The sequence below is a fragment of the Nevskia sp. genome, from assembly GCF_051860985.1.
Taxonomy (GTDB): Bacteria; Pseudomonadota; Gammaproteobacteria; order Nevskiales; family Nevskiaceae; genus Nevskia.
On the sequence record NZ_JBIMKV010000005.1, the window covers coordinates 219504 to 261394 of the forward strand.

The window sequence follows — 41891 nt, forward strand, 5'->3', positions numbered from 1 at the left end:
GGCCTGATCGGGCCGCCCGCTTAGGCGCGCGCCGCGTCGATCGCCGCGCGCAGCTGCCGGTAGCCCTCGACCACTCGTGGCCCTGGCCGGCCGAGGAATTCCTCGCTGATCGCGACGATGCGGCCGTCGCGCACCGCCGGTACCTCGGCCCAGCCGGGCCGGCGGCTGACCACGTCGGCGCGGTAGTTCGCGACCTTCACGCCGCACCAGCTCATCGCGATCACGTCCGGCGGGCTGGCCATGATGTGTTCGTCGGTCAGCGGCGCGCTCTTGCCGTCGATGCCGGCCCACGGATTGCAGCCGCCGGCCCGTTCGATGAGATCGGTCGCCCAGGCCTGGCGGGTCGGCGTGATCACCGGCTTCGGCCACCATTCGATCAGCACCTTCGGCCGCGTCGTCGCCTCGACCCGCGGCATCGCCGCCTGCATCTCGGCGACCAGCTGCTCGCCGCGCGGGGCGATGCCGAGCGCGGCGGCGATGCGGCGGATGTCGGAAAAGATGTCGTCGAGGCCCAGCGGATCGCAGACCAAGGTGGCGATACCGGCGGCCTTGATCGCGTCGACGATGCGCTCGTGGCCGGGCACGGTCAGCGAGGTCAGCACCAGATCCGGCCGCAGCCCGATGACCTCGTCGACCCGCAGGTCGAGATCGCGCCCGTAGGCCGGCACGCGGGCGGCAACGTCGGGCGGGAAATCGGAATCGTCATCGCGGCCGATCAGCAGGTCGGCGGCACCGAGTGCGGCGACGATCTCGGTGTTCGAGCAGGTATGGGAGAAGACGCGCATCAGCGCGCCGCCGCTGTGACGTATTCGGGGAAGTAGCCGAGCGTGTCGTGCACGCTGCTGTCGTGTGCCGGGATGATCTGCAGGCCCGGGTTGGCGTCGCGCAGGCCGCGCAGCGCCAGCACCGCCTGCCAGGTCGCGTCGCGGTCGGCGTCGACGATCAGGCTGGAGATGCTGAATTTGGGCGCCGGCTGGTCGATGCCGCGATGGTTCCAGACGGTGTCGCCGACGAAGAAGTAGCGGCGGCCGTCGGCCAGGCTCAGCAGCAGGCCGGTCGAGCCGGCGGTGTGGCCGGGCAACGGCAGCAGCACGACGCTGCCATCGCCGAACAGATCGAGGCTGGCCGGGAAGCCGGCGACCGCCGGGCCGTCGAAGCGGAACGGATGCCAGCGCAGCGTCGGGCTGCTGAACTGTGACGGCAGGAACGCCGGCGGCCGGCCGTGCAGCGCGGTGTCGCGTTCCGCGTCCGGCACCCAGACCTCGGCCTGCGGGAAGTCGCCGAGCGCGCTGGCGTGATCCCAGTGGGCGTGCGACAGGAAGATGCGGTCCGGTGCGGCGACGCCGGCTTCGCGCAGTTGCTGCACGGCCGGCCGGACCTGCCGGTAGGCGAAGATCGGCTTGGCCCAGAACGCCATCTCGGTGTCGAACTGGGTGTCGATGGCGGTGCCGAGTCCGCTGTCGAACAGGAAGCGCCCGGCCGGATGCTCGACCAGCACCGCCACGTGTCCGATCGCGGTCGGGCGGAACAGGCTGCCACCGGCCACCACCATCGCTTCCAGCGTGGTTGCCGCGCCGGTCTTCAGTAGCGCAAAGCGCAATGCGGCCGGTGCCTGCGCCGCCGGCAGCGCCTGGCCGGGCGGAATCACCGCCTCCGGCAGCGGCCAGAGGCGCCAGACGCCGAGCGCGGCGACAACCAGCAGCATGATCATTTTGCGCATGACGCGACGGTGTCCAAGAGGGTGGCCGGGATGATAGCGGGGGCCGCTGCGACCGAAGGCGTACAATCCGCGCCGGGAGTCGGCCAGACAACCGCTGCCACCTCACGGTGGGGGAGGAAAGTCCGGGCTCCGCAGGACGATGTGCCAGCTAACGGCTGGGCGGCGAAAGCCGACGGAAAGTGCAACAGAAAGATACCGCCGATGGTCCCGGTGCAGATCGGGAATCAGGCAAGGGTGAAATGGTGCGGCAAGAGCGCACCGCGAGTTCAGCAATGAACCGGCACGGCAAACCCCACATGGAGCAAGGCCAAATAGGGAGGGACGCGGCAGCCGCAAGGTCGCCGCAACACGTGGTCCGCGTGCTCTCCGGGTAGGCTGCTGAAGGCGGCGAGTGATCGTCGCCGTAGAGGAATGGTTGTCTCGGCGTCATCGCGCGCAAGCGGGATGGCGGTAGACAGAACCCGGCTTATCGGCCGGCTCCCGCTTCATTTTCGATCGATGCGCCCCGGCCCCGCCGGCGTCGGGGCGCTTGAGGTCGCGGCTGGCCGTGTGGCGGCCCTCCCGGCCGGCATCCCTGCATTTCCGTGCGGCCCGCGGCCGTCGCTGGCCCGGCTGCGACGCTGTTCACACTCGTCTACCGATCGTCTGCCCGCTTCAGCCGTCCAGACCTCGGAAAATGTTGCACCGCACTTTAGGTAGTTCGCCTAAATGCTTGTTTTTGATGACTTAGATCGAACCTCCGAGAATTCTCCTAAGCCCTTGTCAGGACAGGCTTTTTGGCCTTGATCGTGCTTGCGGGGTGGTGTCACGTGGCATATAGTGGGGTGAGTGGGGGAAAAGTGGCTGTACTTGCCTTCGCTGCACGCCATTGTGGGGCTTGATGCCATGTTTGCTGGTTCCAACCGACTGACGATCGACGACAAGGGCCGCCTCGCGGTCCCTGCACGTCTTCGTGCCCAGTTGGCGGACGAGTACGGCAAGCAGCTCACCGTGACGCTCGGGCCGGAATGCATCGAGGTCTACCCGGCGCCGGTGTTCCGCAAGATGGCCGAGCAGATCCCGAAGATCGCCGACCGCGCCAAGCGGATGCTGGTCCAGCGCCTGTTCCTTGGAAACGCGGTGGAGTCGGAGATCGACGGCCAGGGCCGCATCGTGGTGCCGGCGCTGCTGCGCGACATGAAGGCCCTTGGCAGCGATGTCGTGCTAGTCGGTGCCTTCGACCATTTCGAGCTGTGGTCCTACGCCCAGTGGCAGGACAACAACGCCCAGGGCCAGCAGAGCTACGCCGACGCCTTCGCGGCGCTGGCCGTGCCATGAGGCCTCCCCGTGCCGCACGCCGCCGCGAGCCCAAGCCCGAACGAGGGCGCTGACCGGATGTTTTCCCATCGGCCAGTTCTGCTCGACGAAGCCCTGGCCGGACTCGCCGTCCGCCCGGATGGGCTTTATGTGGACGGCACCTTCGGTCGCGGCGGCCATTCCGGCGCGATTCTCGAACGCCTGAACGCCGACGGCGCACTGCATGCATTCGACCGCGATCCAGACGCCGGCCGGCATGCCTGGAAGACCTTTGCCGGCCGGCCGAACTTCCATTTCCATGCGGCCAACTTCGCCGATCTGGCCCGGGTCGCCGGCGCTGCCGGCATCGCCGGCCGGATCGATGGCATCCTGCTCGACCTCGGCGTGTCGAGCCCGCAGTTCGACGATGCCGCGCGCGGCTTCAGCTTCCAGCACGACGGCCCGCTCGACATGCGCATGGACCCGTCGTCCGGCGAATCGGCGGCCGACTGGCTGGCGCACGCCGACGAGGCGGAGATCGCCGACGTGCTGTATACGCTCGGCGAGGAACGCAACAGCCGGCGGATCGCGAAGAAGATCGTCGAATCGCGGCTGCTGGCGCCGCTTGCGACCACGGCGCAGCTGGCCGCGCTGATCGCCAGCGTGCCCGGCCCGCGCTCGTTCAAGATCCACCCGGCGACGCGGGCCTTCCAGGCCCTGCGCATCCACGTCAACGGCGAGTTGAGCGCGCTGGAAACCGTGCTGGCCGCAGCACCCGCGCTGCTGGCGCCGGGCGGCCGGCTGGCGGTGATCAGCTTCCATTCGCTGGAAGACCGCATCGTCAAGCGCTTCATCCGCGACGCCGAGGGCACCGAGCGCGACGTGCTGACCGGCCAGCGCCTGAACCGTGATGGCGCGCCACTGCTGAAGCGCGTCGACCGCTGCTTCCCGAGCGCGGCGGAAACCGACGCCAACCCGCGCGCCCGATCGGCCGTGCTGCGCATCGCCGAGCGCATCGCCTGATGGCCGCCCGCCCAACTACCTCGCGCCGCGACAGCCGCAGCAGCGGCGGCCTGCTGCTGCCGATCACGCTGGCGATCTTCGTGGTGATCTCGGCACTCGCCGTCGTGCAGGTCAAGAACGAGCACCGCCGGCTGACCGTCAAGGCCGAAGCGCTGAGAGTCGACAACGAGCGCCTTGATCTGGAATGGGCGCAGCTGCAGCTCGAGGAAGCCACCCTGGCGCAGGCGGCGCGCGTCGAGCCGATCGCCCGCGCCCAGTTCGGGCTGGTCGAGCCTTCGGCCTGGCAGACCATCCAGGCGGTGCAGGGCGCGGCTGGCGTCGCGCCGCCAAGCGCTGCGCCAGCGGAGCCGAAGCGGTGAAGGGGCCGGTCAACGCCGCCCAGCGCTCGCTGCCCGATGCGCCGGAAGGCTGGCGCCGCAAGTTCGCGCTCGGCGTGCTCGGCGTGCTGGCAATCGGCATTCTCGGCCGCGCGTTCCAGCTGCAGGTAGTCAGCAACGATCGCTACAGCGCCCGTGGCGACAACCAGTACGTGCGCATGCAGCAGCTGCGCGCCCATCGCGGCGCGGTGCGCGACCGCAACGGCGAGCCGCTGGCGCTGTCGGCACCGGTGGTGTCGATCACCGCCGATCCCGACAAGCTGCTGGCCGCGCCGCAGTACCACGCCGCGCTGGCGGCGCTGCTGCAGCAGACGCCGCGCCAGCTCGGCCGTTACCTCGAAGCGCGCAAGCGCGACTACGACCTGCTGAAGGCCGGCCCGAGGCCGCCGAAAGGGCCGCAGAAGGTGTACCTGAAGCGCTCGATGACGCCCGACGAAGGCCAGCGGATCGCCGAGCTGAAAGCACCGGGCGTGGAGACCGAGCCCGACTACCGCCGCTTCTATCCGGCCGGCGAAGTCGCCGCGCATGTCGTCGGCTTCCTCGATTTCGAAGGCAATCCGGCGTCCGGCGTCGAGCGCACGCGCGACGAACTGCTGGCTGGCACGCCGGGCAAGCGCCGGGTGATCCGCGACAATAAGAAGCGCATCGTCGAGGATCCGACCGAGCTGACGCCGGCCCAGCCCGGCGCCGACGTGCAGGTGACGCTCGACCTGAGGCTGCAATACCTCGCCTATCGCGAGCTGAAAGCAGCAGTCACTGAGAACAAGGCCAAGGGTGGCCTGATCGTGCTGGCCGATGCCCACAGCGGCGACATCCTGGCGCTGGCCAGCCAGCCCGGCTTCAACCCCAACCGTTCCGACGTCCGCGATCCGGAAGCGCTGCGCAACCGCGCGGTGGCGCTGACTTTCGAACCTGGTTCCACGGTCAAGCCGCTGATGGTGGCGCAGGCGCTGGATACCGGCGTGATCGGCCCGGACTACCGCGTCGATACCGGCAACGGCTTTCTGAAGATCAGCAATGTCTCGGTGCGCGATGTCCATGCTGCCGGCGAAGTGGATCTGGCGACCCTGCTGGCCAAGTCGTCGAACGTCGGCGCCGTCTACATCGGCCAGAAGCTCGGCACCGAACAGCTCTGGAACGGCTACACCCGCTTCGGCTTCGGCGACCGGGTGGCTGCGGGCCTGCCGTTCGAGGAACGGACGGTGCTGCGGGATTTCCATCGCTGGCGGCCGTCCGACACGGTCACCGCCAGCTACGGCTATTCGTTCACCGCCAACGCGCTGCAGCTGGTGCGGGCTTACTGCGCGATCGCCAACGACGGCCTGATGCCGGCCATCAGCATCTTGAAGCGCGATCACGAAGAGCCGCCGCAGCGGGTGGTGTCGGCGCGCACGGCGCAGCTGGTGCGGACCATGCTGGAAGGCGTCACCGTCAAGGGCGGCACCGGCACCAAGGCCGCCGTGCCCGGCTACCGCGTGGCCGGCAAGACCGGCACGGTGAAGAAGAACGGCAAGGGCGGCTATATCAAGGGCGCTTACCAGTCGGCCTTCATCGGCATGCTGCCGGCGCAGAATCCGAGCCTGGTCGCGCTGGTGATGATCGACGAGCCCGGCAACGGCGACTACTACGGCGGTGCGGTGTCGGCGCCGGTGTTCGGCCGGGTGATGGCCGGCGCGGCGCGGCTGCTGCAGATCAAGCCGGACGAGCTGTCGCCGCCGCTGGAAGCGCCGACGCCAGCCCCGGCTCCGGCGGTGCCGACCCAGCAGGTCGATGCCGGCCCGGCGCTGGCGAGGGCGCAGCCGTGAACGCCGCACTGGCCACCCGCAGCCTGCGCGCCCTGCTCGATGGCTTCGCCGCCGTTGATCCGGCCGCCGATGTGGCGATCACCGGCCTGGCGCTCGACAGCCGCCAGGTAACGCCCGGCGCGCTGTTCCTGGCCGTACGCGGCAGCGCCTCGCATGGCCTGGCGCATGTCAACGCGGCGCTGGCGCGCGGCGCAGCGGCAGTGGCCTGGGAGCCGGCGGCGGGTCTTGCGGCGCCGCAGCTGCCGGTGCCGGCCATCGCTGTCGACGCGCTCGGCCGGCAGGCCGGCGCCATCGCCGCGCGCTGGTATCGCCAGCCGTCTGCCGAACTGTTCATCGCCGGCATCACCGGCACCGACGGCAAGACCTCCACCGCGCATCTCGTCGCCCAGGCGCTGGATCATCTCGGCAGCCCCTGCGCCTATTTCGGCACGCTTGGCTATGGCCGCCTCGGCGCGCTGGCCGATGCCTCGCACACGACGCCGGACCCGCTGCGGCTGCAGGCTCTGCTGGCCGAGGCCCGCGATGCCGGTGCCCGCGCCTGCGCGATGGAAGTGTCCTCGCACGCGCTCGATCAGGCGCGCGTCGGCGGGGTCGAATTCGATATCGCAGTGCTGACCAATGTCGGCCGCGATCACCTCGACTACCACGGCACCGTCGAGGCCTATGCCGCCGCCAAGCGCCGCCTGTTTGCCTGGCCCGGCTTGAAGGCCGCCGTGCTCAATCAGGACGATGCCCACGGCCGTCGCTGGGCCGGCGAACTGCTGGCCGAAGCGGCGACGCCGGTGATCGTCTATGGCCTTGATGGCCATGCCCCGCAGGGCGCTCGCTTCGTCATCGGCCGTGAACTGGCGCTGCACGGCGACGGCCTGTCGATGCAGCTGGATACCGCCTGGGGGCGTGCGCGGCTCGACAGCCGCCTGCTCGGTCGCTTCAACGCCCGCAACCTCCTGGCTGCCGCCGGTGTGCTGCTGGCCAAGGGCGTGGCGTTGGCCGACGTGGTGGCCGCACTGGCCGCTGCCCGCACCGTGCCGGGCCGCATCGAAGCTTTCCGCGCGCCGGGTAGCCCGCTGGTGGTGGTCGACTACGCGCACACGCCGCAGGCGCTGGCGGCGGTGCTCGATGCGCTGCGGCCGCATGCCGCCGGGCGGCTGATCAGTGTCTTCGGCTGCGGCGGCGACCGCGACGCCGGCAAGCGGCCGCTGATGGCTGCCGCAGCTGCCGAGCGCAGCGACCTGGCGATCATCACCGACGACAACCCGCGCTCCGAATCCCCCGAAGCGATCGCTGCCGCGATGCTCGCTGGCATTCCGGCCGGTCGTTCGGCCCGGGTGATCCACGACCGTGCCACCGCCATCGCCACTGCGATCGGCACGGCTGCGCCCGATGACCTCGTGCTGATCGCCGGCAAGGGCCACGAGGATTACCAGCTGTACGGCCGCGACCGCCGCGCCTTTTCCGACCGCGCCTATGTCGCCGACCTGCTCGGCCTGCCGAGGCGCGCATGAGCCTGAACCCGAATCCCGTGACGTCCGAACCGATGGAATCGCTTTTTGAAGCTGCCGCCCGCATTGGCGCGGTGCTGTACGGCCCCAATGCGCCGTTCCATCGCGTGGTCACCGACACCCGGCAGCTGCAGCCGGGTGATCTGTTCGTGGCGCTGAAGGGCGACCGCTTCGATGGCCACGACTACGTGGTGCGCGCGGCCAGCCTCGGCGCGGTCGGCTGTCTGGTGGCGCGGCGCATCGACGGCGGCGGCGCGCAGATCGTCATCGCCGACACCGACGGCGGCGACACGCTGGTCGCGCTGCAGCGGCTGGCGCAGAGCTGGCGCAATGATTTCGACATCCCGGTGATCGGCATCACCGGCTCCAATGGCAAGACCACGACCAAGCAGTTGGTTGCCAGCGTGATGGCCGCGCGCGGCCCGGTGCTGGCCACCGAAGGCAATCTGAACAACCACATCGGCGTGCCGCTGACCTTGCTGAAGCTGCGCGCCGAGCACGCCACCGCAGTCATCGAGATGGGTGCCAACCATGCCGGCGAAATCGCGCTGCTGGCCAAGCTCGCGCGGCCGCAGATCGGCATCGTGACGATGGCCGGCGACGCGCATCTGGAAGGCTTCGGCTCGCGCGATGGCGTGGCCCACGCGAAGGGCGAGCTGTTCGCCGCGCTCGGCGCCGAAGGTTTGGCGGTCATCAATGCCGATGATCCGTACGCGCCGCTGTGGAAGCAGCTGGCCGGTGAGGCTTCGATCCTGAGCTTCGGCTTTTCCGAGGCGGCCGATGTGCGCGGCCAGGATCTGGTCGGCATTCCGGAAGCGGCACCCGAGGCCACCGCGTTCACCTTGGTGACGCCGGCCGGCGGCGCGCGCGTCGAACTCGGCATTCCCGGCATGCACAACGTGATGAATGCGCTGTCGGCGGTCGCCGCCGGGCTGGCGCTGAACATGGGTATCGGCCCGATCGCCGAAGGCCTAGCGCAGATGGCGCCGGTGGCTGGCCGGCTGAACTGGAAGACCACGCGCGAAGGCGCGCGGCTGCTCGACGACAGCTACAACGCCAATCCGACGAGCCTGCGCGCTGCGCTCGACTTGCTGGCCGGCCTGCCCGGGCAGCGCTGGGTGGTGCTCGGCGAAATGCGCGAGCTGGGGCCGGACGCCGCACAGATCCACGAGGACGCCGGCCGCGCCGCGCGTTCGCTGGGCATCGACCGCCTGTACACGCTGGGCGCGATGACCCGCCATGCGGCCGATGGCTTCGGCGCCGATGCGCGCAGCTTCGAGCAGGTTGACGATCTGGTTGCCGCACTGCGCGACGAACTCAGCGAGGGCGTGACCGTGCTGGTCAAGGGCTCGCGCGGCGCGCGCATGGAACGGGTGGTGGCCGGCCTCGTCGGTACGGCGGTCGAGGACGCGCACTGATGCTCTACGCACTCGCCAGCCATCTGCAGCCGTACTACAGCGGCTTCAACCTGTTCGGCTACCTGACCTTCCGGGCGATCCTCGGTGTGCTGACCGCGCTGATCTTCTGCTTCGTCGCCGGGCCGGGAATCATCCGCCGGCTGCAGATTCTCAAGTTCGGCCAGGTGATCCGCACCGATGGCCCGCAGTCGCACCTGAAGAAGACCGGCACGCCGACCATGGGCGGCACGATGATCCTGGCCGGCATCGCCATCGCCACCTTGCTGTGGGCGGACCTGTCGAACCGCTTCGTCTGGTTCGCGCTGATTCCGACCCTGGCCTTCGGCGTCGTCGGCTTCTTCGACGATTACCTGAAGATCACCCGCAAGAACACCAAAGGCCTGGTCGCCCGCAAGAAGTACTTCTGGCTGTCGCTGGCCGGTTTCGGCACGGCGTTGGGCATCTGGTACACGGCCAAGACGCCGATCGAGACCAGCCTGATCCTGCCGTTCGTCAAGGACGTGACGATCCCGCTCGGCATCTTCTTCATCCCGTGGACCTATCTGGTCATCGTCGGCTCATCCAACGCGGTGAACCTCACCGACGGTCTCGACGGGCTGGCGATCATGCCGACCGTGCTGGTGGCCTCCGCGCTCGCGGTGTTCGCCTATGCCACCGGCAACATCAAGATCGCCACCTATCTCGGCATTCCGTACATCCAGGGTGCCGGCGAGCTGGCGGTGTTCTGCACCGCGATCGCCGGTGCCGGTCTGGGCTTCCTGTGGTTCAACGCCTACCCGGCGCAGGTGTTCATGGGCGATGTCGGCGCGCTGGCGCTGGGTGCCGCGCTCGGCGTCGTCTCGGTGCTGGTCCGCCAGGAAATCGTGCTGGCGATCATGGGCGGCGTGTTCGTGGCCGAAACGCTGTCGGTGGCGATCCAGGTCAGCTACTTCAAGTGGTCCGGCGGCAAACGCATCTTCCGGATGGCGCCGCTGCATCACCACTACGAGCTGAAGGGCTGGCCGGAGCCGAAGATCATCGTCCGCTTCTGGATCATCACCCTGATTCTGGTGCTGATCGGCCTGTCGACGTTGAAGGTGCGCTGATGGAGAGCAGCGTGAGGGGTGAGGCGACAGGCGTGGGGCGTTACAGCGGTGTTGCTGTCCTTGTCGTCGGCCTCGGCAAGAGCGGCGCATCGACGGCGCGCTACCTGTCGCGCGAAGGCGCGCGGATGGTGCTGACCGACTCCCGCGCTGCCCCTGGCGAGCTTGACGCGCTGCGGGCGCTGCCCGGTGTCGAGGCGGTCCATGTCGGCGCCTTTGCCGCGCCGGCGCCGCTGTCGCAGTTCGCGTTTGCGGTGGTGTCGCCCGGCGTGCCGCTCGATGATCCATTCGTCGCCGGCCTGCGCGCGGCGAAGCTGGAACTGATCGGCGACATCGAACTGTTCGCGCGCGCGGTCGGCGACACGCCGGTGATCGGCATCACCGGCTCCAACGGCAAGAGCACGGTCACCGAGCTGGTCGGCGCGATGGCGCGTGAAGCCGGCGTGCGTGCTGGTGTCGGCGGCAATCTCGGCACGCCGGCGCTGGATCTGCTCGACGACGCCAACCAGCTGTACGTGCTGGAGCTGTCGAGCTTCCAGCTGGAAACCACCGAAACGCTGAAGCTGGTCGCGGCGACGGTGCTCAACATCTCGCCCGATCATCTCGACCGCCACGGTTCGATCGAGCGCTACACGGCTGCCAAGGCGCGCATCTACGCCCATGCCCAGACCGCCGTGGTCAACCGCGACGACCGCTCGACCCACACCGGCGCGCACACCGCACGGCGGGTGGTCAGCTTCGGGCCGGATGCGCCGGCCAAAGGCCATTACGGGCTGATCGAGCACGATGGCGAGACCTGGGCCGCGCGCGGCGAGACGCCGCTGTTCCCGGTGTCGAGCCTGAAGATCGAAGGCCTGCACAACGCCGCCAACGCGTTGGCCGCGTTCGCGCTGGCCGAGGCCGCCGGCCTCAACGAGGCCGGCATGTTCGCCGCGCTGTTCAGCTTTCCGGGCTTGGCGCACCGCTGCGAATGGGTGGCCGATCTCGATGGCGTGTCGTGGATCAACGATTCCAAGGGCACCAATGTCGGCGCCACCTTGGCCGCGCTGCAGGGCCTGCAGGGTCCGCTGGTGTGGATCGGCGGCGGCCAGGGCAAGGGCCAGGATTTCACCGCGCTGCGCGCGCCGCTGGCCGCCAAGGCGCGGCTGGCGATCCTGTTCGGCCAGGACGCTGCGGCAATCGAGCGCGATCTGGCCGGGCGGGTGCCGGTACAGCGGGTCGAGGACCTGGCGGCCGCCGTGCTGGCCGCCCGCGCCGTGGCCCGGCATGGCGACCGCGTACTGCTGTCGCCGGCCTGCGCCAGCCTCGACCAGTTCAAGAACTACGAGCAGCGCGGTGCGGTGTTCCGCGCGCGCGTGCTGGAGCTGAAATCTTGAGCACGCAGGCCAGCCTGCCGTTCGGCCTGTCGCCGGCCCGCTACGGGCTGGACACGGGCTTTTGCCTCGCCGTGGCGATCCTGATCGCCTGGGGGCTGGTGATGGTCGCCTCGGCCTCGGTCGCGGTGTCCGAGCGCATGGCCGGCGCCTCGACCCTGTACTACTTCAACCGCCAGCTGATGTTCATGGCGATGGGCCTCGGCGCGGCGACGCTCGCCTTCGCGGTGCCGATGAAATCCTGGGAAAGCACCGGGCCGCTGCTGCTGATGCTGGCGCTGCTGCTGCTGGTGCTGGTGCTGGTGCCGGGCATCGGCGTGATCCGCAACGGCGCACGGCGCTGGATTCCGATCGGGCCGTTCCTGCTGCAGGTGTCGGAGCCGGCGCGGTTGGCGGTGATCGTCTATCTGGCCGGCTACATCGTGCGCCGGCAGGTGCCGCTGCGGACCACCACCAAGGGCCTGTTCGCGCCGTTCATCCCGCTGGCGATCGTCGGCGTGCTGCTGATCGGCGAACGCGATTTCGGCGCCACCGCGATCCTGATGGGCGTGGCGCTGCTGATGCTGTTCATCGGCGGCGCGCGGCTGCGCGACATGGCGGTGATCGGCGCCTCGGTCGGCGCCGTGCTGGTGCTGCTGGTGCTGATCGCGCCGTACCGGGTCAAGCGCGTGATCGGCTTCCTGAACCCGGAGCTGGACCCGCGCGGCGACAACTTCCAGCTGGTGCAGTCGCTGATCGCGGTGGCCCGTGGCGAATGGAGCGGCGTCGGCCTCGGCAACAGCCTGCAGAAGCTCCTGTACCTGCCGGAAATGCACACCGACTTCATCTTCGCGATCCTCGCCGAGGAGTTCGGCCTGCTCGGCGTGCTGGTGCTGATCGGGCTGTTCGCGACCGTGGTCTGGCGCGGCTTCGCGATCGGCCGCGTGGCCGAGGCGATGAACTGCCGCTTCAGCGCCTATCTCTGCTACGGGCTGTCCGGCTGGTTCGGCCTGCAGTCGCTGATCAACATGGCGGTCAACATGGGCGCGCTGCCGACCAAGGGTCTGACCCTGCCGTTCATGAGCTACGGCGGCTCGTCCCTGATCACCGTCTGCGTGATGGCGGCACTGATCCTGCGCGTCGACTACGAGAACCGGTATCTCAAGGCCGGTCATCCGGGCATCGGCGGACGCACCGGCGTGCCCGACGCACTGGCCCGCCGCGCCGGCGTGGGCGGCGGCACCGCCAGCCGCAGCGAGGCCGGCAGCAAGTGGTTCGCGTTCTTCCGTCGTCGCGGAGGTCGCTCATGAAAATCATGATCGCGGCTGGGCGCGGGACGATGCTTTGCGAGCACAGCTCGCAGTCGTCCCGCGCGCCCGGCCATGGATGGTCGGGCCGGCGCTCGTCGATCGCGTACAGCGAGGCCATGGATGGCCGGGCCTCCCAGCGCGAGGCCAGCCAATGAAAATCATGATCGCGGCCGGCGGCACCGGCGGACACGTCTATCCGGCACTGGCGGTCGCCAAGGTGCTGATGCGCCGCGGCCACGAGGTGGTGTGGATGGGCACGCCGGACAGCTTCGAAGCCCGCGTGGTGCCGCCGCACGGCATTCCGTTCGAGCGCGTGCGGGTTTCCGGCGTGCGCGGCAAGGGTCTGCTGACCCTGCTGAAAGCGCCGCTGCGGGTGCTGCGCGCAGTGCTCGATGCATGGGCCGTGATCCGTCGCCAGCAGCCGGCACTGGTGCTCGGCATGGGCGGTTTCGCGGCCGGGCCGGGCGGGCTGGCGGCGCGCCTGAGTGGCCGGCCGCTCCTGATCCACGAGCAGAACGCCGCCCCCGGCCTGACCAACCGCCTGCTGGCGCGCATCGCCACGCGCGTGCTGGAAGCGTTCCCGGGCACCTTCGCCGGCGCCATCACGGTCGGCAATCCGGTGCGGGCCGGTTTCCTCGAACTGCCGGCGCCGGCGCAGCGCTTGGCTGGCCACGGCTCGACGCCGAGGGTGCTGGTGCTGGGCGGCAGCCAGGGCGCGCGGGCGCTGAACCAGGTGCTGCCGGCAGCACTCGCGCTGATGCCGGCCGGGGCGCGCCCGCAGGTCCGCCATCAGGCCGGCCGCACGCTCGACGTGGCCGAGGCCGCCTACGCGCAGGCCGGCGTCAGCGCCGAAGTGCTGGCCTTCATCGACGACATGCCGGCGGCCTACGACTGGGCCGATCTGGTGGTCTGCCGTTCGGGCGCTTCGACGGTGGCCGAACTGGCGGCCGCCGGCTGCGCGGCGCTGCTGGTGCCGTTCCCGGCGGCGGTCGACGATCACCAGACCCGCAACGGCGAATACCTGGTCAAGGCCGGCGCGGCGATGCTGATCGCGGAAGCGGCGCTGACGCCGCAGCGACTGGCCGACACGCTGGCCGACCTGCTGTCGCGTCGCGCCCAGCTGGCGATGATGGCGACGGCCGCGCGCACTGCCGCGTGGATCGCCGCCGACGAGCGCATCGCCGATCTCTGTCTCGAATCGGGGAGCGCCCAGTGACCACGCTTGGAACCCAGCCGATGCGCCGCATCCGGCGCATCCACCTGCTCGGCATCGGCGGCTCCGGCATGGCCGGCATCGCCGAGGTGCTGATCAATCTCGGCTATCAGGTATCCGGCTCGGACCTGAAGGAATCCGCCGCCACCCGCCGCCTGATCGCACTCGGCGCGGCGGTCGCGTATGGCCACGATGCCGGCCGCGTCGCCGATGTCGATGTCGTGGTGATCTCCACCGCGATCAAGGGCGACAACCCGGAACTGGCGGCGGCACGCGCGGCACGGATTCCGGTGGTGCGCCGCGCCGAAATGCTCGCCGAGCTGATGCGCTTCCGCTACGGCGTCGCGGTGGCCGGCACCCACGGCAAGACCACCACCACCAGCCTGGTCGCGAGCGTGCTGGCCGAAGGCGGGCTCGACCCGACCTACGTGATCGGCGGCAAGCTCAAGAGCGCCGGCACCAACGCCAAGCTCGGCAGCGGCACCTATCTGGTTGCCGAAGCCGACGAGAGCGATGCCAGCTTCCTGCATCTGAACCCGATGATCGCGATCGTCACCAACATCGACGCCGATCACCTGGAAACCTACGGCGGCGACTTCCGCCGGCTGCGCGCCACCTTCATCGAATTCCTGCAGCGCCTGCCGTTCTACGGCCTGGCGGTGATGTGCGTCGACGACGCCGAAGTGCGCGGCGTCATCGACGACATCGGCCGCCCGGTGTTGAGCTACGGCATCGACGAACCGGCCGACTTGCGCGCCACCGACATCCGCTTCGAAGCCAACGGCGCGCACTTCACCGTGCTGCTCGCTGATGGCAGCCGCGAGCCGATGCACGTCAACCTGCCCGGCCGCCACAACGTGCTGAACGCGCTGGCGGCGATCGCCGTCGCCCGCGAACTGGGCGTGAGCTTCGACGCGATGCGCCGCGCGCTGTCGGAATTCCAGGGTGTGGGCCGGCGCTGCGAATCGCATGGCGACTGGCAGGTCGGCGAGGCCACGGTGCGCATCGTCGACGACTACGGCCACCACCCGCGCGAGCTGAAGGTCACCTTCGACGCGATTCGCGGCGCCTATCCCGGCCGCCGTCTGGTGGTCGCCTTCCAGCCGCATCGCTACAGCCGCACGCGCGACCTGTTCGACGACTTCTGCGCGGTGCTGTCCGAGACCGATGGCCTGCTGCTGACCGAGGTCTACGCCGCCGGCGAAGCGGCGCTGCCGGATGCCGATGGCCGGGCGCTGGCGCGCGGCATCCGGGCGCGCGGCAAGGTCGAGCCGGTGTTCGTCAAGACCGTCGCCGAAGCGCCGGCAGCGCTGGCCGCGATGGTCCGTGATGGCGATGTGCTGCTGACCGTCGGCGCTGGCGACATCGGCGGCCTCGCCGGCCTGCTGGCGCAGGCCTGGACCGGAGTGACGCCGTGATGGCCGAGCGCGCGCCCAGCCCCTGCCGTGGCCTGCTGAGGGCCGGCGAGCCGCTGGCGCGCCACACCAGCTGGCGAGTCGGCGGCCCGGCCGATCGCTACTTCGAACCGGCCGACCGCGACGATCTGATCGCCTTCGTGCGCGCGCTGCCGAGCAGCGAGCCGCTGCTGTGGCTGGGCCTGGGCTCGAATCTGCTGGTCCGCGACGGCGGCTTCCGCGGCACGGTGATCGCGCTGCACGGCGCGCTCGATGCGCTGCGCCTCGATGCGCCGGATCGCCTGTATGCCGAGGCCGGCCTGCACTGCGCGCGGCTGGCCAAGTTTGCCGAGCGCCAGCAGCTTGCCGGGCTCGGTTACATGGCCGGCATTCCCGGCACCGTCGGCGGCGCGCTGGCGATGAACGCCGGGGCCTGGGGCGGCGAGACCTGGCCGACGGTCGCCGAGGTCGAAGTGCTGATGCGCGACGGCACGACCGCCTGGCTGCCGCCGTCGGCGTTCCAGACCGCGTATCGCAGCGTGCAGCCGCCGGCCGACGTGCTCGGTTACCTCGCGGCGCGCTTCGTGGTCACCGCCGACCACGACGGCCAGTACGCCGCCGCGACCCGTGCCTCGCTGGCCCAGCGCAAGGCCACGCAGCCGGTCGGCCGGCCGAGCGCCGGCAGCACGTTCCGCAATCCGCCCGGCGATTACGCGGCACGTTTGATCGAGTCCTGCGGTCTGAAGCAGTACCGCGTCGGCGGCGCCCAGGTGTCGCAGCAGCACGCCAATTTCATCCTGACCGAGGACGGCGCGACCGCCGCCGACGTCGAAACCCTGATCGAACACATCCGCGCCACCGTGAAGCAGCAGACCGGAATTGACTTGCATCCTGAAGTGAAGATGGTCGGGGAGAAGGCCGATGCGTAAGCGCGTCTCGGACCCGAAGGCCTTCGGCAAGGTCGGGGTGCTGATGGGCGGCTGGTCGGCCGAACGCCAGGTGTCGCTGTGGAGCGGCGAGGGCGTGGTCGCGGCGCTGACCCGGCTCGGCATCGACGTGGTCGCCATCGACGCCGACCGCGAAGCGATCCTGAATCTGCCGGCACGCAAGCTCGATCGCGTGTTCAGCGTGCTGCACGGCACCGGCGGCGAAGACGGCACGGTGCAGGCGATCCTCGATCTGCACGGCATTCCGTATCCCGGCTGCGGCGTGCTGGCCTCGGCACTCGCCATGGACAAGCTGCGCACCAAGCGGATCTGGAAGGGCGAGCGCCTGCCGACGCCGGACTGGCGGATTCTCGACAGCGTCGACGACGCCTACGGCGCGGCCGACCTGTTTGGCTACCCGTTCATCATCAAGCCGGCGGCCGATGGTTCGAGCGTCGGCGTGTCGAAGGTGAAGTCGCGCGAGCAGATCGACGCCGCCTTCGCGCTGGCACGCGGCGACGGCGCGCGCGTGGTGATGGCGGAAAGCTTCATTGCCGGTGGCGAATACACCTGCGCGATCGTCGATGGCCAGCCGCTGCCGGTGATCCGCATCGTGCCGGATGGCGAGTTCTACGACTTCCACGCCAAGTACATCTCCAACGACACCCGCTACATCTGCCCGACCGATCTGGTGCCGACCCACGAGCGGGAGTTGCAGGCGATCTGCGTCAGAGCCTTCGATGCGATCGGCGGCCGCGGCTGGGGCCGGGTCGATTTCATGATGGATGCCGAAGGCCGGCCGTGGCTGCTGGAAGTGAACACGCTGCCGGGCATGACCTCGCACAGCCTGGTGCCGATGGCGGCCCGCGCGGTCGGCATGGATTACGACGCGCTGTGCTGGGCGATTCTCGAAACGACGCTTGAATCCGGGCCGGAGGCTGATCGCCGATGAGCGCCACGATGCTGCGCCACCACGATGACGAAGCGGCCACCTGGCCGCGCTACCTGCGTCCGGGGCTGCTGCTGGCGGCGCTGCTGGCGGTGGCGATCGTCGCTGTGCAGCTGCTGGCGCCGATGGTCAATCCACCAGTCGACAGCATCCGCATCGTCGGCGCGATGAAACGGCTGAAGGCCACCGACATCGCGGCGGCAGCCGATCTGGAGCCGGACCAGCGGCTGTTCGATACCGATCTGCTCGATGTCCGCGCGCGTATCGAAGCGCTGCCGTGGGTGTCGCAGGCACAGGTCAGCCGGATCTGGCCGGACACGCTGGCGGTGAAGCTCGTCGAACGGCAGCCGTTCGCCCGCTGGGGCGAAGCGCAGGTGATCGATCGCGACAGCCGCGTGTTCACGCCGAGCCCCGACGAGATTCCGCAGGATCTGCCGCAGCTGTCGGCGCCGGCAGGACATGAAGCGGAAACCGCAGCGGTGTACGAGGAACTGCGGCTGCGGCTGGCCGACAGCGCCTGGTCGCCGATGGGCCTGCAGCTCGACGCCCGCGGCGAATGGCGGATGACCACGCGGCTCGGCATCGAGCTGCGGCTGGGCCAGGGCGATCCACGCCGGCATGTGGCGCTGATCCTCGGCACCGTCAGCGATTCGCTGAACGCGCAACTGGAGAAGGTCGGCTATGTCGATCTTCGTTATTCGAATGGTTTTTCCGTGGGCTGGAAAGACGGCGTTGCGCCGGCTTCCGTCAGCGACAAGGTCGCTGCGCCGCGCGGAACCGATGGGAAGCCGCATTGATGAACAAGAACAGAAAGCCCGAGTATCTGGTCAGCCTCGACGTCGGTACGTCGAAGGTGGCCGCGATGATCGGGGAAGTGACGCCGACCGGCGCCGTGCAGGTCGTTGGCCTCGGTACTGCGCCAACGCGTGGGCTGAAGAAGGGCGTGGTGGTCAACATCGAGAACACGGTGGAATCGATCCGCCGCGCCGTCGAAGCTGCCGAGCTGATGGCCAACTGCCGCGTTCGCGCCGCCCATGTCGGCATCACCGGCACCCATATCCGCAGCCTGAATTCGGTCGGTGTGGTGCCGATCCGTCACCGCGAGATCACCGCGCGCGATGTCGACGCGGTGATCGAGGCGGCCAGCGCGATGGCGATTCCGGCCGACCAGCAGATCCTGCACGTGGTGCCGCAGGAGTACGTGGTCGATGGCCAGGAAGGCATCCAGGACCCGATCGGCATGTCCGGCGTGCGGCTGGAGGCCAAGGTCCACATGGTCACCGGCACGCTGAGCGCGGCTCAGAACCTCTACAAGTGCGTCGAGCGCTGCGGGCTGACGGTCGAGCGACTGGTGCTGCAGCACCTGGCCTCGGCTGACGCCGTGCTGAGCCCGGACGAGCGCGATCTCGGCATCTGCCTGGTCGACATCGGCGGCGGCACCTGCGACATCGCCGTCTACAAGGGCGGCTCGATCCGCCACACGGCGGTGATCCCGATCGCCGGCGATCTGGTGACCAGCGATATCGCAGTGGCTTTCCGCACGCCGGCGCAGCACGCCGAGGCGATCAAGATCCGCTACGGCTGCGCGCTGCCGGAACTGGTGGCGCACGACGCGCCGTTCGATGTGCCTGGCGTCGGCGAATCGCCGACCCGGCACCTGTCGCGGCAGATGCTGGCCGAGGTGATGCGGCCGCGCTTCGAGGAGCTGTTCCGCTACGTGCGCAAGGAGCTGCATCGCGCCGACCTGTACGAGCTGATCGCCGGCGGCGTGGTGCTCACCGGCGGTGTCGCGCAGACGCCGGGCGTGCTGGAACTGGCCGAAGAAGTGCTGGAAGTCGGCGTGCGCCTCGGCCTGCCGCAGGACGTCACCGGTATCGATGAGGTGGCGCGCTCGCCGGCCTATTCGACCGGCGTCGGCCTGCTGCTGTTTGCGCGCCAGCAGCGGCCGGTCGGCAGCGGCAACGGCATGCGGCGGCTGGGCAACAGCGATGCCGGCCAGCTGCTGAGCCGGGTCAAGGGCTGGTTCAAGGGCAACCTCTAGAGTTTCAACCGTCGCGTTCGGGCGAGCGCGGCGGGGCAGTGCAGGACGTGGCACAGGGCGCCATACACGACGACGCAACAGGAGACGGGAACATGGGCGGAAGCAGGCACAGCAACGAAATGTACGAATTGGTCGACGGCGTCACGCCGCGCGCGGTGATCCGCGTGGTCGGTGTCGGCGGCGGCGGCTGCAACACGGTCAACCAGATGGCGGCCGCGAACATCGAGGGCGTCGAGTTCATCGTCGCCAACACCGATCGCGACCACCTGGAGAAGTGCCGTCCGACGCTGCAGTTGCAGATCGGTGCGGAAGTCACGCGCGGCCTCGGCGCCGGCTCCAACCCGCGCATCGGCCGCGAAGCCGCCGAAGAGGATCGCGACCGCATCCGCGAGATGCTGGAAGGCACCGATCTGCTGTTCATCACGGCCGGCATGGGCGGCGGCACCGGTACCGGCGCTGCGCCGGTGATTGCCGAGATCGCGCGCGAACTCGGCATCCTGACGGTGGCGGTGGTCACCAAGCCGTTCCCGCACGAAGGCAAGAAGCGCATGGCGATCGCGCAGGAAGGCATCCGCGAGCTTCAGCAGCACGTCGACTCGCTGATCATGATTCCGAACGAGAAGCTGCGGCTGGTGCTCGGCGGTGCGGTCACCCTGCTGTCCGGCTTCAAGGCCGCCAACGATGTGCTGCAGAACGCGGTGCAGGGCATTTCCGACCTGATCACCCGGCCCGGCATGATGAATGTCGACTTCGCCGACGTGAAGACGGTGATGACCAACCGCGGCATGGCGATGATGGGCCTCGGCGCCGCCAGCGGCGACGACCGCGCCCGCAAGGCGGTGGAAGCGGCGCTGTCGAGCCCGCTGCTCGACGACCTGGAGCTCACCGGCGCCCGCGGCATCCTGGTCAACATCACCAGCGACGAGTCGCTGACGCTGGACGAGCTGGAGCTGATCAACGAGCGGATCGGCGAGATCGCCTCCGCCGAAGCCGACATCAAGTGCGGCACCTCGTTCGACCCGACGGTCGGCAGCGAGATTCGCGTCACCGTGGTCGCCACCGGCCTCGAAGGTTCGCGTGCCGCCGTCGCTGCCAAGCCGGTCGCGGCCGTCGACGGCTTCAACCCGCGCCTGCGCGGCGTCGGTGCGCCGCTTGGCAGCGAAGGTCTCGGCGCCCCGCGTGGCGTGGTGACGCCGCTGCGCCAGCAGTCGGAAGTCGGTGGCTGGGCACCCCGGGTGCACGAAGCCGCGCCGTCGGGCCAGCCGCTGCGCAATGCCCGTCCGGCCGTCGCGCCGGCATTCGCAGCACTGGAATACAACGAGGAAATGCTCGACATCCCGGCCTTCCTGCGCGCCCAGGCCGACTGATCGCGGCACCCGTCCCGTCGTGAAGCCGGTGCGCGATCACGCCCGTCGCGCACCGGCTTGCTGGTCTGTCCCCGGCGATTCCGGCCGCCTGTCTGAGCGCGTCCGGGCCGCTCGCGCTGGCGTGCTGCGCTGCGGCATTGGTGCGGGAACCGGATGCTAGAATCCGGGTCGAAAGGCTCACTCTCTCCCTCGATCCGCCGCCAGAGCGGGCCGCCTGTCCGGACTTCCGTCGATGATCCGTCAAAGAACGCTTCGCTCGCCCGTCCGTGTCAGCGGCATCGGCCTGCACAGTGGCCAGAAGGTCTACATGAGCCTGCTGCCGGCCCCGGCCGACACCGGCATCGTGTTCCGCCGCGTCGATCTGCAGCCGCCGCGCGAAGTTCGCGCCAGCGCGATGGCCATCGGTGAAACCACGCTGTCGTCGAATCTGATCGAGGACGGCGTCAAGGTCGCCACCGTCGAGCATCTGATGTCCTCGCTCGCCGGCCTTGGCATTGACAACTGTCTGGTCGAGCTGTCGGCCGCCGAAATTCCGATCATGGATGGCTCGGCATCGCCGTTCGTGTTCCTGATCCAGTCCGCCGGCATCCAGGATCAGGACGCGCCGAAGCGTTTCATCCGCCTGAAGGCGCCGGTGCAGGTGCAGGATGGCGACAAGTGGGCGCGCCTGGAGCCGTACGACGGCTTCCGCCTCACCTTCAACATCGAGTTCGATCACCCGTTGATCAATTCGACGGCGCAGAGCGCGTCGGTCGAATTCTCCACCCAGGCCTACATTCGCGAGGTCAGCCGCGCGCGCACCTTCGGCTTCATGAAGGAATTCGAGTTCCTGCGCTCCCGGCGCCTGGCACTCGGCGCCAGCCTGGAAAATGCAGTGGCGGTCGACGAGTTCCGGGTTCTGAACCACGACGGCCTGCGCTACGACGACGAATTCGTCCGCCACAAGATTCTCGACGCCGTCGGCGACCTGTATCTGATCGGCCACCCGCTGCTCGGCGCCTACACCGCGTTCAAGTCGGGCCATGCCTTGAACAACAAGCTGGCACGGGCGCTGCTTGCCAACCCGTCCGCTTGGGAACACGTCGTTTTCGACGACGTTGATAGCAGGACGCCGGCTTTTTACAGCAGTTCGAATCCGCTGCCGGCCTGAACGAGCGCTTGCACGGCGTTCGATGCCGCGCTTAGACTCGGGTCAACCGTCAGTTTTGCGCGGGGGCTGTGACGTCGGTCGCACCCTGATGTCGACGCGCAAGGCAGGCGAGGCCAGCTTCTGCCGCAGGAATTGGATCAGTTCCTGCGAGCGGTACCGGAGCTGGGTGTGTGCGGCAGCCGAGGCGACATGAATCACCACCATGTCCTCACGCTCGTTGGCCACGCTCAGCGCGCTGGCCAGCGGTTCATGCGCCCAGTCGCGGATCATCGTCTGGATGATCGTGAGCCGGTCGGCCTGCTGAAGCAGGCGCTGGACCGGTGATCCGGGGAGAGCAAGGTGTGCGCCGAGGCGATCGTCGTCCGCGTGCATGAAAAGTGTCGCCCGGTAGCAGCGGGCCGTAATCGTGGATGAAGCGTGGCATGGATATTATCCTCGTCAGCCATAGCCGGGGTCGGACCTGGCGGCTGAGACTCGACCCGAACAGGGTGCTGACCTGGCTGCCGCTGGCGGTTGCCGGTCTGGCCTTGCTGGGCCTGAGCTTTTTCGCCGGCATGAGCCTGCGCTCCGATCGCGGCCTGCTGCCGAAGCAGGTGGTCGGCGCCTGGGACGAGGCGTTTTCCCAACAGCGCGAGGAATTGGCGCAGGCCCGGGCCAAGGCCGAGGAAGACGCCAGTGCGCTGGCGCGCCGCATCGCCCAGCTGCAGGCTCACGTGATCCGGCTCGACGCTGCTGGTGCCCGCCTGACGCAGATCGCCAACATCGATCCGGGTGAATTCAATTTCGAGCAGCCGCCACCGGTCGGTGGCCCGGAAACCGAGGCTTCCGGCTCGCCGGCCGTGCTGGCCGACGTCATCGGCTCGCTGGATCGCCTGCAGACGCTGCTGGGTGACCGCGAGCGGCAGATGCGGGTGCTCGAAGATCTGCTGCTGGCCAGCCGCATGCAGCGCGAGGTCAAGCCGAGCGGCTGGCCAGTCGACGCCGGCTACATCACCTCCGGCTACGGCAGCCGCACCGATCCGTTCACCGGCCTGCGGACCACGCATCCGGGTATCGATTTCGCGGCCGCCGAAGGCACCCCGGTGATGGCGGTGGCCAGCGGCATCGTCACCGCCGCGCAAGCGGAAAACGGATACGGCCAGCTGGTCGAAATCAATCACGGCAACGGCTACCGCACCCGCTACGGTCATAACTCGAAGCTGCTGGTGAAGCCAGGGGACCGTGTGCTGAAGGGCCAGCAGATCGCGCTGATGGGGTCGACCGGCCGTTCGACCGGACCGCACGTGCACTTCGAACTGGTGCTGAACGGCAATACCGTGAACCCGGCGCAGTACCTCGACGCGGCGCACTGAGCTGCCTGAACGGAGCTGTCTGACAGGCGGTTTCGCGCTCAAGAACGCGAAGACGCGGGAACGGCACGGAAGCCGGCTGGGCGCGAACAAATCTTGAGAGAAGAAACGTCCCTGCAGATGCCGTGATTGCAGCCGACCTCTTCGCTCCCGGCCCGGCCTTCGTTGCTGCGCGGGTCCGACACGTTTTTCCTGCCCGGCGTTTCTCGGCGTGCTCGCGATCTTTGCCGGAGACGAGCCTTTCCGCCCCGGACGCGCGCTATTGAAAGCGAAACAGCCGCGCCAAAGCTCTGAGGCATAATCGACGCCTTTCGTTTGAACCGGGCGGCTTTTCGCCCGCGCTGCACTCAGACTTCGGAACCCATGTTCAACAACTTTCTGGCGCGCGTCTTCGGCAGCCGCAATCAACGCATCGTCAAGCGCCTCAGTGCCGTGGTCAGCGTGGTCAACGCGCTGGAGCCGAAGTACGCCGCGATGTCGGACGAGGAACTGAGCCGCCAGACCGTGGTGCTGCGCGAGCGACTGGCCAAGGGCGAAACGCTGGACGATCTCCGCGCCGATGCCTTCGCGGTGGTTCGCGAAGCCGGCAAGCGGGTCATGAACATGCGTCATTTCGACGTGCAGCTGATCGGCGGCGCCGCGCTGCACGAAGGCAAGATCGCCGAGATGCGCACCGGCGAAGGCAAGACGCTGGTCGCCACCCTGCCGACCTACCTCAACGCGCTGTCGGGGCGCGGCGTGCACGTGGTCACCGTCAACGACTATCTGGCCCGCCGCGATGCCGAATGGATGGGCCGCATCTTCCGCTTCCTCGGCATGAGTGTCGGGGTGGTCGTGTCCGGCCAGAGCACCGAGGAAAAGCGCGCCGCCTACGCCTGCGACATCACCTACGGCCAGAACAATGAGTTCGGCTTCGACTACCTGCGCGACAACATGGCCTTCTCGCTCGACGAGAAGGTGCAGCGCGGCCTGAACTACGCGGTGATCGACGAAGTCGACTCGATCCTGATCGACGAGGCGCGCACGCCGCTGATCATTTCCGGCCCGACCGATGACGACCCGGAACTTTGGCGCAAGCTCAACGCGCTGATCCCGAAGCTCAAGCGGCAGAAGGACGAGGAAGATCCAGAAGGCGATTTCCACGTCGAGGAGAAGGGCAAGCAGGTGCATCTGTCCGAGGCGGGCCACGAGCACGTCGAGGATCTGCTGCGCGCCGCCGGCCTGCTGGGCGAAGACGAAAGCCTGTACGACGCCAGCCGCATCGTGCTGGTCCACCACCTGAACGCGCTGTTGCGCGCTCACCACCTGTACCGCAAGGATGTCGAATACATCGTCCGCGGCGGCCAGGTGGTGATCATCGACGAGTTCACCGGCCGCATGATGTCCGGCCGCCGCTGGTCCGATGGTCTGCACCAGGCCGTGGAAGCGAAGGAAGGCGTGCAGATCCAGCAGGAAAGCCAGACGCTTGCCTCAATCACGTTCCAGAACTACTTCCGGCTGTACGCGAAGCTGTCCGGCATGACCGGCACCGCCGACACCGAAGCCTTCGAGTTCCAGAGCATCTACAACCTGGAAGTCGTGGTCATTCCGACCAACCGGCCGATGATCCGCGACGACCGCGGCGACCTGATCTACATCGGCGCCAAGGGCAAGTTCGATGCGGTGATCAAGGACATCGAGGAAGTGCATGCCAAGGGCCAGCCGATCCTGGTCGGCACGGCCAGCATCGAAACTTCCGAACTGCTGTCCGGTCTGCTGACGCAAAAGGGCATCGCCCACGAGGTGCTGAACGCCAAGCAGCACGAGCGCGAAGCGGAAATCGTCGCCCAGGCCGGCCGCGCCGGCGCCGTGACGATCGCCACCAACATGGCCGGCCGCGGCACCGACATCGTGCTCGGCGGCTCGCTGGAAGCCGAGCTGCACGCGATTGCGGAAGACGATGTCGCCGCCCGCGACGCGGCGCGTACCGCCTGGAAGCAGCGTCACGAGCAGGTCAAGGCCGCCGGCGGCCTGTACGTGATCGGCTCCGAACGCCACGAATCGCGGCGCATCGACAACCAGCTGCGCGGCCGCTCCGGCCGTCAAGGCGATCCGGGCGCCACCCGCTTCTACCTGTCGCTCGACGACACTCTGATGCGCATCTTCGCGCCGCCGTCGATGCGGGGCCTGCTGCAGCGCCTCGGCATGCAGGAAGGCGAGGCGCTGGAAGCGCGCATGGTGACGCGCTCGATCGAGACCGCGCAGCGCAAGGTCGAAGCGCACAACTTCGATATCCGCAAGAACCTGCTCGAGTACGACAACGTCGCCAACGACCAGCGCAAGGCGATCTACGAGCTGCGCGACGAGCTGATGGGCGCCACCGTCGTCACGCCGATGATCGACGACATCCGCAACGATGTCGTCGCCGCCGTGGTCGCCGCCCATGTGCCGCCGCAGAGCCCGGAAGAGCTGTGGACGCTCGACGGCCTGGAGGAAGCGCTGCGCAAGGATTTCGCGCTGGCGCTGCCGATCCGCGAATGGGTCGAGCAGGACAACCAGATCGACGACAAGAAGATCACCGCGAAGATCGTCGAAGCCCTGGCGCTGACCTATGCCGACAAGAAGGCCAAGATCGGCGATCAGGTGCTGGAATCGTTCGAGCGCGAAACCCTGCTGCGGGTGATCGACACCTACTGGCGCGAGCATCTGGCGGCGATGGACTACCTGCGGCTCGGCATCCACCTCAGAGGCTATGCGCAGAAGGACCCGAAGCAGGAGTACAAGCGCGAAGCCTTCACGATGTTCAACGACATGCTGGCCCGCTTCAAGCACGAGGTGATCTCGCGGCTGTCGCGCATCCAGATCCTGACCGAAGCCGAAGTGCAGGCGCTGGAAGAGGCGCGCCGCAATGCCGCGCGGCCGATGGAATTCCAGCATGCCGATGCCCAGTCGGCGGTTGCCGAGGCGGTGCCGGAACTGGCGCCGCCGCCCCCGCCTCCGCCGGCGGGTCGGCCGCTGGCACCACCGCCGGCCATGAGCCGCCCGGTTGCGCCGGGCGGCGAGTTCGCCAAGGTCGGCCGCAACGATCCCTGCCCCTGCGGTTCCGGCAAGAAATTCAAGCAGTGCCACGGCGCACTGGTCTGATTCCAGGAGCGTTCCGATGCCCGTCAATCTCGAAGCCCCCGGCGCGCTGGCGCCGGTTGCCGGTGTTCGTCTCGGCTCCGCCGAAGCGGCGATCAAGAAACCCGGCCGCCAGGACCTGTTGGTGATCGAACTGGCGCCCGGTTCTCGGGTTGCCGGCGTGTTCACCCAGAACGCCTTTTGCGCAGCGCCGGTGCAGGTCTGCCGCGAACGGCTGGCGGCGACCGCGAGCATTCGCGCGCTGCTGATCAACGCGGGCAATGCCAATGCCGCGACCGGCGCGCAAGGCCTCGCCAACGCCCGCGACACCAGCGCGGCGGTGGCGGCCGCAATTGGCTGCGAGCCGTCGCAGGTGCTGCCGTTCTCTACCGGCGTGATCGGCCAGCAGCTGCCGGTGGCGCGGATGGTCGAGGCGATTCCGAAAGCAGTGGCCAATCTGCGGGCCGATGCCTGGAATGCGGCGGCGCGCGCGATCATGACCACCGACACGGTGCCGAAGGGCGCCTCGCGCACGGTGGCGACCTCGCAGGGGCCGGTCACGGTTACCGGCATCGCCAAGGGCGTCGGCATGATCTATCCGAACATGGCGACCCTGCTGGCCTACGTCGGCACCGACGCACGCCTGACGGCCGAGGCCACCGACCGGCTGCTGAAGTCGGCGGTCGCCGCCTCGTTCAACAGCGCCACGGTCGACGGCGACACCTCGACCAATGATTCCTGCGTGCTGTTCGCGACCGCCCAGGTCGGCAGCACCGATGTCGACAGCGCGCACCGCGATTTCCCGCTGATCGCCGAAGCGGTCACCGAGGTCTGCATCGAGCTGGCGCAGGCGATCGTCCGCGACGGCGAAGGCGCGACCCGCTTCATCACCGTCGACGTCGAAGCGGCCGGCACCGTGGAGGAAGCGCGGCTGGTCGCGTATTCGATCGCCCACTCGCCGCTGGTCAAGACCGCGATGTTCGCTGGCGACGCCAACTGGGGCCGCCTGGCGATGGCGATCGGCAAGGCCGGCGTGCCGGGCCTCGATCCGGCCAAGGTCGACCTGTGGCTCGATGACGTGCGCCTGCTCGACGGCGGCGAGCCGCATCCCGCGTACCACGAGGATCTCGGTGCTGCGGTGGTTGCCAAGCCCGAGTTCACCATCCGCGTGGCGCTGGGCCGCGGCACCGCGAAGACGCGGGTCTGGACCTGCGACTTCAGCTACGACTACGTCAAGATCAACGCCGAATACCGGACCTGAAGCCGGGCCTTGCGGCCGGTCGGCACCGTTGCCGACCGGCCGCCGAATCCATCAGGCCAGCACTTCGCTGAGGAAATTCCGCAGCGCGGTCTGCGAACGCGCTTCTGCCACGACATCGTGCGCGGCAACGCCCGGCATGCTGGCGCCGGGCACCGCGAAGGCATGCAGGATCTTGCCGTAGGCGTGCAGCTGCCAGTCGCCGCCCGCCGCGTTCATTTCGTTGCGGAAGGCGATCACGTCCTCGAACGGCGCCAGCGGGTCGGCGTCGCCGTGCAGCACCAGTACCTTGGCGCTGATCGTCTGCTTCGGCAGGTCGTGACCCTTGAGCAGGCCGTGGAAGCTGACCACGCCGCGCACATCGGCGCCGCTGCGGGCGAGATCGAGCACGCACAGGCCGCCGAAGCAGAAGCCGAACGCGGCGATCCGCGTGGCATCGACTTCCGGCAAGCTGCGCAGCGTGGTGAGGGCGGCGGTGATGCGGCGAGCCAGCAGGGCGCGGTCCTCGATGAACGGCGTCATCAGCGCCTGGCATTCCTCGACGCCGTTGCCGCGGCGGCCGTCGCCGTAGATGTCCAGCGCGAAGCCGACATAGCCGAGCTTCGCCATGTTTTCCGCCTGCTGGTTGGCGAAATCGTCGCGGCCGCCCCAGGCGTGGCTGACCAGCACGCCGGGACGCGGAGCGTTGCTGCTGTCGTCGAAATAGACGCGGCCGCGCAGGCGGGTGTCCTGATCCAGGTAGTCGACGCGACGAGTGACGATGGCCATGCGGGTGTTTCTCCTGAACGGTGGAATCTTGTGAGCGATGCAATGAAGCGGAAGGCGCGCGGTGGGCGCAGCGCATCGTGCCGGCGCGATTGTGACCGCAGTGCGCCCGGCCTTGCGACCGGGATGCGCGGGGCGGGCAGGCGATGAGCGCGGTGCCGCTGATTCCGGTCGCCTGCGGCGTGCTGATCGACGGCGAGGGCCGGCTGCTGATCGCCCAGCGGCCGGCCGGCAAGATCGCCGCCGGCAAGTGGGAGTTCCCGGGCGGCAAGATCGAGCCCGGCGAGACCGCGCTCGAAGCGCTGTGCCGCGAGCTGCACGAGGAGCTGGGCGTCACCCTGCGCCGCGCCCGGCCGCTGCTGCGCTTCCGTCATGACTACCGCGATCGGCACGTCGTGCTCGACACCTGGTGCGTCGAGACCTGGGACGGCGCGCCGGCCCCGCGCGAGCAGCAGGCTTTCGCATGGCGGGCGGTCGACGATGTCGCCGACCTTGATCTGCTGCCGACCGTCACGCCGATCCTCAAGGCGCTGCGGCTGCCGCCGCAGTACGTGTTCACGCCGCCCGACGCGACGCTGTTCGAACTGCTGACCGGCCTGCCGAGCTTGCCGCGCGGGGCGCTGCTGCGGCTGCGCCAGCCGGCGCTCGACGAACGCGACTACGGCGCGCTGGCCCGCAGCCTGCTGCCGGCCGTGCGGGCGGCCGGCTTGCGGCTGATCGTCGACCGCGATCCCGGCCTGGTCGCTGCCATCGGCGCTGACGGCTGGCATGCCACCAGCGTGGCGCTGAAGCGCTATGGCGGCCGGCCGATCGCGGCCGATCGCTGGTTCGGCGCGTCGGTCCATTCGGCCGAGGAACTGCGCGCGGCGCAGTACGTGGATGCCGATTTCGCGGTGCTCGGCCCGGTCTTCGAGACCGCGACCCATCCCGGCGCGCCGGGCATCGGCTGGGCAGGCTTCGTCGCGCGGCGCGGCGAGGCGGCGCTGCCGGTCTACGCGCTGGGCGGGCTCGGCAGCGGCGACCTGGCGGATGCCCAGCGCCACGGCGCCCAGGGCATTGCCGCGATCAGCGCCTTCTGGCCGCGCTGATCGCCGGTCAGCGCGGCGCGGTGATCAGCCGCGCCGCCATCGCCGCCAGCTCCTCGATCAGCTCCTCGCGCTGGAACATCGCCGGCGACGGCAGGCTCAGATAGCGCAGCAGGGTGAAGACGATGCTGTTGATCAGGATGAAGGCCCGGGCCGGCGAGGGATCGACCGCGTGTTCGCGCAGCTGCGCAAGCGCGTAGGCCCGAAGCAGATCGAGCATGCGGCTTTCGAAGCGATGCAGGCCGCGGGCGATGTCGAGCCGGTGCCAGTGGCGCATCAGCTCGCGCGCCAGGCCCTGGCGTGCCTCGAAGACGTCGAACGCCGCTGTCAGCAGCGCCCGCGCGAAGCGCTGCGGATCGGCACCGACGTTCTGCGCGGCGACCCGGTCGACGGCGGCGATCAGGTCGCTGTTGACCCGGTCCATGAGGGCCGCGACCAGCGTGTTCTTGTTGTCGAAGTACTGGTACAGCGAACCGACGCTGACCCCGGCGCGGGCCGCGACCCGCACCGTGGTCAGGGCTTCCAGCCCGTCGCGGGCGACGATGTCGCCAGCGGCGTCGATCAGGCTGTCGACGAGCACGCGGGCGCGCTGCTGGATCGGTTTCTTGCGCATGGACAGGCGTTGAACGGGAGACGAACGGGACGCGAGGGAAACGCGGATTGAATGCGAATAAACATTCGCAATAGGGTGCGCGTCAAGCCCTCACCCTTGCATCCGCCATGACCCAGACCGCGCCCGGCTTCATTCCGTCCCGCCACCGCCGCAGCGAACACATCGACGCCGTGCTCGGCCGCCTCGGCCGGATCATGCCGGCGATCGAATCGCCGGACGCCGAGCGCTGGCATCAGATCGGCATCGCGCTGATGCAGGGCGACATGGCGATGGACGCGCTGCTGGCGGCGATGAGCCAGCACGGCATGCGCGAGGCCCGCCAGCAGTTCGAGGCGGCGCTGGCGCATGGCATCGACGCGGTGCCGGACGCACTGCCGGAACTGCGCCGCTTCATCGCCGAGGTGTCGACGCCGCCGGCCTGGCTGGATCGCGCCCGCGTCGAGCGCGGCGCCGAACTGTTCCGCCGCTGCGGCAAGACCGCGTTCCATGTCGGCCGCAATGTCGCGCTGCTCGGCGGCTACCAGGCCTCGGCGTTCAACCGCACCCTGATCCTGACCGGTGCGCTGCAGAAAGGCCCGACCCGGCGGCTGGCGGAAACCGTGCAGTGGAAGCTCGACTGCACCGTGGCCGGCGGGCTGGAACCGCATGCCATCGGCTGGCGTTCGACCCTGATGGTCCGCTTCATCCACGCGCTGGTGCGGCGCACCGTGGCTGCGCGACCGGACTGGCAGCTCGAGGACTGGGGCCTGCCGATCAACCAGGCCGACATGGGCGCCACGCTGTACGGCTCGCTGCTGGTGCCGGTACTCGGCAGCCGCCTGCTGGGCATGCCGCAGACCCGCCGCGAGCGCGACGACGCGGCCCATCTGGTGCGCTATGTCGGCTGGCTGATCGGGGTCGACGAGCACTGGCTGGCCGATACCGAAGCCGGCGGTGCCGCGCAGTTGCTGCAGTTCCTGCTGAGCCTGACCAACCCCGACGAAACCAGCCCGATGATGGCGCAGCCGCTGGCCTACGAGCCGCTGAGCCGCGAGTACCCGAACTTCGGCTGGCTGCGCGGCCGCTACGAGTACGCGAAGAACCTGTCGATCAGCCGCGCCTTCCTGGGCGCCGAGGCGATGCAGCGGCTCGGTGTTCCGACCCGGATGCTGCCCTGGTATCCGCTGCTGGCGATCCCGCGAAACCTGGCGCGCCACAGCCTGAGCCGGCTGTTGCCGGGTGGTCGCCGGCGCGCTGCCGAGCGCGGCCGGGCCGAACAGGAAGCCAATGTCCGATCGATGGTGATGCAGCGGGGCGTGGCGGTCGGGGCGTCGCTGAACGCGCCGCACTGACGCCCTGGGCGGGTCTTGACTCGCTTCAGGCGTCGTCGTCGAACGAAGCGGGATCCGGCTCGACCGGTATCGCGTGCCGGCCGTCGAACCAGGCGCCGAGGTCGAGCAGCTTGCAGCGCTCGCTGCAGAACGGCCGGAACGGGTTGCGCTCGTCCAGCCGGCTGGAGGTGCCGCACTTCGGGCAGCGGGCGATGCGGACCGACGGACTGCTGCTGCTCATGCCGGCTCAGCGTGGCTGCCGGCCAGCGTGCAGCACTGCAGGTGGAAGGTGATGTCGTCGGCGGTCTGCACGTTGCGCTGGTTGACGTCGCCCAGCCGCATGAAGCGGAAGCTGAAGCGGTGCTTGCCGGCGCTGATCTCGGGGTAGACGTCGGCGTCCGGCGGAACATGGACCCGCAGCAGCGGGAACACGCCCTGCGGCACATGCAGGTGCACGCCGCCTTCGGCGACATGCTCCGATGCGGCCGTGGAATCGCGCAGCAGGTGCAGGTACAGGCCGATCGCCGCCTGGTACGGCCGCAGCAGCGAGAACCAGCGCGACAGATCGCGCTCGGTGTTCGCGTACGGCCGCGACAGCCAGCGGTGAAAGGCCGGCAGGTCGAACATGCAGGTGCCGCCGGGAATGCCGCTGCGGTTCAGCACCGAGAACAGGAACTCGTTGTCGCGCAGCACCGTCGACGGATGTGCGCCGGAGGCATGCAGGGTAGCCAGCACGCCAGTGATCTCGGCAAGCACCGAATCAAGCTTGGCGCGATCGCATTCCGGGCGGCTGCGCAGCCGGTTGAGCAGGCTGCGCTGCTCGGTCAGGTCGCGGATCAGCTCGGTGCGGAGATCGCTGCGGCCGATCACCGACAGGATGTCGAGCAGCGTCTGCAGGCCGGCGCGGATGCCCCAGACGGTGGCGTCGGCAGCGTGGTGCGCATACTCGGCGAACAGGAATTCGAGGCGCAGCAGCGACCGCGTCCGCTCATTGAGCGGTTGCTCGAAGCTGACCCATTCAGGGGAACGGTCCATCGAAACCTGATCGCCGACACCAATCGCGATTGTGACCCGCGTCACGCCACGCGGGCAAACCTTTTGCGTCAGATATCAGACGCTTTCCGCAAGCCGGATGAACATCCGGTGCAGCCGAGCCACCTGCGCTTCGACCGCCTGGGTGTCGTCGCGATTGTCGATCACGTCATGCGCGGCATCGAGGCGTCGCTCGCGGCTGGCCTGCGCGGCGATCATCTGCCGGGCCAGGGTTTCGCTGGCGGCGTCGCGGGCCGTCAGCCGGCGCAGCTGCACCGCTTCCGGCGCGTCGACCAGCAGCACGCGGTCGACCAGCGCGGTCATGCCGGCCTCGATCAGGATCGCCGCCGAGTAGATGCAGTACGGCGCGGTCTGCGCGGCGCGCCAGTCGGCAACCCGCTGGCGGATGGCCGGATGGGTGATCGCCTCCAGCGCTTTCAGCTGCGCCGGATCGCCGAATACCACTTCGCGCAGCGCCCGGCGGTTCAGCGTGCCGTCGTCGTTGAGCATCGCGGTGCCGAAGCGTTCGGCGATCGCGGCCAGCGCCGGCGACGGCGGCGCCACCACTTCGCGGGCGACGTCGTCGGCTTCCAGCAGCGGCACGCCGAGCGCGATGAAGGCTTTCGCGACGTGGCTCTTGCCGCTGGCGATGCCGCCAGTCAAACCGATGGTCAGCACGCCCATGTCAGCGCCCGGTGACCATGCCGGACAGCTGATCGCCCCAGATCAGCATCAGCCAGCCGGCACCGGCCAGGTAGGGGCCGAACGGGATCGGCACGTTGCGATCGTGCTTGCGGAACACGATCAGGCTTAAGCCCACCAGCGCGCCGACCAGCGATGACAGAAGCAGCATCAGCGGCAGCGCCGCCGCGCCGAACCAGGCACCGAGTGCGGCCATCAGCTTGAAATCGCCGTAGCCCATGCCGTGCTTGCCGGTCGCGATGCGGAACAGGTGGTAGATCGACCACAGGCTCAGATAGCCGGCGATCGCGCCCCAGATGCTGGCGCTCATGCCGACGAACAGGCCGACCGTGCTGGCGGCCAGACCGATCCACATCAGCGGCAAGGTGAGGTCGTCGGGTAACAGGGTTTCGCGCAGGTCGATCACGGTCAGCGCGATCAGCATCCAGCTGAACAGCAGCGCTGCGGCGAGCTGCAGCGACCAGCCGAAGCGCCAGACGCAGACCGCCGACACCGCCGCGCTGAGCAGCTCGACCAATGGATACTGGATCGAGATTGCGGTCCGGCAGCTGGCGCAGCGGCCGCGCAGCGCCAGCCAGGACAGCACCGGAATGTTCTGCCACGGCCGGATCGCCGCGCCGCAGCCGGGGCAGCAGGACGCGGGGGAGGTCAGCGACAGCTTTCGCTCCGGAGGCGCGTCGGCGGCCTGCAGGTCGAGCAGCTCGCGCGCTTCCGCCTGCCAGCCGGCTTCCAGCATGCGCGGCAGGCGCAGGATCACCACGTTCAGGAAGCTGCCGACCAGCAGGCCGAGCGCGGCGGTGGCGATGCCGAGGAACAGCGGGTCGGCGGCAAGCGCGTCGATCAGGGCGGTCATGCGGCGGGCGGCCAAGGATGGAGGACGCCGATCGTAACCGCTTGGCCGGCGTCGCCGGCACGCTGACAGGATCTGCGGCAGCGGCCTGCGTGTCAGCCGGCGACGCTGCGGTCGAGGCCCGCGCTCCGGCTCGTCGGCCGCCGCACGAAGGTGTCGGGCGGCGCCGAGCGCACCGCGTCCAGGGTCAGCGCGATGTGGCGGGTGATCAGCTGCAGTGCGCGGTCGGTATCGCGGGCGATGGTGGCCTGCATGATCGCCTCGTGTTCGTGATGGACGTTGCGCGGGATCGGCCGGTTCTGCAGCGTGTAGCGGCGGTAGCGCTCGGACTGCTGGTAGAGGATGCCGAGGAAATGCAGCGTCCAGGCGGACGGACAGGCCGCCAGCAGGCTGCGGTGGAAGGCCCGGTTGCGTTCCTCCCATTCGCGCACCGTGTCCAGCGAAGGTTGTTCGTCGAGCTTGTCCTGAGCCCGGCCCAGCCGGTGGAAGCTGGCCATGATCTGGCCTTCCCAGGCGTCGTCGCCATGCAGGATCGACAGCCGCAGCGCCTCGCACTCGAGGTTGATCCGGGTCCGGGTCAGGTCCTCGAAATCGGCCAGCGACAACGCGGCCACGCTGAAGCCGCGCTGGCCCTGCGCCACCACCAGCGTCTCGGCGGCCAGCCGCGCCAGCGCTTCGCGCAAGGTGCCGGCGCCGACCTCGTAGCGATCCTTCAGGTGCTCCACGCGCAGCTTTTCGCCTGGCGCGTAATGGCCGGCCACGATGTCCTGGCGCAGGCGCTGGCAGGCCGCCTCGATCAGCGTGCGCGGCGCGTCATCGGCCGCCGCACCGTCGTGTCCCGACCAGATGATGTCCGGCATGTCGGCCGCCCGCTCCTTTCGCAATGGGAATCCGGCCCCCAGGCCGGCAAACGAATGTTACCGCACGGCAAGACGGGATTCGGAAAAATCTCGAGAAAACATATTGACCTCGATATAAACGGAAAATACGATATTTCCAAGGGCTCGCTGCTTTCGGTGCTGTCGTGCGGAGGCGATCACGCCGCTGCGCTGCCAGCGCTGCCGGAAGCTGCACGCTTGCCATGTCCGTGCGCTGTGCAAGGCGTGCAGATCGACTGTGCATCTGACCAGATGCGATACGGTAGATGTCGTTGCGATACGGATTCCGTATCGCAAAAACGAGTCAAAAGTATTGGAACTGCGGGGGGCGAGACGCCAGTCTTCGCCGACGCAAAAAGGGCCCGACGAGGCTCGCGATTCGGGAGCAAGCGCGCAGGCAGGAAGGGGATCCGGCGGGGTGCCGCCAGCGGTTCTGCGGCATCGGCGAACGGCGATCCGGCCCGTTCGCAGGCCCACCTGCACCGCCACGGCCCTCCAGCCACGCCGCCTGCCGGCGCTCCCGAATGACGCAACAACCAGTGCCGGTCGTCGGTCGCGGTCCGCGACGGACGACCGAAAACCATGATGTGTGGAGGAGCGTGACCGATGACCAGAACCAAGACCGCGCTCAGCGCGGCGACCCTGCTGCTGGGCGCAGCAGGCTGCGTGCAGCCGCCTGATCTGTCGGCGGTCCGCGCCGAACGCGACAAGGCCGTGCAGCGCAGCGACAACTTCCAGGCGGCTGCCGGCAACGGCCAGCAGCTGGTCTCCGCCGGTGGTGGCGGGGTGCTGGTGACTTCGCGCGACGGCGGTCGCCACTGGCAGCGCGAGCAACTGCCGATGCCGGCCTCGGTGGTGGCGATGAGCGCCTGCCCGGATGGCCGCTTCGCGGCGCTCGATTTCTACCGCAAGGTCTGGATCGGCGATACCCAGGCCACGAACTGGACGCCGCGGCCGATCGAGGGCGATTTCAACCCGATCGATATCGATTGCGATCCGAAGAACCGCCTGTGGGTGGTCGGCAGCTATTCGACCGTGCTGATGAGCGCCGATGCCGGCCAGACCTGGAATGCCCAGCCGCCTGGCGAGGACGCGATCCTCACCACCGTGCAGTTCGTCGATGCCGACCACGGTTACATCGCCGGCGAGTTCGGCACCCTGCTGAAAACCGCTGACGGCGGGGCCAGCTGGACCCGGCAGGCCGGCCTGCCGGAGGCGTTCTACCCGTACGCGATGCGCTTCCGTGACGCCAGCACCGGCTGGGTCAGCGGCCTGGCCGGCGCCATCCTGCAGACGGTCGACGGCGGCGCGACCTGGACCGCGCAGGACAACCCGGGCGCGGCACCGGTCTACGCACTGCAGGCCGTGGGCGGCGCGATGTACGGCGTCGGCGGTGGCGGCCGGGTGCTGCGGCTTGACGGCAACCGCTGGACCGCACTCGACGGCACGCCACCGTTCCCGGCCGATCTTGCCGCCGGCGCGGCGCTGGAGCCGCAGGCCCTGCTGGTGGCGGGCGCCGCCGGTGCGCTGCAGGTGGTGGAGCTTGCGCCCCGGGTCGCCGCCGTGACCGGAGGCCAGCCATGAGCCTGCGCGCCCGCGTCACCGCCGCGCTGCAGCGTGGCGAAGGCTGGATCTTTGCTCACCCCGGTGCCGTGCTGATCGGCATCTTCGCGACCACGCTGCTGTTCGCGACCCAGGTGCCGTCGCTCAAGATCCTGACCGACTTCAACGACCTGCTGCCGCAGCATCACCCGTATATCCAGACCTACAACCGCATCAAGGAAAACTTCGGCGGCGCCAACCAGGTGGTGATGGCGATCGAGGTGCCGGCCGATGGCTCGGCCGGGCCGGACATCTTCAACGACAAGACGCTGGCGCTGGTCCACGAGGCCACCCAGGGCATCGACACGCTGCCGAGCATCAACCACAACCTGATCTCCAGCCTCACCCATCGCACGGTGCGCAAGGTGTTCGTGCGCGAGGACGGCGGCTTCGGCTCGCAGCCCTACTACGACGCCCAGAAGCCCGAGCACACGCCCGAACAGCTGGCCCAGCTGCGCAAGGACGTGCTGGCCAATCCGCAGGTCTATGGCCTGCTGGTGTCGCCGGACCGCAAGGCGGCGCTGATCAAGGGGCAGCTCAATGAAGGTGCGATCGACTACGCCGCAACCTTCGCCGAACTGCAGAAGCTGCGTGCCGCCGTGACCCGCGACGGCCACCAGGTCTACATCACCGGCAACCCGGTGCTGACTGGCTACGTCTACACCTACCTGAACCAGATCGTCGGCATCCTGTTCTGGACCTTGGCGCTGCTGGCGACCCTGCTGGTCGTCTATTTCCGGCGCCTTTACGGCATTGCCCTGCCGCTGCTCGGCATCTCGCTGTCGTCGCTGTGGGGGCTCGGCTTCATGGCCTGGCTCGGCTTCAACCTGGAGCCGCTGTCGATGCCGATCCCGTTCCTGATCGCCGCAAGAGCGATGTCGCACGGCGTGCAGCTGGTGGCGCGCTACTACGAGGAACTGGCGGTCACCCACAACGGCAAGCAGGCGGCGCGCAACGCGCTCGATGCCCTGTTCCGTCCCGGGTCGCTGGCGATCATCGTCGACGCCGTCTGCATCGCCGTGATGATGCTCGGCGCCGCACCGTTCAACTGGAAGCTTGGCGTGTCGGCCGGCTTCTGGGCGTTCTCGGTGATCTTCACCGTGCACTTCATGATTCCGCTGGCGCTGACCCTGCTGCCGCAGCCCAAGGACATGGCCAACAAGAACCAGGGCGTGCGTTCGGCGCTTGGCCGCTTCATGGCCGCCACCGGCGGCAAGCCGAGCGGCGCCGTCGCCATCCTCGGCATCACCGCGCTGCTGGTGATCGCCGGCACGCCGCTGGCGCTGACGGTAAAGATCGGCGAATCCGAACCCGGCTCGCCGATCCTGCATCGCGATCACGACTACAACCGCTCGACGACCGCCGTGAACCAGCTGTTCCCCGGTTCCGAGGAACTGCACATCATCGCCCGCACCACCGAGCCGGGCGGCCTCAAGCGGCCCGAGGTCATGCAGGCGATCGAGCGCTTCCAGCAGCTGATGCTGCAAGACCCGTCGCTGGGCGGCGTCAAGGCGATTCCGGCGGTGGTGCGTCAGGTCAACCGGCTGACCCACAACGACGATCCGCGCTGGGCACAGCTGCCGGACACCGCTGGCGAGATCGGCGGCCTGATGTTCGCGTACCTCGCCTCGAGCCCGATTCCCGGCGCGCTCAAGGAGTTCGTCAATGCCGACGAAACGGAGGCCGATCTGGTGTTCTTCTACAAGGACCACCAGGCCGACACCATCACCCGCGCGCTGGCGCTGGCGCAGGAATCGGCGCTGATCGCGTCGGCCGGCGTCGCCGATCTGGTGTTCGAGCCGGGCGGCGGCATCGTCGGCGTGTCGGCTGCCGCCAACGAGGCGCTGCACAGCGATCACATGATCATGGTGCCGCTGGTGATGGTCGCCGCCTTCGTGCTGGTGATGCTCTATTACCAGTCGCTGCACGCCGGCTGGCTGATGGTGCTGCCGATGCTGTTCGCCACCATCATGACCTACGCCTACATGGGCTGGGCGGGCATCGGCGTCAGCGTCAACACGGTGCCGGTGATCATGGTCGGCGTCGGGGTCGGCATCGACTACGCGGTCTATTTCATGGACCGCATCCGCGAGGAAATGGAGCAGCTCGGCGATATCCGCAAGGCGGCGATCAACGCGGTCGCCACCACCGGCTACGCGGTGAGCTTCACCGCAGTGACGCTGATCGCCGGCGTCGTGCTGTGGATCTTCATGTCCGACCTGCGCTTCCAGAGCGACGCCGCCGTCCTGCTCAGCTTCATGCTGATCGTCAACGCCGTGGCCGCGATGCTGATCGTGCCGGCCTGGTGTGTCGCGTTCCGGCCGCGCTTCGTGGTCGGCGCCCCGGAAGGCGCGGTCGGCCGGGCGGTGCCGGCAAGCCACTGAATCTGTCGTGCAGCAAGAGGCGGGCAGTGCGAGTCCCGCTGGCGGTCCCCACTAGAAATCAAGAAGAGGAGTCCACGATGAACAACAGAGACGGCCGCCGTCCGGCGGCTGCAATGGCTAGGGCGGTGGCGCTGGGGTTGGCGCTGCTGGCACCGGTCAAGGCCATTCAGGCCCAGGACGGCTGGAAAGCCGACGTGTTCTACGAGAACGACAGCCGCTATCGATTCCAGGACGCCACCGGCGGCACGGTTGGCCTGTCGAAGTTTCGCAACACGCTGCAGGCCGAAATCAGCGGCAGCGTCGCTGGTTGGCAGGTCAACAGCACGCTGCGCGGCACCTGGGACGGCGTCTACCTGATGAACGAGGACCAGTACGGCAGCCGCGCCGGCGGCCCGATCACCCTCAACTCGGTCGGCGGTCCGCCGCCGCTGCCGCACGGTGGCGGCGCGGTCAACGCGGCGGTCGTCGCCGGCGTGTTCGGCCTGCCCAACAACGCCTTCGGCTTCAACTCCACGGACCCCAATGCACCCGGCTACAACCCCAACCAGGGGTTGCGGGTGCTCGGTGACCGCTGGCATCCGGTCGGCGCCGGCGTCGCTTTCGGCGTGCCGGTGCGCCCCTGTTCGGAAGACCGCCGCGGCTGCGTCAACTTCGGCGGCTACGGCAACCTCGGCAGCGGCGACCTGGCCTGGTCCGACTTCAATCGCCGGCTCGATGCGCTGCGCGAATTCACCGTGTCCAACACGCTGCCGCTGGCCGGCGACGATCAGCTGTTCGTCAAGATCGGCCGCCAGCAGGTGGTCTGGGGCCGCACCGATCTGTTCCGCGTGCTCGACGTCATCAACCCGGTCGACTACTCGCGTAACAACATCTACGACGAGCTTGAGGACATCCGCTTCCCGATGTGGATCGCCACCGCCGAATGGCGGATGGGCGCGACCTCGTTCCTGCAGGACTCCAACCTGCAGCTGGTCTGGAACTTCGACAAGTTCCGGCCCAACAACCTCGGCCAGTGCGGCACCGCCAACACCATCCTCGACGCCGGCTGCCTGTTCCGCGGCCTGAAGAACCTCTGGGACAACGGCGGCACGGTGGCGAACTTCGCCAACGTCGGCCCTGGCGTGTTCCTGTCGACCGATTTCGGCCCGGGCCAGATCGGTATCCGCGATGTCGAACTGCCGAAGCACTCGCTGGCCAACACCCAGATCGGCGCCAAGTTCGAAGGCATCACCGCCGGTGGCCTGAGCTTCTCGCTGAACGCGCTGCACTACCGTTCGCAGCTGCCGAGCCTGCAGGGCGGCCGCGCTGCGACCAACTCGTTCACCGGTGGCCCCTGCAACAACGGCAACGACCGCTGCCCGTACCTGATCGCCTTCGACATGGTGTTCCCACGCGTCAACCTGATCGGCGGCTCGGCGGACTTCGAGCTGCAGGACCTGAAGGCAGCGGTGAGAGTCGAAGCGGCGCTGACCGATGGCGAGCAGTTCGCCAACACGCTGAAGCCGGAGCTGTATTCGGAGAACAACGTGTTCCGCTCGGTGGTCGGCATCGACCGTCCGACCTTCATCCCGTTCATCAACCCGAACCGGACGACGCTGATCTCCGCGCAGATCTTCTACCAGCACATCTTCGATCACCAGCGCAAGCGCGATTCGCTGGGCACCGCCGGCATGGCCGACTGGGAAGACAACGTCATCGGCACGCTGCTGATCAAGGCCTTCCTGGTCAACGACCGGGTCAGCCCGCAGGTGGTCACCGCCTATGACGTCGCTGCCCGCGCCGGCGTCACCGCGCCGTCGGTGGACTGGATCGTCAACGACCAGGTGAAGCTGACCATCGGCGCCAACATCAAGTGGGTGACCGGCGATCTCGACCGCTACGAAGTCGACGACTGCCGCAGCTGCAACCCGTTTGCTCCGTTCACTGCGCCGTTCGGCGATGCCGATCCGATGACCGCGTTCTCGCGCGGCCTGTCCGGCCTGGAGCCGCTCGGCCGCTTCCGCGCCGGTCCGATCGGCGCCGCGCGCAAGGAAGACGAGATCTTCGCGACGCTGCGCTACGCGTTCTGATTGCCCACCCATTTCCCGAGGAACCTGACATGACGCACCGCACCCCGTTTGCCCGCGCACTGGCGCTGGGCCTGATGCTGGCCGCCGGCAGCGCCGCTGCCGCAACCGACATCGACGCCGCCTTCAATCCCTACAAGGCCGGCGTGCCGTCGTTCCCCGGCCTGTCGGCCGGCACCGTCGTCAACAAGGACAACGTCGAGCAGTTCAAGGACGCGCTCGATGCCGCGATGTACATGCTGATCAAGAACGGCTGGACCGAGATCAAGGTCGGGCCGACGACCTCCTTCGACGTCGACAAGCACTACGTCGAGGCCACCCGCGCCAACGCCGGCAAGGCGGCGCTCGGCGGCAAGAACGGCGAGATCACCGGCTTCATCGCCGGCCGGCCGTTCCCGGAAGAGCCGTCGACCAGCGACCCGCGCGCCGGCGAGAAGATCGCCTGGAACTACAAGTACGGCGTCAACTGGGGCGACGGCGCGGCGATCTCGCCGTTCTACTGGAAGTACCGGAATCTCAATTCCGGGCAGGTCGAGCGCACGCTGAAGTTCAACTTCGGCTTCCTGAACTTCAAGCATCGCGTGCAGCACGAGCCGCTGCCGGAAGTGACGCCGAATCCGTCGGAATTCTTCCGTGGCATCTACCTGAAGGTGCTGGCGCCGCAGGATCTGAAGGACACGCAGCTGCTGATCCAGCGCTACGAGAACGACCTGAAGTTCGACGACGCCTATCTGTACCTCGGCTTCCAGCGCCGCGTGCGCCGCCTGGCTACCGGCCAGACCACCGATGCCTTCCTCGGCGCCGATCTGATGATCGAGGACTTCGAGGGTTACAACGGCCGCGTGTCCGACATGAACTGGAAGTACATCGGCACCAAGAACGTGCTGATGCCGTTCTACAACCACAACGATCTGACGCTAAGGATTCTCTGATTAACCCCCCTTGTTTGGTAAAATTTGGATATCGGAAACAGCAAGGGAATCAACGCCATGAA

The 41891-nt window shown here is 68.6% G+C and carries 37 protein-coding genes, 1 other RNA gene and 1 pseudogene (1 of these 39 only partly in view); 29 read left to right on the forward strand and 10 right to left on the reverse strand.

The annotated features are described in order from the left end of the window. A protein-coding gene (gene argB / locus ACTIGJ_RS07335; RefSeq protein ID WP_439639637.1) for an acetylglutamate kinase crosses the window boundary here: on the forward strand, positions 1-7 show its end. Its footprint begins 857 nt before the window's first position; only the last 7 of its 864 coding nucleotides appear in the window; the start codon falls outside the window, past its left edge; its stop codon occupies positions 5-7. A gap of 13 nt (positions 8-20) precedes the next feature. Here the strand turns inward: argB and ACTIGJ_RS07340 are convergent, their stop codons facing one another. Further along, a complete protein-coding gene (locus ACTIGJ_RS07340; protein WP_439639638.1) occupies positions 21-785 on the reverse strand; it encodes an ABC transporter substrate-binding protein in 765 nt (254 codons plus the stop codon). Next, positions 785-1720 (reverse strand): MBL fold metallo-hydrolase, encoded by a 936-nt coding sequence (locus ACTIGJ_RS07345; protein WP_439639639.1) that lies wholly within the window; start codon positions 1718-1720, stop codon positions 785-787. The genes ACTIGJ_RS07340 and ACTIGJ_RS07345 overlap by 1 nt, the downstream gene beginning before the upstream one ends. Positions 1721-1795: 75 nt before the next feature. Here ACTIGJ_RS07345 and rnpB point away from each other — a divergent pair. The 19 genes from rnpB (at position 1796) to lpxC (ending at position 21904) form a co-directional block, all read left to right on the forward strand. Next, positions 1796-2205: RNase P RNA component class A (gene rnpB, locus ACTIGJ_RS07350), an RNA gene on the forward strand. Between the two features lie 400 nt (positions 2206-2605). Further along, positions 2606-3037 (forward strand): division/cell wall cluster transcriptional repressor MraZ, encoded by a 432-nt coding sequence (gene mraZ, locus ACTIGJ_RS07355; protein WP_439639640.1) that lies wholly within the window; start codon positions 2606-2608, stop codon positions 3035-3037. A gap of 57 nt (positions 3038-3094) precedes the next feature. Further along, positions 3095-4018, forward strand: a complete 924-nt coding sequence (gene rsmH, locus ACTIGJ_RS07360) for a 16S rRNA (cytosine(1402)-N(4))-methyltransferase RsmH (RefSeq protein WP_439639641.1) — start codon at positions 3095-3097, stop codon at positions 4016-4018. Continuing rightward, entirely contained in the window at positions 4018-4377 is a 360-nt protein-coding gene (ftsL, locus tag ACTIGJ_RS07365; RefSeq protein ID WP_439639642.1) for a cell division protein FtsL, read from the forward strand. Before rsmH ends, ftsL begins: the two co-directional genes overlap by 1 nt. Then, positions 4374-6200 (forward strand): peptidoglycan D,D-transpeptidase FtsI family protein, encoded by a 1827-nt coding sequence (locus tag ACTIGJ_RS07370; protein ID WP_439639643.1) that lies wholly within the window; start codon positions 4374-4376, stop codon positions 6198-6200. Before ftsL ends, ACTIGJ_RS07370 begins: the two co-directional genes overlap by 4 nt. Positions 6201-6232: 32 nt before the next feature. Continuing rightward, positions 6233-7705 (forward strand): UDP-N-acetylmuramoyl-L-alanyl-D-glutamate--2,6-diaminopimelate ligase, encoded by a 1473-nt coding sequence (locus ACTIGJ_RS07375; RefSeq protein ID WP_439639672.1) that lies wholly within the window; start codon positions 6233-6235, stop codon positions 7703-7705. Positions 7706-7737: 32 nt separating this feature from the next. After that, complete coding sequence (locus tag ACTIGJ_RS07380; RefSeq protein WP_439639644.1) at positions 7738-9120, forward strand: UDP-N-acetylmuramoyl-tripeptide--D-alanyl-D-alanine ligase; 1383 nt, start codon at positions 7738-7740, stop codon at positions 9118-9120. Beyond that, complete coding sequence (mraY, locus tag ACTIGJ_RS07385; RefSeq protein WP_439639645.1) at positions 9120-10205, forward strand: phospho-N-acetylmuramoyl-pentapeptide-transferase; 1086 nt, start codon at positions 9120-9122, stop codon at positions 10203-10205. The genes ACTIGJ_RS07380 and mraY overlap by 1 nt, the downstream gene beginning before the upstream one ends. A gap of 32 nt (positions 10206-10237) precedes the next feature. Beyond that, the gene (gene murD, locus ACTIGJ_RS07390; RefSeq protein ID WP_439639646.1) at positions 10238-11578 is read left to right on the forward strand and encodes a UDP-N-acetylmuramoyl-L-alanine--D-glutamate ligase; all 1341 of its coding nucleotides are present in this window, start codon (positions 10238-10240) and stop codon (positions 11576-11578) included. After that, a complete protein-coding gene (gene ftsW / locus ACTIGJ_RS07395; protein ID WP_439639647.1) occupies positions 11575-12864 on the forward strand; it encodes a putative lipid II flippase FtsW in 1290 nt (429 codons plus the stop codon). Before murD ends, ftsW begins: the two co-directional genes overlap by 4 nt. After that, positions 12861-13019: a hypothetical protein gene (locus tag ACTIGJ_RS07400; RefSeq protein WP_439639648.1), complete on the forward strand. Its 159-nt coding sequence runs from the start codon at positions 12861-12863 to the stop codon at positions 13017-13019. Before ftsW ends, ACTIGJ_RS07400 begins: the two co-directional genes overlap by 4 nt. 5 nt (positions 13020-13024) lie before the next feature. Next, on the forward strand, positions 13025-14080 hold the full coding sequence (gene murG / locus ACTIGJ_RS07405; protein ID WP_439639673.1) for an undecaprenyldiphospho-muramoylpentapeptide beta-N-acetylglucosaminyltransferase: 1056 nt from the start codon (positions 13025-13027) through the stop codon (positions 14078-14080). Positions 14081-14100: 20 nt separating this feature from the next. Beyond that, positions 14101-15495 (forward strand): UDP-N-acetylmuramate--L-alanine ligase, encoded by a 1395-nt coding sequence (murC, locus tag ACTIGJ_RS07410; RefSeq protein WP_439639674.1) that lies wholly within the window; start codon positions 14101-14103, stop codon positions 15493-15495. Then, positions 15495-16400 (forward strand): UDP-N-acetylmuramate dehydrogenase, encoded by a 906-nt coding sequence (gene murB / locus ACTIGJ_RS07415; RefSeq protein ID WP_439639675.1) that lies wholly within the window; start codon positions 15495-15497, stop codon positions 16398-16400. The genes murC and murB overlap by 1 nt, the downstream gene beginning before the upstream one ends. Further along, the gene (locus tag ACTIGJ_RS07420; RefSeq protein ID WP_439639649.1) at positions 16393-17349 is read left to right on the forward strand and encodes a D-alanine--D-alanine ligase; all 957 of its coding nucleotides are present in this window, start codon (positions 16393-16395) and stop codon (positions 17347-17349) included. Before murB ends, ACTIGJ_RS07420 begins: the two co-directional genes overlap by 8 nt. Further along, entirely contained in the window at positions 17346-18143 is a 798-nt protein-coding gene (locus ACTIGJ_RS07425) for a cell division protein FtsQ/DivIB (RefSeq protein ID WP_439639650.1), read from the forward strand. Before ACTIGJ_RS07420 ends, ACTIGJ_RS07425 begins: the two co-directional genes overlap by 4 nt. Further along, on the forward strand, positions 18143-19387 hold the full coding sequence (gene ftsA, locus ACTIGJ_RS07430; RefSeq protein WP_439639651.1) for a cell division protein FtsA: 1245 nt from the start codon (positions 18143-18145) through the stop codon (positions 19385-19387). The genes ACTIGJ_RS07425 and ftsA overlap by 1 nt, the downstream gene beginning before the upstream one ends. A gap of 119 nt (positions 19388-19506) precedes the next feature. Next, positions 19507-20754, forward strand: coding sequence for a cell division protein FtsZ (gene ftsZ / locus ACTIGJ_RS07435; RefSeq protein WP_439639676.1), 1248 nt, complete (start codon positions 19507-19509; stop codon positions 20752-20754). A gap of 232 nt (positions 20755-20986) precedes the next feature. Further along, positions 20987-21904, forward strand: a complete 918-nt coding sequence (gene lpxC / locus ACTIGJ_RS07440; RefSeq protein ID WP_439639652.1) for a UDP-3-O-acyl-N-acetylglucosamine deacetylase — start codon at positions 20987-20989, stop codon at positions 21902-21904. A 42-nt stretch (positions 21905-21946) separates the two neighbouring features. On the opposite strand, the gene ACTIGJ_RS07445 is transcribed toward lpxC, so the two are convergent. Further along, complete coding sequence (locus ACTIGJ_RS07445; protein ID WP_439639653.1) at positions 21947-22276, reverse strand: DciA family protein; 330 nt, start codon at positions 22274-22276, stop codon at positions 21947-21949. Positions 22277-22326: 50 nt separating this feature from the next. On the opposite strand from ACTIGJ_RS07445, the gene ACTIGJ_RS07450 reads away from it, so the two are divergent. The 3 genes from ACTIGJ_RS07450 (at position 22327) to argJ (ending at position 27613) form a co-directional block, all read left to right on the forward strand. Then, a complete protein-coding gene (locus ACTIGJ_RS07450; protein WP_439639654.1) occupies positions 22327-23256 on the forward strand; it encodes a M23 family metallopeptidase in 930 nt (309 codons plus the stop codon). 360 nt (positions 23257-23616) lie between these two features. Beyond that, entirely contained in the window at positions 23617-26376 is a 2760-nt protein-coding gene (secA, locus tag ACTIGJ_RS07455) for a preprotein translocase subunit SecA (protein WP_439639655.1), read from the forward strand. 16 nt (positions 26377-26392) lie between these two features. Next, positions 26393-27613: a bifunctional glutamate N-acetyltransferase/amino-acid acetyltransferase ArgJ gene (argJ, locus tag ACTIGJ_RS07460; protein WP_439639656.1), complete on the forward strand. Its 1221-nt coding sequence runs from the start codon at positions 26393-26395 to the stop codon at positions 27611-27613. 51 nt (positions 27614-27664) lie between these two features. On the opposite strand, the gene ACTIGJ_RS07465 is transcribed toward argJ, so the two are convergent. Then, positions 27665-28378: a dienelactone hydrolase family protein gene (locus ACTIGJ_RS07465; protein ID WP_439639657.1), complete on the reverse strand. Its 714-nt coding sequence runs from the start codon at positions 28376-28378 to the stop codon at positions 27665-27667. 143 nt (positions 28379-28521) lie between these two features. On the opposite strand from ACTIGJ_RS07465, the gene ACTIGJ_RS07470 reads away from it, so the two are divergent. Beyond that, on the forward strand, positions 28522-29463 hold the full coding sequence (locus ACTIGJ_RS07470) for a Nudix family hydrolase (protein WP_439639658.1): 942 nt from the start codon (positions 28522-28524) through the stop codon (positions 29461-29463). A 7-nt stretch (positions 29464-29470) separates the two neighbouring features. Here the strand turns inward: ACTIGJ_RS07470 and ACTIGJ_RS07475 are convergent, their stop codons facing one another. Further along, positions 29471-30073, reverse strand: a complete 603-nt coding sequence (locus ACTIGJ_RS07475; RefSeq protein WP_439639659.1) for a TetR/AcrR family transcriptional regulator — start codon at positions 30071-30073, stop codon at positions 29471-29473. Between the two features lie 107 nt (positions 30074-30180). On the opposite strand from ACTIGJ_RS07475, the gene ACTIGJ_RS07480 reads away from it, so the two are divergent. Next, complete coding sequence (locus tag ACTIGJ_RS07480; protein WP_439639660.1) at positions 30181-31404, forward strand: oxygenase MpaB family protein; 1224 nt, start codon at positions 30181-30183, stop codon at positions 31402-31404. A gap of 25 nt (positions 31405-31429) precedes the next feature. Here the strand turns inward: ACTIGJ_RS07480 and ACTIGJ_RS07485 are convergent, their stop codons facing one another. The 5 genes from ACTIGJ_RS07485 to ACTIGJ_RS07505 all read right to left on the reverse strand — a co-directional run bounded on the left by ACTIGJ_RS07485 (position 31430) and on the right by ACTIGJ_RS07505 (position 34827). Further along, a complete protein-coding gene (locus tag ACTIGJ_RS07485) occupies positions 31430-31624 on the reverse strand; it encodes a DNA gyrase inhibitor YacG (RefSeq protein WP_439639661.1) in 195 nt (64 codons plus the stop codon). Next, complete coding sequence (gene zapD / locus ACTIGJ_RS07490) at positions 31621-32418, reverse strand: cell division protein ZapD (RefSeq protein WP_439639662.1); 798 nt, start codon at positions 32416-32418, stop codon at positions 31621-31623. Before zapD ends, ACTIGJ_RS07485 begins: the two co-directional genes overlap by 4 nt. 75 nt (positions 32419-32493) lie before the next feature. Beyond that, complete coding sequence (coaE, locus tag ACTIGJ_RS07495) at positions 32494-33099, reverse strand: dephospho-CoA kinase (RefSeq protein ID WP_439639663.1); 606 nt, start codon at positions 33097-33099, stop codon at positions 32494-32496. 1 nt (position 33100) lies between these two features. Then, complete coding sequence (locus tag ACTIGJ_RS07500; protein WP_439639664.1) at positions 33101-33970, reverse strand: prepilin peptidase; 870 nt, start codon at positions 33968-33970, stop codon at positions 33101-33103. 92 nt (positions 33971-34062) lie between these two features. Next, complete coding sequence (locus ACTIGJ_RS07505) at positions 34063-34827, reverse strand: GntR family transcriptional regulator (RefSeq protein WP_439639665.1); 765 nt, start codon at positions 34825-34827, stop codon at positions 34063-34065. A gap of 624 nt (positions 34828-35451) precedes the next feature. Between ACTIGJ_RS07505 and ACTIGJ_RS07510 the strand changes: the two genes are divergently transcribed. The 4 genes and pseudogenes from ACTIGJ_RS07510 to ACTIGJ_RS07525 all read left to right on the forward strand — a co-directional run. After that, positions 35452-36429, forward strand: a complete 978-nt coding sequence (locus tag ACTIGJ_RS07510; protein ID WP_439639666.1) for a WD40/YVTN/BNR-like repeat-containing protein — start codon at positions 35452-35454, stop codon at positions 36427-36429. Continuing rightward, a complete protein-coding gene (locus ACTIGJ_RS07515; protein ID WP_439639667.1) occupies positions 36426-38831 on the forward strand; it encodes an efflux RND transporter permease subunit in 2406 nt (801 codons plus the stop codon). Before ACTIGJ_RS07510 ends, ACTIGJ_RS07515 begins: the two co-directional genes overlap by 4 nt. A gap of 77 nt (positions 38832-38908) precedes the next feature. Next, positions 38909-40900, forward strand: coding sequence for a DUF1302 family protein (locus tag ACTIGJ_RS07520; protein WP_439639668.1), 1992 nt, complete (start codon positions 38909-38911; stop codon positions 40898-40900). 29 nt (positions 40901-40929) lie between these two features. Next, positions 40930-41817, forward strand: a pseudogene (locus tag ACTIGJ_RS07525) (DUF1329 domain-containing protein); the annotation flags it as partial. Positions 41818-41891 lie beyond the last annotated feature (74 nt).

Excerpts from the sequence above, each read along its gene's own strand:
- ACTIGJ_RS07340 (WP_439639638.1), bottom strand. The coding sequence starts at position 785 with ATGCGCGTCTTCTCCCATACCTGCTCGAACACCGAGATCGTCGCCGCA.
- ACTIGJ_RS07345 (WP_439639639.1), bottom strand. The coding sequence starts at position 1,720 with ATGCGCAAAATGATCATGCTGCTGGTTGTCGCCGCGCTCGGCGTCTGG.
- mraZ (WP_439639640.1), top strand. The coding sequence starts at position 2,606 with ATGTTTGCTGGTTCCAACCGACTGACGATCGACGACAAGGGCCGCCTC.
- rsmH (WP_439639641.1), top strand. The coding sequence starts at position 3,095 with ATGTTTTCCCATCGGCCAGTTCTGCTCGACGAAGCCCTGGCCGGACTC.
- ftsL (WP_439639642.1), top strand. The coding sequence starts at position 4,018 with ATGGCCGCCCGCCCAACTACCTCGCGCCGCGACAGCCGCAGCAGCGGC.
- ACTIGJ_RS07380 (WP_439639644.1), top strand. The coding sequence starts at position 7,738 with ATGGAATCGCTTTTTGAAGCTGCCGCCCGCATTGGCGCGGTGCTGTAC.
- mraY (WP_439639645.1), top strand. The coding sequence starts at position 9,120 with ATGCTCTACGCACTCGCCAGCCATCTGCAGCCGTACTACAGCGGCTTC.
- ACTIGJ_RS07400 (WP_439639648.1), top strand. The coding sequence starts at position 12,861 with ATGAAAATCATGATCGCGGCTGGGCGCGGGACGATGCTTTGCGAGCAC.
- murG (WP_439639673.1), top strand. The coding sequence starts at position 13,025 with ATGATCGCGGCCGGCGGCACCGGCGGACACGTCTATCCGGCACTGGCG.
- murC (WP_439639674.1), top strand. The coding sequence starts at position 14,101 with ATGCGCCGCATCCGGCGCATCCACCTGCTCGGCATCGGCGGCTCCGGC.
- murB (WP_439639675.1), top strand. The coding sequence starts at position 15,495 with ATGGCCGAGCGCGCGCCCAGCCCCTGCCGTGGCCTGCTGAGGGCCGGC.
- ACTIGJ_RS07420 (WP_439639649.1), top strand. The coding sequence starts at position 16,393 with ATGCGTAAGCGCGTCTCGGACCCGAAGGCCTTCGGCAAGGTCGGGGTG.
- ACTIGJ_RS07425 (WP_439639650.1), top strand. The coding sequence starts at position 17,346 with ATGAGCGCCACGATGCTGCGCCACCACGATGACGAAGCGGCCACCTGG.
- ftsA (WP_439639651.1), top strand. The coding sequence starts at position 18,143 with ATGAACAAGAACAGAAAGCCCGAGTATCTGGTCAGCCTCGACGTCGGT.
- ftsZ (WP_439639676.1), top strand. The coding sequence starts at position 19,507 with ATGTACGAATTGGTCGACGGCGTCACGCCGCGCGCGGTGATCCGCGTG.
- lpxC (WP_439639652.1), top strand. The coding sequence starts at position 20,987 with ATGATCCGTCAAAGAACGCTTCGCTCGCCCGTCCGTGTCAGCGGCATC.
- ACTIGJ_RS07445 (WP_439639653.1), bottom strand. The coding sequence starts at position 22,276 with ATGCACGCGGACGACGATCGCCTCGGCGCACACCTTGCTCTCCCCGGA.
- ACTIGJ_RS07450 (WP_439639654.1), top strand. The coding sequence starts at position 22,327 with ATGGATATTATCCTCGTCAGCCATAGCCGGGGTCGGACCTGGCGGCTG.
- secA (WP_439639655.1), top strand. The coding sequence starts at position 23,617 with ATGTTCAACAACTTTCTGGCGCGCGTCTTCGGCAGCCGCAATCAACGC.
- argJ (WP_439639656.1), top strand. The coding sequence starts at position 26,393 with ATGCCCGTCAATCTCGAAGCCCCCGGCGCGCTGGCGCCGGTTGCCGGT.
- ACTIGJ_RS07465 (WP_439639657.1), bottom strand. The coding sequence starts at position 28,378 with ATGGCCATCGTCACTCGTCGCGTCGACTACCTGGATCAGGACACCCGC.
- ACTIGJ_RS07470 (WP_439639658.1), top strand. The coding sequence starts at position 28,522 with ATGAGCGCGGTGCCGCTGATTCCGGTCGCCTGCGGCGTGCTGATCGAC.
- ACTIGJ_RS07475 (WP_439639659.1), bottom strand. The coding sequence starts at position 30,073 with ATGCGCAAGAAACCGATCCAGCAGCGCGCCCGCGTGCTCGTCGACAGC.
- ACTIGJ_RS07480 (WP_439639660.1), top strand. The coding sequence starts at position 30,181 with ATGACCCAGACCGCGCCCGGCTTCATTCCGTCCCGCCACCGCCGCAGC.
- ACTIGJ_RS07485 (WP_439639661.1), bottom strand. The coding sequence starts at position 31,624 with ATGAGCAGCAGCAGTCCGTCGGTCCGCATCGCCCGCTGCCCGAAGTGC.
- zapD (WP_439639662.1), bottom strand. The coding sequence starts at position 32,418 with ATGGACCGTTCCCCTGAATGGGTCAGCTTCGAGCAACCGCTCAATGAG.
- coaE (WP_439639663.1), bottom strand. The coding sequence starts at position 33,099 with ATGGGCGTGCTGACCATCGGTTTGACTGGCGGCATCGCCAGCGGCAAG.
- ACTIGJ_RS07500 (WP_439639664.1), bottom strand. The coding sequence starts at position 33,970 with ATGACCGCCCTGATCGACGCGCTTGCCGCCGACCCGCTGTTCCTCGGC.
- ACTIGJ_RS07505 (WP_439639665.1), bottom strand. The coding sequence starts at position 34,827 with ATGCCGGACATCATCTGGTCGGGACACGACGGTGCGGCGGCCGATGAC.
- ACTIGJ_RS07510 (WP_439639666.1), top strand. The coding sequence starts at position 35,452 with ATGACCAGAACCAAGACCGCGCTCAGCGCGGCGACCCTGCTGCTGGGC.
- ACTIGJ_RS07515 (WP_439639667.1), top strand. The coding sequence starts at position 36,426 with ATGAGCCTGCGCGCCCGCGTCACCGCCGCGCTGCAGCGTGGCGAAGGC.
- ACTIGJ_RS07520 (WP_439639668.1), top strand. The coding sequence starts at position 38,909 with ATGAACAACAGAGACGGCCGCCGTCCGGCGGCTGCAATGGCTAGGGCG.